The organism is Paenarthrobacter sp. 22069 (genome assembly GCF_052046035.1).
Taxonomy (GTDB): domain Bacteria; phylum Actinomycetota; class Actinomycetes; order Actinomycetales; family Micrococcaceae; genus Arthrobacter.
Genome location: NZ_JBQEQF010000006.1, coordinates 1 through 57,250 on the forward strand (window position 1 = coordinate 1; position 57,250 = coordinate 57,250).

A 57,250-nucleotide genomic window follows, 5' to 3' on the forward strand; every position below is an offset into this window, starting at 1 on the left:
ACGGGTGGTCTGTGATGAGTAGCCAGATTCCGGAGCCGCCGCCCAGCGCGGCGCACGTGAAAGCGGACAACGCGTCCCTGGGTGAACTGCTCGGGGACGTCACCCGGGACCTGTCCACCCTGATGCGCCAGGAAGTGGAACTGGCCAAAGCCGAAGCCAAACAATCCGCCACCCGCGCCGGGAAAGGCGCCGGCATGCTCGCCGGCGCCGGCGTCGGCGGACACTTCGTCCTGCTCTTCCTCTCCCTGGCCCTGATGTGGGCCCTGGGCGCCATCATGCCCCTGGGCTGGTCCGCCCTGATCGTCGCCGTCATCTGGGCCATCATCGCCGCGGTCCTGGCCTCGATCGGCCGCAAGGAACTCAAACAAATCAAGGGCATGCCCCAAACCGGCGAAACCCTCTCAGAAATACCCCCAACCCTCAAACCAGGCGAGGTAAACCGATGAGCGAAAACCCCGACGTCATCCGCGCAGACATAGAAGCCACCCGGGCACGCCTGGGCACCAACGTCGACGCCGTGGCCGACAAAGTCACCCCGTCCAACATCGTCCACCGCCAAACCGACAAGGTCCGGGACGCCGTGACCGGGGTCAAGGAGAAAATCATGGGAGCAGCAGACCACGCCACCACCCGGACCCAGGACACCCTGCACACCGGAACCGGCCACACCACCAACACCATGCACTCCACCGGAGACACCCTGCACGACGCCAAAGACAACGTCGCCGCCAAACTCTCCGACGCCGGCACCGCCGTCTCCAACGCCCCGGACCAGGTCAAAGCCAAAACCGCAGGCAACCCCCTGGCCGCCGGACTAATCGCCTTCGGCGCCGGCATGCTGATCTCATCCCTGATCCCGGCAAGCCAAAAAGAACGCGAAGCCGCGGACCAACTCAAAACCGCAGCCCAACCCTTGGCCGCCCAGGTCACCGACGCCGCCAAAACCGTCGCCCAGGACCTCAAGGAACCAGCCCAGGAAGCCATGGAAAACGTCAAGGCCACCGCCACAGACGCCGCCCAAAACGTCAAAACCGAAGGCCAATACGCAGCCGCCGACGTCAAAGACCACGCCACCGACGCCAAAGACCACATCCAAAACACCTAGGCTTGCAGTTTTAACCACGCAGGCCGGCACCGCCAACCGCGGAGCCGGCCTGCGTGCTGTTCCTAGCGCTTGCCCTTTTTCCGTGATCCCTTGCCCCGGCCCTTGTCCGGATTCGGGGCGTAGCGCTGCGCTACCTTCGGTGCCTTCTTGGCGCCGGTGCCCCGGCGGTCGGGTTTGGGTTCCTTCTTCACCTTCACCGGCTGGGCGGAGGGCTGCCGTGAGCTCTGGGCGGTGCGTCCGCGCACGATGCCGATGAATTCCTCCAGCACCTCATCCGTGGAGTCGGCAGGCCATGCCAGGGCGATTTCGGTTCCGTCGGTGCCGCTTAGCCGGCGGGCCACGGTGTCCTTGACGTTGAGGTGGCGTGCCACCGGCATGGGGAGGATCACCAGGCCGGCCCCCGCAGCAACCACTTGGAGCGCGGCCTCCGGTCCGCCCAGCGCGGCCACGTCGAGGAACGATTCCTGCGCCAGGTCGGCCAGAGCCACTTCCTCGAAGACCGAAATTTCGTGGCCCTTCGGCGCCACCACCACCGGCTGTTCCTCGTACAGCGGTATGACGCTGAGCCCTTCCCGCTCGACAGGCAGGCGGACGAAGGCCATCGCCGCCGCGCCGTCACGCAGGGCGCCAAGCTGCGCGTCATCATCCACCATGAATGCCTCAAGGGGAATATCCGGCATCCGTTCCTCCCAGCGGCGGATCCACTTCCCGGGAGTGACTCCAGCGACGTACGCGATGCGCAGGACCCGGGGCGCTGCTGGATCGGCAGTGGACTGGTCCTCAATGGACCGGGCATCGGGAGCGGGGGTATTGTCGGTGGGCACGTCTTCACAGTACCCGGCGCCCGGATACCCTTGAAGCATGACCTCTGCAAACTCCCAGTCCATGAAGCCGGCCACCGTTGCCAAGAAACTCGGCATCTACCTCCCGGCCACGCCGCAGGAGTTCCAGGATTCAACCATCACCCGCGAGCAGTTCGCCGAGCTCCAGGCCAACCCGCCGGAATGGCTCGCCGAGCTGCGCCGCAACGGCCCGCACCCCCGCCCGGTCGTGGCGCAGAAGCTCAACGTCTCGATCAGCGGCCTGACCCGGGGCGGAGTGGAGGAAGCCCTCACGACGGCGGAGATCACCGCGCTGCTGCAGGCTCCGCCGCAGTGGCTGGTCACCGAGCGCGCCACGCACGCCGCGGTGCGCGCCGAAGCCCAGCGGGTCAAGGATGAGGCAGCGAAGAAGCAGGCCAAGAAGGACCGCGCGCAGGCGAAGTAGCCCTCAGTCCTGGTGGATCTGGATGTAGTTGCCGCAGCCGTCGTCGAACACAGCGCTGGTCCCGAATGGATCCGTGGTGGGGGGAATCTTGAAACTGACCCCCGCTGCCACCAGCCGGTCGTATTCGGCCTGCACGTCGGGAACCCCGAAAACGATCGCGGGAAGCCCTGCCTCGCGCACCGCGTTCATGTAGCTGGCACCGATCGGGTTGTCGCTCGGCTCGAGCAGAAGGCCAACGGAACTGTCATCAGAACCGGGGTCTTTGATGATGTAGAGGTTGTGCTCGGGCATGGCCATCAGCGTGTCGAAGCCAAGCGTCCCGGTGTAGAAGACGTGCGCCGCTGCGGGGTCCTGGACATGGATACTGCACATTTTCAGTCGCATGACCTCACGCTACTCACTTCCTGAGGGTTTGCAGCGCAGCTGACCATGAAATGAGCTGCCCGAACAGCGGTTGCAGTGCCTGCTCGGCGCCATCGGAGGGCGTGAAGGTGGTGTAGTCGCGGAAGTCGGTGGCGAACGGGAGCGCCACCTGGGCCCGCACGTCCGCCATTTGGAGCTCACCGGCGATCAGCCGCAGGTTTTCCACCGCCCGGACACCACCGGCGCTGCCGTAGCTGACGAAGGCCACTGCCTTGTTGTTCCATTCAGCGTAGATGTAATCCAGTGCGTTCTTCAGGGCGCCGGGAACGGAATGGTTGTATTCGGCGGTAACAAAGATGAACCCGTCAAAGCCCTTGACCGCCGCGGCCCACCTTTTCGTGTGGTCCTGCTGGTAGTTTCCCAGCGACGGGGGCTTCGGCTCATCCAGCAGCGGCAGGTCAAAATCGGCCACGTCCAATATCTCAAACTCGGCGCCGCCATGTTCCCTCGCGCGTTTCAGAACCCACTCGGCAACCTGCATGCTGCGCCGTCCCGGCCGGGTACTGCCGGCCACCACTGCAATCCTGGTCATTGCCTTCCTCCTTGCCCTGTGGGTGGGGCCCGTTAATACGGAAATGCAGCGCCGACATCCTTTTATTCCACCCGCCAAGGCAGTTCGGGGCGGTCCAGGCGGCATTGACGGGCCAGCGCGAAGGCGATGCAATGGAAGGACCAGTCCGGGCTTTCCGGCCGGGGCTGCAGCCCTGGAGGTGTGCGATGGCAATGGCGGAATCCCTGTTCCACGGCGCGTGGGTGGTGCTTCTGTTCGGTCCGCTGCTGGTGGCAAGCGTGGCCGGCACGGTGTTCCTTGTCCGACGCCGGGTACTGGCTCCCAAAGGCGGCTCACAGGAGGCTCCGGACCAGGTGTTCTGGGACCTCTTCCTGGGTGCCTGCGTGGCCATCCCGGCCTTATTGATCCCTGCGCTGGTATCGCCGTGGGCCGGATTGATCCTGGCCGGGGCCGGGGCTGCTGCTGGAATTGCCGCCTACCGCGCAACCCCCAGGCTCCTGGCCCGGCGTGCCGCACGGCGCGAAGAGCGCGAGCAGCACTTCGCCCACCAGGCAGCCCGCGCACGGCATGACGAACTCCTGCTCCGGTGGCGGAGCTATGAGCTGGACCCGGCGTGCAGCATCGACTTCCCGGACCTGACCGATGTCCGACGGCCGGAAACGTCAGCACTGATCAAAGCCCTGCGGGCCGCGGAGCAGCAGCGGGAGGCGGCGCACCAGGGCTACCCGGACGCCGTCGGAAGCCTGGCCGCGTCCCTGGCGGCCGCCGAACGGGCGGCCGGGATCCCGTCCGCACTGCCTTCGGAGCAGGGTGCCTGACGTTAACTGCTGTGTCGCTGGCGTTGGATGGGCCCTGCCGACGGGCGGTAGCATCCCAGGATGAAGCCTGAGGAAGTACCTGTCCATGACCAGTACGGCCGCCTGCTGGAGGACCGCGGAGTCTGGCGGCAGGCCACCACCCTGGAAGCCGCCGGGGAGCTGACGGCACGCTGGCTTGAAGGCGGCAGTTCGTATCAGCCGGGGCACTTTGCCGCCGCCTACGACGACGAAACGCGGCCTATCGCCAAGGGGCTGGCAGAGCTGAACCGGAAGGGACTCTTCACGAAGGAATCGCAGCCGGGGATCCTTGCCGAAGGGGCAGCGCAGCGGCAGTACGTCACGGGTTTCTGCGGTGCGGCCACGGCGCAGGCACTGCTGGGGCTCTCCACCCGCACCGAACTGGTTGCCGTGGTTCACGCCCCTGGGGAGTCGAGCAGCGCCGCCATTCCGGTGACCCTGGCCGGGACGGAAATCACCACGGTGCTGGGTTCCAGCGAGAACCCGGTGGACGAGGAACAGATCCGTGACTGGGCGGAGGAAACCAATGACGCCCTTGCGCTCCTGCTCGCTGACTCCTGGTATATCGAGGTGTTCGATCCCGTGTGGGGACGCAACGATGTCCTCCTGCCGGCGGTTCTGCAGGCACTGGAAGGGGCGGAGCAGCCTTAGCCGCCCCGCCCCGCCCTTTAAAGTCGTGGACTACAGCTCCACGGTGCCGCTTTCGCCAACGCTCATCCGGCTGTTGGTGACCTTTGACTTCACCCACTGCAACACTGTGGCTGCGGTGCCGCCGGGGCTGGTCCAGTACTCGGCGGTGTCCGAGTCGATGTGCAGCAGGCACACCTCGGGGGTGTCCGGGCCGTCCGGGAACCATGCCTCCACGGCCTGGTTCCACAGCTCGTGGATCTTGGCCCGGTCGGTGACCACCTGGGCAGTTCCGGCAACGGAAACCCACTCCGTGTTCTTGCCAAAGGCGACGTTGACCCGCGGATCAGCCCGGACGTGCGCAACCTGTGACGTGCCGAGCCCGGTGAAGAACCACATATCGCCGTCGTCCTTTACGTCCTGGACGGCCAGCGGCCGGCTGACGAGGGCGCCTTCTTCATTGATGGTGGTGACCATTCCGATCCTGGAATCGTTGATGATCTCCGTAACCTTGCTGATGCTCTGCGCGTCAGTCATGCCTCACCTCGTTCGTCTGAAGTCGGGGACGCTCCCCGCGGCCAGCCTAATAGTAAGCATGCTTATTTACCAGCCGGCGGCCACCGGGACCTTCGCTACCTCAGCGATGCGTGCGGCGGTGATGCGGCCCATCCGGATGGCACCATCCACGTGCTGGTAGCCCTCCGCCGCGAGGTCGGACGAGGACCAGTAAATCGGGCCCACCGGTGCGTGCTGGTCCTTGCCGTAGCGGTGGAGCCCGCCCAGGTCATAGCTGGCAGCGTATGCGCCGCGGGTCCATTCCTCCGAGCCCCAGTCGGACTCGTAGTAGACCTCAGGCGTGAGCGCCTCGTCACCGAGGTAGGCGGCAATGGATTCCAGGATGGCTTTTTTGCGGTCGTCGGCGGACAGCTCGAAGACGGCGTCGGCCTTTTCATCTGAGACGAACCCCACCAGGGTGCCGCGGGCGTCGCCATGGTTGGTGTTGTCGTACACCTCCTGGACCAGGGCGTCCGCGCCGAAGCCGGTGCCGGACAGCCCCTTGTCCCGCCAGAAGGGCCGGTCGTAGACAGCGTGGACCTTGATGACCAGGCCCAGCGACTGGTGCTGGTGCATCTGGTGCTGCCGGCGCGGCAACGGCGGGTTGAACGAGACGCGGGAGTAGAGGTTGGGCGGCACCGCCATGATCACGAAGCGCGCGTTGACGGTGGCCCGGTCCGACACAACGGCGACGCGGTGGCCGCCGTCGCCGTCCGCCTCCCAGTTGATGGTGCGCACCGGGCTGTTGAGGACGACGTCCCCGCCCAACTCCTGCGTCTGCAGCAGCGAAACCTGCTGCATGCCGCCCACCACGCGCCGGTCCAGGATGAAGTCTTCATCCGTCAGGTGGGTGAACGAGCCGGCGGACGCCGCCATCAGGACGGCCTGGAGGGCGGAGAAAGAGTGCGCGGGCTTGGTGAGCATGCCTCCTGCGATGAACAGGCCGATATTCTTGCATGCTTCCTCATTGGTGGAGTTCTGCCGCAGCCAATGGTGGAAGGAAATGGTGTCCAGTTCGCGGGCCTTTGGGTGGGCCCAGGGTTCGGTCGGGCCAATCTCTGCGGCAAGCCCGTCCAGCAGGGCCACCAGGCGGTCCATTTCGACGGCAGCGTGCGCGTCCACGGGGAAGGTGTCGCCGGTGTAGCGCATGCGCCTACCGTCCACGCCGATGTAGATGGACTCGCCATCGCGGTAGCGGGGGTAGGTCTCCAGGTTCAGTTCCTCCAGCAGCTCCAGGAGGGCCGTCTGGTCCGGCGAAACCCACTGGCCGCCGATTTCGAGCATGGCTCCGTCCACCGTGTCCGTCCAGGTGCGGCCGCCCACGCGGTCGCGCGCCTCGAGCACAGCGACGGTAAGGCCGGCCTTCTTCAGTTCACGGGCGGCGGTCAGTCCGGACGGGCCGGCTCCAACGACAACGACGTCGCGGTTCAGGTTCTGCATGATGTCCTCTCTGCGTCCCTTGGTGACGGGGACCACTAAATGAATGCCATTCATTTACTAGAACTATAGCTGCTGGCTTCGGGGAGCGGAAGTACCGGATGGAATAATGCTGGAGACCATCAACGAAAGGGCAGCAATGCCGGCAGTATCAGCCGCACAGGGACGCACCACCAGCAACGGCGGCGCGCAGAAGAGGCGGGCGGGCCGGCCGTCGGCAGCAGTGCTGGACAAGTCCGGGATCACGGCAGCGGCGCTGGACCTGATTAACCGCAAGGGATACGACGGGCTCACCATGGCCGCCCTGGCCAAGCTGCTCGAGGTGGCACCGTCCGCCCTGTACAACCACGTGGCCTCGAAGCAGGACGTGCTGCTCCTGGTGGAGGACCACCTGATGTCCCTTGTGGACGTCTCCGGATTCGGTTCCGGACCCTGGGAGGACGCAGTCCGCGGCTGGGCATGGAGCTACCGTGACGTCTTTGCCGCCCACACCCCGCTGATTCCCGTGATCGCCGTCCTGCCGGTCACGGATGCGCCGCAGACCCTCGCCATGTACGAAACGGTCAGTAAGGGATTTGCCGGCGCCGGCTTCCCACAGGAGCGCATTGTTCCCGCCATCGTGGCGCTGGAGTCCTTTATCTTTGGCTCCGCGTACGACGTCACGGCACCGGAGGACATCTTCGACTCCGGGTCTATGGCGGACTCAACTCCCTTCTTCACCGCAGCTGTCAGGAGCTCGGCCGCTTCCGGGAACGGCGGCCAGGAGGCCGGCGTGGAGCACGGCCGCCCGGCCGACACTGCCTTCAGCCTGGGACTGGAGGCACTCGTCTCCGGACTGGGGGCACTGCGGCGTTAGGTTCTCCGGGCAACAGCTCGGATTGTGGCCCCGCCTGGGGGCGCGCTCCGCCCTCAGGCGATGCGCGAATGTTCGTCGACCAGGTCAGCGATGATTCGCAGGTTCGCGCTGCCGTGCAGGCCTCCGCCGTCAGACCCGGCGAGACCGAGCAGCGCCTTCCAGAGCGCCCAGCCGCGGGCCCTGGCCCACATCCGGTCATCCTGGCCAACTGCCCGCCGGAAAGCTTCCCTGCTCCCGCCCGCAAACATCGTCCAGGCGATGACAAGGTCACACGCCGGGTCGCCAATGCCGGATGTGCCAAAGTCGATGACCGCCACAAGGTGGCCGCCGGCGGCCAGCAGGTTCCCCGCCGCAACGTCGCCGTGGAACCATACCGGCTCCCCGGTCCAGTCCGACCCGATCGCCGCGTCCCAGACGGATCCCGCCGCCACCGGATCGACCCGTCCTTCAAGCGCGCGCAGGCAGTGCTGCGTCTCGTCGTCGTAATGGGCCGGCGCGGCGCCGCGGAACCAACTGTGCTCCCCAGCCGCCGGCCCGCCCGCCGTATCGCAGGCCTGCAGCGCGAGGAGGAATTCGGCCACCTCAATCGCGAACGCCCGCAGGTCAGCGATCGGTGCCCGGTCCGCGGCACCACCCTCGATCCAGCGGCGGACGGACCACGCGAACGGATACCCCTCGCCGGGACTCCCGACTCCAAGAATCGTAGGAATAGCTACTGGCAGGTGCGGGGCGAGCTGCGGCAGCCATTTACACTCCTTCGCTACCGCTGGAACGTAGCCGGACGCTGTGGGCAATCGCACCGCCATGGTCTCCCCCAGGCGGTAGGTCCGGTTGTCCCACCCGTCAAACTCCACTGGCCGAACGGGAAGGCCCGCCCACTGTGGAAACTGGGCAGCGATCAGCCTTTTTACCAATCCGGCGTCTATCCCTGCGCGTCCGTCCTGCACTCTTGCAGCCACCCCACCATAGTCGCCCATCCGCGGCCTGCTTGGAATCGCCGCCTGCCACGGAGATCAAGGCCCGGCAGCGGACAAAGCTAACTTGTAATACAAGTTGGCTACTTATATCCTAAGGGGGTGGGCGAAGGAGCCCAGCCCCGCCTCTAGGAGAATTCATGAGCACCGTTGATCTGATCCGGCACGTCAAGCTGTCCACCGCCCGCCTTCCCCTCGCCGTCCCCATCAGCGATGCCAAGGTCTTTACCGGCCGGCAGAAGCCCATGACGGAGGTGGTCTTCCTCTTCGCGGAGATCACCACCGAACTCGGCCACTCCGGCATCGGCTTCAGCTACTCCAAGCGGGCCGGCGGACCCGCGCAGTACGCCCACGCCAAAGAGGTGGCGGAAGGCCTGATCGGCGAGGACCCCAACGACATCGCCAGGATCTACACCAAGCTGCTGTGGGCCGGCGCTTCCGTGGGCCGCTCCGGCGTCGCTACCCAGGCCCTCGCCGCCGTCGACATCGCCTTGTATGACCTCAAGGCCAAGCGCGCCGGACTGCCGCTGGCAAAGTTCCTGGGCTCCTACCGCGACTCCGTGCGGACCTACAACACCTCCGGCGGCTTCCTGAATGCTTCCCTGGACGAGGTAAAGGCCCGCGCCACCCAGTCCCTTGAGGAGGGCATCGGCGGCATCAAGATCAAAGTGGGCCTGCCGGACAGCAAAGAGGACCTGCGCCGCGTGGCGGGGATCCGCGACCACATTGGCCCGGACGTTCCACTGATGGTGGACGCCAACCAGCAATGGGACCGCGCCACGGCCCTGCGCATGGGCCGCCGGTTGGAGGAGTTCGACCTCGTCTGGATCGAAGAGCCCCTCGACGCCTACGACTTCGAAGGCCACGCGCACCTGGCCCAGGTCCTGGACACCCCCATCGCCACCGGCGAGATGCTCGCCTCGGTGGCCGAGCACAAGGGGCTGATCGCCGTCAACGGCTGCGACATCATCCAGCCGGACGCCCCGCGCGTGGGCGGCATCACCCAGTTCCTGCGCCTCGCCGCACTGGCGGACGAGCGCGGACTGGGCCTGGCCCCGCATTTCGCCATGGAAATCCACCTGCACCTCGCGGCCGCCTACCCCCGGGAGCCCTGGGTGGAGCATTTCGACTGGCTGGACCCGCTGTTCAACGAACGCCTCGAAACCAAGGACGGCCGCATGATTGTCCCGGACCGTCCCGGCCTTGGCGTCACGCTGAGCGACCAGGCGCGCGCGTGGACCACCGAGAGCGTGGAGTTCGGCGCCCGACCCTGACGCCGTAACCTTGGAACCATGAGCCGGAACCTCACCGCGGACCTCGCCGCCGACCTTCGCAACCGCATTGTCGACGGCGTGATCCAGCCGGGCGAGAAACTGCCCAGCGAGAATACGCTCATCACCGATTTCGGCGTCAGCAGGACTGTGGTCCGTGCCGCGCTTACCCGGCTGCAGGCCGAGGGGCTGGTGGAAACCGAACGCGGACGCGGCAGCTTCGCCCTCACTCCCCCTGCTGATGGTCCCCCGCCAGTGCCGGGAGGACGTCCGGTGGCCACTACCGAGGACAGGCTGCACCTGCTGGCCTTCCGGATGGGGGTTGAGACTGAAGCCGCGGCGCTGGCCGCGCGGAACCATACGGAGCGGCAGTTGCGCGCGGTCACGGCGGCGCTCGATGACTTCAGCGAAAGTGCGGACCATCCCGCCCACGCCATGAAGTCGGACTTCGAGTTCCACCGGGCCGTGGCCGCGGCGTCAGGCAATCCCTTCTACTCCGACTGTCTGGCCTCGCTGGGGCAGACCATGATCGCCATGCCCCGCACCCGCCTGATGACCGGCGTTGAGCACTACGCCCGGGACCATTTCGACCAGGTGGTGCTGGAGCACCGGGCCATCCGGGACGCGATCGCGGACGGTGACGGGGCCACGGCAGCCGCGGCCATGCGCACCCACCTGGCCAATTCACGACGCCGGTTCAAGGCTTCGGCACGCCCGTCGAGTTAGCCGGGGGCCACGCCCGGGTCCTAAGCCTGTTCGCTGATCCGGACCTTGTAGGAAAGGTTTTGCGGGCAAGCTCCGGATACGCCGGAAACGCAAAAGAGCCCCGGTCCTAAGACCGGGGCTCTTTCCATTGCGTGCGCGAGGGGGGATTTGAACCCCCACGCCCTTTCGGACACTGGCACCTGAAGCCAGCGCGTCTGCCGTTCCGCCACTCGCGCGCAACTTCCTCCACTCGACCGGTTCGGTTTCCCGTTCCGCGCCTCGTAAAAGCAGCGAGATCAAGCATAACGGACACATGCCGCAAATTACCAATTGGCTGCCGGGCGGTCCCCCGCAGCGCGTCCAATGCCGTTCATGACCGGGGTCAATACGCGCCCGGGAGGCCCGTTCGGAGTCGCGGAAAACCCGTGCCGGGCATGGTCCGTCGGCCCCCGCGCGCGAACTTTCGACGGCGCCCGGCCGTTGTGGATTAAGGTCATTGGCGGGGGTGGCAAGTAGTATCGGATGTAGGAGTGGCCGCTGACAGCTGTCAGCCCGCACAGCGGTGAACTGTCCTGCAGGTGCTGGTCAGCAACAACTACTGCCCCGGAACCGGGGGGAAAGGAGAAGAACCATGGGTCTGCTTGACAAGGTTGAACGTGGCATTGAAAAGGCCGTCCGCGGTGTCTTCTCCACCGGTTCCAAGGCCCAGGTCGAGCCCGTGGAAATCGCCAGCCGGCTCCGCCGCGAAGTGGACCACAAGGCGCTTACCGTCGCAGCCGGCCGCACGCTGGTCCCTAACGTCTTCGACGTCCAGCTCAGCGACGGCGACTTCGCCCGGGCCCAGGAATGGGGCACTCCGCTGGCGGAGGAACTTTGCGACGTGGTCATTAACCACGTCCGCAGCCAGGGCTACACCCTCCAGGGGCCGGTCCGGATTTCCTTCCGCCGGGATTCCGCACTGCGTGCCGGTGACTTCGAGATTGCCTCGTCCACGGAAAAGTCCCAGGCGGGAGCTCCCCAGCCCAGGCCCAACGTCCCGGCAGCGCCCAGCCGGCAGCCGGTCAGGTTGCAGCCTGTCCTGGACATCGACGGGCAGCGCTACTCGCTGAACGCCCCGTCCATCGTCCTGGGCCGGTCATCGGAAGCAGACATCCACATCGATGACACGGGCGTGTCCCGGCGGCACCTGGAAATCAGGACGGCCAACGGGGTCACCAGCGCAGTGGATCTGGGTTCCACCAACGGCAGCTACGTCAACGGCCAGAAGGTTTCCGGAAGCACCGAACTTACTGACGGCTCCACCATCACGATGGGACGGACAAAGATTATCTTCCGCCTGCTTCCTGCCAACCCGGGTGGCCACGCATGAGCGACCTCACCATCACCGCGCTGCGGTTTGGCTTCCTGCTGCTCCTCTGGGTCCTTATCTTCAGCATCGTCTCCGCCATGCGCCGCGATCTCATGGTGGGCCGCAAGGCTGCTGCCGGCGCCCCAACGGCCCGGCAGGTGCGGCGCAATCCCGAGCTGGCCGAGGCCCCGCCACAACCCGTAAAGCAGCAGGCGCGGCAGCTGGTGGTGGTCGAAGGACCGCTCAAGGGCAGGACCCTGCCGCTGGCCGCCAGCCCCATCCTGCTGGGCCGCGCCCAGGAAGCCACGCTGGTGTTGGAGGACGATTATGCCTCCGGCCGCCACGCCAGGCTCTTCCCACAGGGCAGCCGCTGGTTCATCGAGGATCTGGGCTCCACCAACGGAACCTACCTGGGCGACCAGCAACTTACCCGTGCCCTGCCCGTCGAGCCAGGGGTACCTGTAAGAATCGGCAAGACGGTCATTGAATTGAGGCCGTAACCGTGGCCGAGGCTGAAACCCCCGCAACCGGCTCCAGTCCGGCGCAGCGGCCCCTCATCATGCGCTTCGCCGCCCGGTCCGACGTCGGCCGGATCCGTTCCAAGAATGATGATTCGGCTTACGCCGGACGCCACCTCGCCGTCGTCGCCGACGGCATGGGCGGCCATGCCGGAGGTGACGTTGCCTCCGCTGCAACCGTCCTGGACATGATCCACCTGGACAGCCCTGACTACGGCGACGAAGCCGGGACCATCCTCGCCGACGAGATCCAGACAGCCAACTCGCTGCTCTCCGAGCTGGTGCACATCAACCCGAAACTGGCAGGCATGGGCACCACCGTTACCGCCCTCCTGCTGGCTGACGGCAAGCTGCATTTCGCGCACATCGGCGACTCACGCGCCTACCGGCTTCGCGACGGCGAATTCAAGCAGGTCAGCGTGGACCACACCTTCGTCCAGCGGCTCATCGATGAAGGCCGGCTCCGGCCCGAAGAAGCGGAAACGCACCCGCACAAGAACGTCCTGATGCGCGTCCTCGGAGACGTGGACGCCAGCCCGGAGCTTGACCTGGATACCCTCGACGCCCGGCCCGGTGACCGTTGGCTGTTGTGCTCCGACGGCCTGAACTACGTCGCAGCGCACGCCGTGGAGCGGACGGTCCGCGAGACCCACAACCTGCACGAATGCGCTGACACCCTGGTCCAACTGACCCTCGAGGCCGGCTCGCCGGACAACGTCACCGTGGTCATGGTGGACATCGTGGAGGAAACGCCCGACGACGTCAGCACGGCCGCCGTCGAAATCGTTCCTCCCGGGACGGGCACCAAGCCCGCTGCCGCGGCTGATGCCCCGCCGGCCGCCACCGCATCCCCTGCTGTTTCCCGTGAAGCCACTGCACCAAGTGAGGGCACCCGGACCGGCGATGCCCCGGGTGATGAAGACGATGATCCGGGCAAGGGCCGGCAGGAACCCGCCGCCGGCGACACCGGCGACGCGGATCCGGCCAAGGATGCCGGCTCCGCGGAAAGCGGCACCACTGACCCGCACCTGGGTGAACACCTTTCCGCCGAAGTACTGCGCGAGGAGCTGGCTTCCCGCCCGCATGAACTGGTGGGCGCTGCTGCGGCAGCCGCGGAATCAGGTTCCATCCCCACCGTGGCCGGACGCACCGTGGCACGGCGCGCAGCGACGCTCCTGACCCACAAGGCAGAACCGGCCGGCGACACCGACGATGCCCTGCCGCCGCTGCGCCCGCGCCGCTGGCTGGCCTGGTCAGTGGCTGCCGCCGCGCTGGTTGTGGTGGCTGTTGGCCTGTGGCTTGGCTACGCCTGGACACAAACCCGCTACTACGTGGGGGAATACGATTCCCGCGTGGCCATCTACAACGGGGTCTCCCAGCGGCTGGGGCCCATCCAGCTGTCCTCCCTTGAAGCGGTCACAGATATCCGGATGGACTCGCTGCCGCAGTTCTCGCAGCAGCGGGTGCGCCAAACGGTTCCTGCCAATGACCTTTACGACGCGCAGCGGATCGTCAAAAACCTGGAGCTCACGGGAACCACCTCCCCGGAAGAGGAGTGCCCCAAGCCTTCGGCCTCCCCCACTACGCCCGCCCCGTCTCCCAGCCAGCCGCCCGCCAGTGCCGCGCCACCGCCGCCGGCCCCGGACGCCGCCGCCCCTGCGCCCCAGCCGTCCGCGGCATCCCCCACACCCACCCCCACGATCACCTGCGAGGCGGCCAAATGAGCCAGGCAAGCAACACGCCCAAGCCGCGCCGCAACGTTGAACTGGTGTTGCTGGTGCTGGCCCTTGCCGTCGGCATCGGGGCCAACATGCTGGTGGGTGTCGACCAGGAAAAGGCATTCGACTCGGACTTCTGGTTCCAGTCCAGCCTCCTCGCCGTCGCGGCCCTGGTGTTCCATGGGGTCCTCCGCTTCCGCGCGAAATATGCGGATCCGGTAATACTTCCCATTGTGGTAGCTCTTAACGGCCTGGGCCTGGCCATGATCCACCGCCTCGACGCCCCCGGCGAAGACACCGGAAACAACCAGCTCCGGTGGACGCTGATCGCCATGGCGGTGGCCATGGCCGTTGTGTTCTTCCTGAAGGACCACCGCATCCTGCGCCGCTTCACGTTCATCTCCCTTGCGGCCAGCGCGCTGCTGCTGATCCTGCCGCTCGTCCCGGGCATCAGCGCAGGCGAGATCCTCGGCGCACGCGTGTGGATCCGGCTGGGCCCCATGACCTTCCAGCCGGGTGAGGTCGCCAAAATAACGCTGGCAATATTCTTTGCCGGGTACCTCTCCTCCAACCGGGACCTCATCCTGCTCGCGGGGCGGAAAATCGGCCCCCTGCAGTTCCCACGGTTCAAGGACATGGGCCCGATGATCACCGCATGGCTGGTGAGCATCGGCGTGCTGATCTTCCAGCGGGACCTCGGCTCGTCCGTCCTGTTCTTTGGCCTGTTCATCGTCATGATCTACGTGGCCACCAGCAGGATCAGCTGGGTGGTGATCGGTCTGGCCCTGCTTCTTGGCGGCGGGTTCGTGGCTGCCCAGGTGTTCTCCCACGTCCAGCAGCGGGTCTACGGCTGGCTCAACGCCTTCTCCCCGGACGTCTACGAGAACGGCAGCCGCCAGGTCATCGAAGGACTGTTCGGCATGGCCAACGGCGGACTTGTAGGCACCGGTCTCGGGCAGGGCAGGCCTGATCTTGTCCCCTTTGCCAACAGTGACATGATCATCGCCTCCCTGGGCGAGGAACTGGGCCTGATCGGACTGTTCGCCGTTGTCCTGTTTTACCTGTTGCTGTTCACCCGCGGATTCCGCGCCGCCCTCGGCACCCGTGACGCCTTCGGAAAGATGCTGGCCTGCGGTCTCTCCTTCGCCATTGCCCTGCAGTGCTTCGTGGTGATCGGCGGCGTCACCCGGCTTATTCCGCTGACGGGCCTGACCACACCGTTCCTTGCCGCCGGCGGATCATCCCTTCTGGCCAACTGGATCATCGTGGGTTTGCTCCTGTTGATCTCCCATGCAGCCCGCGGCCCGGTGGACACCACACCGCTGCCACCGGCCGGGGCAGCAGCGGCAAACGGCATTGACACTCCAACCGAGGCGGTGAAGCAGGCATGAACCAGGCAATCAGGCACTCCTGGGTGGCGGCGGTGGCCATGTTTGCGCTGCTGTTCGGCGCCATCAGCTTCGTCCAGGTTGTGGGCGCGGATGATCTGAAGACCAACCCCCTGAACCAGCGCGCCATCCTGCAGAACTACTGCAACGACCGCGGCGCGATCATTGTCGGCGGAACCCCGGTGGCGGAGTCGGCGGAAACCAACTCGGAGACCTGCAAGTTCCAGCGCACCTACCCCCAGCCCGAGCTCTATGCCGGGATCACCGGGTACTTTTCCAAGAACTACGGTGCCACCGGCCTGGAACAGGCAATGGGCGCGGAACTGGCCGGCAACTCCGACCAACTCTTCCTTGACCGGGTGGGCCAGCTCTTCCTTGGCAACCAGCCCAAGGGAGCGTCGGTGGAACTGACCATCGACCCCCAGATCCAGCAGCTTGCCTACAGCCTGATCCCGGACGGCCAGCGCGGATCGATCGTGGTCACCAACCCCAAGACCGGCGCCATTTTGGCCATGGCATCCAAGCCGTCCTACAACCCGAACCTCGCTGCCACGCAGGACGCCGCCGCCGAAAGCGCCAACATGAACGAACTGGTGAAGGTCCCGGGCATCAACCTGAACCAGAACGTCAGCGGCCCCACCGGCGAGCTCCTCGCCCCGGGGTCGGTCTTCAAGCTCGTGGACACGGCCGCTGCCCTGGCTTCGGGGAAGTACAACAAGGACAGCGTCCTGCCCAACCCCGCAGAGATGCCTTTTGACGGCATCCAGTACAAACTTCCCAACTACGCCGGCGGAAACTGCTACACCAAGGACACGGCCGGGTTCGCCTTCGCCCTGCAGCAGTCCTGCAACACCCCGTTCGCCAGCATCGCCTTGGACCTTGGCCGGGACGCCATCGCCGCCCAGTACAAGAAGTTCGGGTTCGGTGAGGACGTCGGGGACCAGCTGAAGCTTGGCCACGCAACAGGGAACGGGTTCCCTGACAAGCTGGACGCGCCCGGCCTGGCCCAGTCCGCCATCGGCCAAAAGGATGTCCGCGTGACACCGCTTCAGGTGAACATGATGACGAATGCCATCGCCAACGGTGGCGTCCAGATGGCGCCCAGCCTCGTCAAGACGCTGCGGGCCCCGGATCTGCGGGTCATTGATGAACCACAGCCGGCCCAGCTCAGGACATCCACCACCCCGGAGATCGCCAAGCAGATCACCGAGTGGATGACCAGCGTGGTCACTGACGGTATTGCCAAGGGAGCGGCGGTTCCCGGCGTGCAGGTCGCGGGCAAAACCGGCACCGCCGAACTCGGCAATGGAACCAACAACTCATGGTTCACCGGGTTCGCGCCCGCTGACAACCCCAAGGTCAGCGTCACGATCGTGGTGGAAGGCGTAGATATCTACGCGGGAGCAAAGCTGACCAGTCCTAATGCGAAGAAGATTTTTGAGGCGGTGTTGAATAAGTGAGGCCTACAACGGGAATCACCCTCGGCGGCAGATTCCAGCTGACCACGCGGATCGCGATTGGTGGCATGGGGGAAGTCTGGAAAGCCAAAGACCTCGTCCTGGGCCGCATCGTCGCCATCAAGGTGCTGAAGGAGGAGTACACCGGGGACCCCGGGTTCCTCCAGCGCTTCCGTGCGGAGGCCCGCCACACCGCCCTGCTGAACCACGTGGGCATCGCCAACGTCTTCGACTACGGCGAAGAGGAAGGTTCCGCCTACCTGGTCATGGAACTGGTCCCGGGCCAGCCGCTGAGCAGCATCATCGAGCATGAGCAGGTGCTGTCGCCGGACCGTACACTCTCGATCATCGCGCAGACCGCCCGCGCGCTTGCTGTCGCGCACGCCCAGGGCCTGGTCCACCGTGACGTCAAGCCAGGCAACCTCCTCATCACTCCCGATGGCAGGGTCAAGGTGACGGACTTCGGCATCGCCCGCCTGGCCGACCAGGTTCCACTCACCCAGACCGGCCAGGTCATGGGAACGGCCCAGTACCTTTCACCGGAACAGGCCACCGGGCAGACCGCCACCGGCTCCTCGGATATCTACTCACTGGGCGTGATCGGGTACGAGTGCCTCAGCGGGCACCGGCCCTTCTCCGGCGAGTCCCAGATCGCCATTGCCCTGGCACAGGTCAATGACGCCCCGCCGCCCCTTCCGGACATGCTGCCCTCTCCGGTGCGGGCGCTCCTGATGTCCATGCTCGCCAAGGACCCCAAAGAACGGCCTGCCAACGCCATCAAGCTTGCCGAAGCCGCGGAGGCCATCCGCAACGGCGATATCAGCGCCGCGCGTGCCGCCGTGCCCGGGATGCTCCTGTTCGACGCCGCCACCGGCCCCATCACTGCCCCGGTTGACACAGCCACCGCACCAACCGGTGTCATCGGCGCGCAGCACGATTCCGCCCCGACTGCCACCTCTGCCTTGCCGGTGCTGGGAGCCGGAGCCGTGGGTGCGGCGGCAGGCATGGCTGCCGGTGGCGCGGGCGCGGCTGATGCAAATGTCCCGCAGGGGCCCCTTGCCCGCGCGAATGCCCTTGCGGCCGAGCGGAACTGGGACCAGCAGGAGGAGGAAACTTACGACGACGCACCCTCCGACGAGCCCCGGCGGAAGGGCCGCAGCCCCTGGACCTGGCCCCTGGTGGCGCTGATCCTGTTGCTTCTGTTCGCGCTGGCAGGTTTCCTGCTGAACCAGATGGGCCTCTTCTCGCCGTCCGGCAATCCCACGTCCGGAACCACTACGAGCAGCGTGCCCTCCGCGTCGCCCTCGCCCACCCGGACCACACCGTCCGCAACTCCGACGCAGACCCAGAATACGCCCGCGCCTACACAGGAAACCGCACCGCAAACGGTGAATATTATCCCCGAGGCGTATCTGGGCAAGCCCTACCGAACTGCCCAGTCAGAGCTCTCTGCCCTCAACCTCGACGTCAGCGTCCAGCCACAGGTTGATCCCACGGCCACGCCTGGCACCGTCATTGGGTTGTCCCGGACCGGACGTGTCGAAGTTGGAACCCCTGTGGTGATTACCTATGCGGTGGCGCCGCAGACTTCTGCTCCACCTGCCCCCACCACCACCACGGCCCCCAAGCCGACGCCCACCACATCGTCTCCGGTGGCCGGCCCTACGCCAATTTCACCCCTGCCAACCTGTGCTGCCGGGCAGACGCCCGGAACGCCCCCAACCTGCACCCCATAACCGCCGGGACCACTAGTGAATGAGTCACCACGCACACCGCTGCACCGGGAGAACAGCCTCCCGGTGGACAACCGGCGCGTCCTGAGCGGCCGGTACGAGCTGGGGAGCCTCATCGGGCGCGGCGGCATGGCGGATGTGTACAGGGGAACGGACACGCGCCTGGGCAGGACGGTCGCCATCAAACTGCTCCGGCCGGACATGGCCAGGGACCCGCAGTTCCAGGCCAGGTTCAAGCGTGAAGCGCAGGCGGTGGCCGCCCTTAACCATCCCTCCATCGTGGCCATCTTCGATACGGGGGAACACCTGGTCCACGACGGCTCCGCGGAGGACGTGCGGGTGCCCTACATCGTGATGGAATACGTCGAGGGCAAGACGCTGCGCGACCTCATCCGCGCCAAGGACATCACCATCGACCACGCCATCGACTATTGCCTGGGCGTTCTGGGGGCCCTCGAGTACAGCCACAAGGCCGGAATCGTGCACCGGGACATCAAACCCGCCAACGTCATGTACTGCCAGGGCAGCAATTCCGTGAAGGTGATGGACTTCGGGATTGCCCGCGCCATCGCCGACTCCTCCGCCACCATGACCCAGACCCAGGCAGTGGTGGGAACAGCACAGTACCTGTCCCCCGAACAGGCCCGCGGCGAAACCGTCGATGCCCGCAGCGACCTCTACTCCGCCGCCTGCCTGCTCTACGAAATGCTGACGGCGCGGCCGCCCTTCGTCGGGGACAGCCCGGTGTCAGTGGCCTACCAGCACGTCAGGGAAATCCCGGAGCCCGCCAGCAGCCTTAATCCGCAGGTGTCGCCGGCGCTGGACAGCGTACTGGCCAAGGCCCTGCAAAAGAACCGGGATGACAGGTTCCAGGATGCCGCAGCGTTCCGCCGTGCCCTCAGGGCGGCGAAGGCCGGTGTCCCCGTACCCGCGGTGGCGGCCTCGGAGGCGCCCACCGATCCGAACGACCACGTCCCCCCGGTAGCACCGCCCACCGAGGCGTTCGCCGCAACCGGCGCGGGCTTCCTGGATGACGCACCCACCGGGCGCCTGGCGTCCACCAGTCTCTTCCATGACGACGGCGGCCCGGCCGTTCCGCTGGAACCTGCGGATGAACACGTCAAGGGTGGCTATGGGACAGACGCGTACGGGACGGCCGGCCCGCTCCCGCTCGGCTTCCCCCCGGAACGTGAGCGGACAAGCGGCCAGAAGTCCCGGCGTCGTGCATGGATCGCCACCCTGGTGATCTTTACCCTGCTGGTGCTGGCGGGCGGCGGCCTGTGGCTGTACCAGACTGTGAACCGTCCCGCACCGGCCCCGCCCAAGGTGCAGATCCCGGCGGTTGCCTCCATGACGGAGACGGTGGCGCTGCAGGAACTGTACAACGCCGGGCTTCGGCCCAGGATCGCCCGCTCGGCGAATGACACGGTGCCCAAGGGAACGGCCATCGGGACCGATCCGGCCGCAGGTGGTTCATTGGATCCCGGTGCCGAGGTGATCCTCAAGGTCTCCGACGGCCCCAGTTCCGTGAAGATCCCGGACAGCCTGCCCGGCAAGACCGAGGCCGCAGCCAGGGATATCCTGCGCCAGGCCGGTCTGGTCGGCGCGCCCTCGACCACCACCGCCAACAGCGCCACCGTCCCGGCGGGGATCGTCATCACCTCCACTCCGGCGCCGGGGCAAAGCGTTGCGGTTGGTACCAGCGTGGAACTCATTGTTTCCACCGGCAAGGTGGCTGTCCCGGAACTGCGCGGGCTGACGCGGGAGGAGGCCGAAGCTGCGCTGAAGGAGCTTAGCCTGGTCCCGGCGGTCACAGAAGTGGAAAACGCCCAGGTGGAGCCCGGCAGGGTGACAGATCAAAGCGACCCGGTCAACGCCGCGGTGGAGCAGGGCAAGACGGTGGCCATTGTTGTGGCCAAGGCTCCGCCGCCCCCGCCGTCCCCCACAGCAACGCCGACGCCGACACCCACCCCGACGCCGAAGCCCACCAAGAAGGAATGATGGCGCTGGGCCGCCGGGCCCTTGGGCTCCGCCCGACTGCCTCAGAAACTAGTGCTGGATCAGGGGGCTCAGTTTCGCCGCCCTTGCGGCGGCGCCCTTCATGCCCAACGACTCAAGCCAGTTGCCCAGCATCTGGTACCCGCCCTCGGTGAGGACGGATTCCGGGTGGAACTGTACGCCGCACAGCGGGGCAGTGCGGTGCTGCAGTCCCATGACCACGCCGGAAGCAGTCTGCGCCGTGACCTCAAGTTCCTCGGGAATGGACTCCCGGACAGCCGCCAGCGAGTGGTATCGGGTGGCCGTGATGGGGGAGGGGAGGCCGGTGAAGACGCTGGTGCCGATGTGCTCCACCTGGGAGGTCTTGCCGTGCATCAGCTCGGGGGCGTGCGTGACCTTGCCTCCGAATGCCTCCGCCAGCGCTTGGTGCCCCAGGCACACCCCGAACATGGGAACGCTGTTTTCACCGCACCACTTAATCAGTTCGATGCAGACGCCGGCTTCAGCAGGATTTCCGGGGCCGGGAGAAATCAGGACACCGTCGCGGGTGCTGGCAAGTTCTACCGCCTCGGCCAGCGTGACGTCGTCATTGCGGACGACGGTGGTTTCCGCGCCGAGTTCCTGGAGGTAGCCCACCAGGGTGTAGACGAAGCTGTCGTAGTTATCCACTACGAGGATCTTGGTTGTGGTCATGGCTGGTCTGTTGAACCAATCGTCGAGTCGGTGAATTGGGTGAAGTGGGACATCCAGGGGAACAGGAACTGGACCATCAATACCAGGGCAATGAAGATCAGTGCCAACGAGATGATGATCCTGAGCCAGAGCGGTCCAGGAAGGTGGCGGAAGATCCAGGCGTACACGGTCAGCTCCTTCCGGTCGCTGCTGCAACCTGCGCCGCGATCTCGGCCGGCGGGCCTGCTGAGGCAGGACGCCAGCTGTCCAGCAGGGCGTAGGCGATGATGCGTTCTTCCGCCCCAAAGCGGGGGTTGCAGCTGGTCATGGTCAGGTAGCTTTCGGTGGGCGTGGCGCCCGGCTGTGTCGGGACCGGTTCCAGGACATCGGTGCGGGAAGGCATCACGATCTGGTTGTTCCGGAACACGTAGACATAGAAGCCGTCCTTGGTCTGGACGTAGATCTTGTCGCCCGGCACCAGCGTATGGATGTTGTCCAGCACGGCGCCGTGCGTCTGGCGGTGGCCGGCGACGGCAAAGTTGCCCACGGCCCCCGGCATCGCCGTGTTGGTGTAGTGCCCCAGGCCCAGGGTGTCCAGAACGTCCTGGCTGGTGCCCTGGACGATCGGCCGGGTGTAGGTGGGCCCGAACCGGGGGATGTACATGATCCCGATTGTTCCGGCATGGCCGGGGGCGGTTCCGACGACGGGCTTGCCGAAATCCTCGCCGGCGGCAGGGGGCGCTGCGGGAGCTGTCGCAGCGGGTGCAGGAGCGGCCTTGCCGAGGTCCTGGGCGAATTCCTTGATGACCTGGCTCTGCTTGGCGTCGGATTCCACATTGGTCCACCAGAGTTGCCAGGCCACAAACAGCAGCAGGATCACGCCGGCGGTAATGAGGAGCTCGCCCAGCACCTGGATAGTGCCGCGCAGCAGGGCACGACGGGGGGCAGGCGCAGTGGCGGGCCCCGCCTTCTCCTGCAATACCACGCGTCCCCCTCCGGGCGTTCGCCCTGGGCACCGGGTGCCCATCAACTGCGGCTAGAATTGGCTGCTAGTAAGAATCCAGATTTGACCAAGATCGCGCAGACCGCTGGAAATTTCCTTCTTGCAGGATACCAAGCCCGGGACGCCGAGCTTGCCCAGTCCGCCAAGGAGAGCCAGTGCCCGAGTCAAAGCCTCGCAAGAAGACTGCCAGCACCGACAAGCCGGCTGCGGCGCAGACCTATAAGCCCAATCCCGTCTGGTTCAAGCCGGTCATGTTTGGCCTCATGATTATTGGGCTCCTCTGGATCATCACTTTTTATATCAGCGAAGGACGGTTCCCGGTTCAGGCCTGGCAGTCCTGGAACATCGTGGCCGGATTCGGGATCGCCATTATCGGGTTCCTGATGACCACACGCTGGCGCTCCTAGCACCGCGGAAACGCTGTTCTGAGGAGAACCCACTGACTCCCGAAACCGCCGGAGTGATCATCGGCGAGGACGGCCTGGCCCGGCCCGCCTGGGCTGCCGCGGATCCGCTTATGCGGAGCTATTACGACCACGAATGGGGCCTGCCGGTTACTGACGAGCAGGGACTGTACGAGCGGATCTGCCTGGAAGGTTTCCAGGCGGGTCTTTCCTGGGCCACTATCCTGCGGAAACGGCCGGCATTCCGGGCGGCCTTCGCCGGTTTCGATCCCGACGCCGTTGCGCGGTTCACCGATGATGACGTGGAGCGCCTGATGCTCGATCCCGGCATCATCCGCAACCGCCTGAAAATAGTTGCCACCATACGGAACGCCAGGGCCACGCTGGAACTACGGAACGACGGCGGCCTGGTGGACTTCGTCTGGGGCTTCCGTCCGGCCAGTACGCCGCGGCCACAGGTGGTCACGGAGATCCCGACGCAGTCGGCGGAGTCCATCGCTCTGTCCAAGGCGCTGCGCAAACGCGGTTTCACCTTCGTGGGTCCCACCACCATGTTCGCCCTGATGGAGGCGGTGGGCATCGTGGATACCCACCTGGTGGGAAGCCATCGCCGCGGATCCTCGGGAATTTGGCGGGACTAAGCGCCGGCCCGCCGGTTATCCCCAACTGTTGGGAAGGTTATCCACAGTGTGGATAAGGATTCGGGGATAACAGCGGCCAGCACACTGCATTGCCGGGTCAAGGCCAATTCGCTTTAAACCGGCCGTACAGATGCGGTTATTAACAGTGTGGAATACCTGTGGATAACAGAGGCCGCAGCCGTGGATACCTGCCTTGGCTGGGGAAGAGGAGCTACGGGCGGTCCCGCCTGACCGGGTGGTGGCTGGTAATGGACACCCTGTTGAAGGCATTCATCGTCACGGCGAGCCAGCTCACCGCGGAGAACTCTTCTGCCGTCAGGCACTCCCGTGCCAGCGCTTCTGCATGGTCCCGGGCCTGCTGCTCCGGGAGTTCGGTGATGCTTTCCACCAGTGCCAGGGCCGCCCTCTCCTTCTCGGTGAACAAGGCTGTTTCCCGCCATGCGGGGAGGACCGCCAGCCGCTGCGGACTTTCCCCGGCCTCGCTGGCCCGGCGCACGTGGAGGTCCAGGCAGTAGGCGCAGCCGTTGATTTGGGAGATGCGGACGTTCAGCAGTTCCAGCAGGCTGCGCCCGATACCGGCGTTTTCCGCGGCTTCCTGCACTTTAAGGCCAAGACCACTTATGGCCTTCCACAGATCAGGGTGCTGTTTGTCCAGGTAAAGGTGCTCGGTGACGCTCACGGGTGTCCCTGTCGGTAGGAGGCTTGGCAGAAAACCATCATAGGCAGGAGTAAGCCCGGGGCACGGGTCGTTATCCACTTACCAACATCGCAATACCCACAAGTTATCCACAACTGTGGGTAACCCCGTGGAAATCCCCCGGGCTGCGGGCCTTTGGGCTTACTCCTGTGGCGATTTCGCGCGGATGAACTACAGGTGTGTCACTTATTAACAGTGTTTATAAGGCTGTCGATAACCGTGCCAGTACTGGGGAAAGTAGCGCCCTGACGCGGCCTGAGGTCGTACTTTTCCACAATGTGGGCTGGGGCGCGGTGCTTATCCACTTACACACACCAAAATCCCCACAGGTTATCCACAGCTGTGGAGAAAACGAGCGGCAATCCACCTCCAGGTCTGTCAGGGGCCGGAACGGCGGCGATCGGCTGCTGAACTACAGCTGTGTAAGTTACGCACAATGTGGATAACCACTGTGGAAAACAAGGCTGCCCCCGGCACCAGGGGCGCCGGGGGCAGTTTCGGAGCAGGGAGTCAGCCGCTACAAGGTCACCCTCAGCCAGCTCAGGGCGATCAGCAGCACAACCACGCCGGCCAGGCCCAGGCCCTGAACAAGGCCACGGCGGCCTCCGCGCGGTGCGTAGGCCAGGACGGCAGCGCAGAGTCCGCCGGTGATGAGGCCGCCAAGGTGTGCCTGCCACGCGATGTGGGGGATCAGGAAGCCGATGACGCCGTTGATGGCGATCAGGATCCACAGTTGCCGGGTATCACCGCCGCGCTGCCGTTGAACCAGCAGCATGGCACCGAAGAGGCCGAAGATTGCGCCCGATGCTCCTACCAGCCCGACGAGGCCCTGTCCGGGCACGAGCAGCGGGTTGAGCAGCAGGTATCCCACCGACCCGCCGACGGCGGAGATGAGATACACCGCGAGGAACCGGGCGCGGCCCAGCACAGGCTCCAGGGCCTGGCCGAAGATCCACAGCGTGTACATGTTCAGCAGGATGTGCAGCACCGAGTCCGGGGAATGCAGAAAGGCCGAGGTGAGCATGCGCCACGGCTCAAAGGCACCGTACTGGGGTGCAGTGAAGATGTTGTTGTAGGCGAACTGCTTGTAAACCCACTGATCGGGGATCAACATTTGCAGCGCGTAGACAACCACGCAGGCCGCGATGATCCCGTACGTCACCAATGGTCTGCCGGTGGCAACGGCGCCGCCATAGACGGTCCGTACCCCCGGCGTCGTACCTTTTGTTTCGTTGACACAGTCAACGCATTGGAATCCGACGGCGGCCGCCCGCTGGCAGTCCGGGCACGCCGGGCGTCCGCAGCGCTGGCAGCGCACGTAGGACGGCCGGTCCGGATGCCGTGGGCAGACCGGGACCTGGGCGGACGGCTCGGCCGACGGAATTCCGTAGCTCATGGAGGAGCGTTACAGCTGTTCGATGTCGATGCTGTTGATGGTGACGTCCTCCACCGGGCGGTCACCCATGCCGGTGCGGACACCCTCGATCGCGTCAACGACCTTCCGGGACTCTTCATCAGCCACTTCACCGAAGATGGTGTGCTTGCCCTGGAGCCAGTCCGTGGGGACGGTGGTGATGAAGAACTGTGAACCGTTGGTGCCCTTGCCCATCTGGATGCCGGCGTTGGCCATGGCGAGCTTGTAAGGCTGGTTGAAGTTCAGTTCGGGGTGGATCTCATCGTCGAAGCGGTAGCCGGGGCCGCCGGTTCCGCGGCCCAGCGGGTCGCCCGCCTGGATCATGAAGTCCTTGATGATGCGGTGGAAGATAGTTCCGTCGTAGAGCGGCGTGCCGGTCCTGTCCTCGCCGGTTTCCGGGTGCGTCCACGCCTGCTCGCCGGTGGCAAGCCCCGTGAAGTTCTTGACCGTCTTGGGCGCGTGGTTGCCGAAGAGGTTAACCACGATGTCGCCGAGGCTCGTGTGGATGGTTGCTTTTGCAGTTGCGATGGCAGTCATAGGCTCCATTCTCCCATGCCTGTTATGGCTGGCCACGGCTGCGGGGGCAGTTCCGCGCTGGGTGAAATCACCCTAAAATCCGCAGAGTGAATAGCCCGTGATGATCTGGGCACGTAGGCTAACGACAGAACCGTCACATTAATCGGGAGGTAGTTGTGAAGAAATCGGATCGTATTGCCCGTGACCTTGAGCAGTCGGTCACCAGTGCCGTGGAAAACGCCAAGGATTGGGCGGCCCCCCGGGTGGAAGCTGCCGTGGACTGGGCGGTTCCCCGCCTCCAGCACAGCCTGGACACTGCATCTCCGAAGATCCAGGAGGGCTTGAAGACCGCGGCCCACAGCCTGGCTGACGGTGTTGCCACCGTAACCCCCCGGATCCAGGACGGCCTGGCCCAGCTGGCTCCCCGGATCAACGACGTGGTGGACAATGCCTCGCCGAGGCTTCACGACGCCCTGGACAAAGCCACGCCCGTTGTCCTGAACGCCCGTGACCGCGTTGTGGTGGAGTACCTGCCCAAGTTGTCGGACCAAATCGGCGTGGCCTCGGGGGCAGTACACCGCACGCTGGAAAACACACCGGCACGGGTGGATGCCGTCGCTCAGAAGCTGGGCGACGTTGGACTCATCCATGCCCTCCAGGAACAGGCACAGGCAACCGGCACGCAGCTGAAGGCAGCCGCAGCAGGGGCCAGCCGTGCCGTGGACGCGCAGCTGGCACAGCCGGAGAAGCCGAAAAAGCGTGGGTGGCTGGTCTTCGGTGTGATTGCCGCTGCAGTGGCCGCCGGCGTAGCCGCCTGGAAGGCCTCCAAGCCGGTTGAGGATCCCTGGAAGACCCCATCACCGGTCACCCCGACTCCTGCCCCCGTTCCGGCAACCACCGTCAGCGACGTCAAGGACAGCACTGCTGACGCCGCCGATCAAAGTGCCGCCGCTGCCGGTCCTGCCGCAGGTGCAGCCGCCCCGACGGCCGCGGATACAGCGGAAGCCGTGAAGGATTCTTCCGCCGAGGCCGCGGAGAAGGCCAAGCACGTGGCGGACGACTCCGCGGAAGGTGCAGACACTGCCGCCAAGGATGACAAGGGCACCAGCCAGGCCTAGGTTTGCATCGGCACAGCCACAGGAAGGGCCCCGCTTTACGGCGGGGCCCTTTTTTGTGCCCTGTGCTGCCGCGGGCAGCACCAGCCCTGATGCTAGATTTGAAGTGATGCCAGCCAACCAATCCTCCGGGGATACCGTGAATGACGCCGCCGCCGTAGAGCTTCGCGTGTCCATTGTGATCCCCGCGTATAACGAGGAGAGCGTAATACGGCAGTGCCTGATAGCTGCCATCTACCAGTCCGTTCCGGCACACGAAATCATTGTGGTGGACAACCTCTCCAAGGACCGGACCGCTGACATCGTCCGCCAGATGCAGTTGGAGTACCCCGAAAGCCCCATCATTCTCCTGAGCCAGGACCGGGAGCAGGGATTGATCCCCACCCGCAACTTCGGCCTGGACAGCGCCACCGGGGACGTCCTGGGCCGCATCGACGCGGACTCGATCGTGGAACCGGACTGGGTGGAACAGGTGCAGAAGGCCTTCGCGGATCCGGCCGTCCAGGCTGCCACCGGTCCGGTCGTTTACTACGACATGCCGATGCGCCGTTTTGGCCTCAAGGCGGACGACAAGATGCGCCAGCTCATGCTGAAGCTGGCCAAGCACCAGTACCATTTTCTTTTTGGTTCCAACATGGCCCTGCGCGCCTCCGCCTGGGAAATCATCCGCTCAGAGACCTGCCGGGACGAAAAGGACGAGATGCACGAGGACATCGATCTGTCCCTGCACCTGGCCGAACACGAACTTCCCGTCCGCTACTGGCCCCAGATGGTGTCCGGTATGTCGGCACGGCGGTTGGAGGATTCCCCCCGAGACTACCGCTACTACGTGACCCGCTTTGACCGGACCTATAAGGCCCACAACGTCCGGAAGATGGCGCTCAAGGCGCCCATGGTGGTGTTCTTCTCGGTGTACTTCCCTGCCAAGCTCCTTCGGGCCATTCATACCGTCAATACGGCGCAGCCCGTCCGCCGCGGTGGCCAGTAGGCCCGCCCGCCCCAGCCAGTCGGGACCCGCTAGTCCGTCCCCAGCTCTGCGAGCCGTTCCGACGGCGGTTCCTCCCCGGGCGGGAGGCCCCGGCTTCCGGTCCGCCCGCGCCTGCTTCTCTGCCCCAGGACCACGACGGCGAGCCCAGCCAGGATGAGGCCGAGTCCCGCGTAAGTCCCGGCCGGCAGGGTCTCGTGCAGGAACACGGCAGCCAGCAGTGCCGCCCCGGGGATTTCCAGCAGGATGATCATGGACACGATCAGGGGGCTCATGGTGGCCAGCAGGTGGTTGAACGCGGTGTGTCCTACCAGTTGTGCGCACACAGTGATCGCCGCGATCCCCAGCCATCCGGCGGGCTCGAACCCGGCCAGAGGCTGGCCGGCAACAAGGGCCAGCAGGGCCACCAGGGCGGCGCACATCCCGTAGCACAGGGTGGTGTAGGTTCCCGTGGTCATGCTTTGCCGCGCCTTCCCACCGGCCAGCGTGTACAGCCCCGCCAGTGCACCGCCGGTCACGGCCAGCAGGTCCCCCGTAAGGGCCTGCGGCGAGGTTCCCATGTCGAAACCGGTGATCGCCACTACGCCGCCGAAAGCGATCCCCAGCCCGGCAAGGACCTGCCAACGGTGGCGGGTCCCCCGGATGAGCTGGAAAACGGCAATCCAGGCCGACTGCAGGCAGACCAACGCCGTGGCTGCTGCCACGGAGGTAAGTTGCAGGGATGTGATGAAACAGGCGAAGTGCAGGGCAAGCGCGACGGCGGCCAGCAGCGACCAGCGGAATTCCCGGCTGGTGATCCTGCGGAATTGGGCCGGCTCCCGGACCAGGGTGGGAGAGGCCATGACCGCGGCGCCGATGGCGTTTCGCCAGAAGGCGATGGCCAGGGCGCTGACACTGGTGGCACCAAGAGTGGCCGCGATCAGGGGCCCGGATGATGCGACGCCCAGGACCCCCAGGGCCGCGAAGAAGAAGTTCAATCCACACCCCTGGTACTGATCGCCGGCGGAAGAGGCAAACGAAAAGTCCCGGCCAGCACTGGTGCTGACCGGGACTTTCTCATGGTGGAGGCACGGGGACTCGAACCCCGAACCCCCTGCTTGCAAAGCAGGTGCGCTACCAATTGCGCCATGCCCCCATAAGAAGCAACCCGTCCATCATACCCTGAAACCAAGGAGCCTTTGACCGGCTCCCGGCGCGGGCCTCCGGGCTAGTCCACCTTGTCGGTTGACTTGCTCCAGACTGTCTTCCGGGCTTCGGATTCCTGTGCTTTACGGTAGACCAGGACACTTGCGATTGCCGCTGCCAATACAAGCAACTTCTTCACATGCTCCCCGTTCCGATCCAGTACCGGTAGAAACCGGACCAAACCTCCGTTTGAAACCTGCACAGGTTCCGTGGGCGTACCAGGACTTGAACCTGGGACCTCTTCGTTATCAGCGAAGCGCTCTAACCGCCTGAGCTATACGCCCCGATCCCTCATCGGGCCGAGACATGACTTTACAGCACACCCCGGCCCGATCTCAAATCGGGCATTTCCACCGGCCAGCTGCCGGCGGAAACGGCGTCCTAATCGTCAGTGAGGGTAACCCCTATACCGCCCACAAGGGTGGCAGAGATGTTGTAGAGGACAGCGGACAGCATGGACAGGGCAGTCAGCAGGACCACGTTGACCACGGCAATGATGGTGGCGAAGGAGGCCACCTGTCCCAGCGAGGCCACCTTCTTCAGTTCGAAGCCGCCGCTTTCAGAACCGGCAAGCGTTCCGAGCAGGCTGTCCACCTGGTCGAAGATGCCGGTCAGGTCGAGGACGGTCCACAGAACGATGGCAGCCACCACAGTGACGATGCCCAGGGCGACCGAGAGCAGGAATGCCATCTTCAGGACGGACCACGGGTCCACCTTGCTGATCAGCAGCCGGGCACGGCGGACTTTGGCTTTGGGTGCGGGCTTCACCAGCCCGGGACCCCCCTGGCTGGAGCCCTGCGCAGGACGCTGGCCCGCCGGAGCGGGGCGCCCCGGCTGGCCGGGCTGGCCCTGGAGAGGCCGCTGGCCGGGCTGCGCCGGCCGGTCGCCCTGCTGCGGACGCTGGCCGGGAACAGCAGGACGCTGGCCCGGCGCGCCGGCAGGAGCTGCCGGGCGCTGCTGCGGACGTACGGGGGCGTTCACGCGGGGTGCCGCTGAAGGCCGGCTCCCGTCGGGAACAGTACTGTTCGGCTTGGGAAATGAGTCGGAATTACTCACTCGTTACCTCCGTGTTGTCTTCGTTCGGCTCAGCGTCGCCCGAGGCGTCCTCTGACTCAACGGCCGGTGATTCTTCTGCCAATGCTGGCACGGCGGATTCCCCAGCGGTGCCGCCATCTTCAGCCAACGTTACGTCATCGCCGTCGGATTCCTCGTCCTCGAGACCGCGTTCGCTGTTGCGCGCCACCTCGATGATCCGGTCATTCCTGTCCGGCTTGGCGAAGATGACGCCCATGGTGTCACGGCCCTTCGCCGGTACTCCGGCGACAGAGGAGCGGACAACCTTGCCGCCCTCCATGACCACCAGGACTTCGTCCTCTTCCTGGACGATGAGGGCACCCACAAGATGGCCGCGCTCCTCCTGGTACTTGCCCACCTTGATGCCAAGCCCGCCACGGCCCTGCAGGCGGTACTCCTCCACCGCGGTGCGCTTGGCGTACCCGCCCCCGGTCACGATGAACACGAACGATCCGTCCGTAACCACGTCAGCGGCCAGCAGTTCGTCGTCCTCGCGGAACTTCATGCCGGTGACACCGGATGTGGCCCGGCCCATGGGGCGCAGGGCGTCATCGGTGGCCGTGAAGCGGATCGACTGGCCCTTGCGGGACACCAGGAAGAGGTCGTCGGTTTCCGAGACGAGCTGGGCGGAGACCAGTTCATCGCCGTCGCGCAGGTTGATGGCAATCACGCCGGCGGAGCGGTTGGTGTCGTAGTCCTCCAGCCGGGTCTTCTTCACCAGTCCCCTCTTGGTGGCCAGCACCAGGTACGGGGCCTGCTGGTAGTCCCTCAAGTCCAGGACCTGGGCGATGTGCTCATCGGGCTGGAATGCCAGCAGGTTGGCCACGTGCTGTCCCTTGGCGTCGCGGCCTGCCTCCATCAGCTCGTAGGCCTTGGCACGGTAGACGCGCCCCAGGTTGGTGAAGAACAACAGCCAGTGGTGGGTGGTGGTCACGAAGAAGTGCTCCACCACGTCGTCGCCGCGCAGCTGGGCACCCTTGATGCCCTTGCCGCCGCGCTGCTGTGACCGGTAGTTGTCGCTCCGGGTCCGCTTGACGTAGCCGCCGCGGGTGATGGTGACCACCATCTCCTCTTCGGGGATGAGGTCCTCCATGGACATGTCGCCGTCGTAGCCCATGAGTATCCGGGTGCGCCGGTCGTCGCCGTGCTTCTCCACGATCTCGCCCAGCTCCGAGCTGATGATTCCGCGCTGGCGTTCCTCGGAGGCAAGGATTCCCTTGTACTCGGTGATCAGGGCTTCGAGTTCTGCGTGCTTTTCCTGGATCCGCTGGCGCTCCAGCGCGGCCAGGCGCCGCAGCTGCATGTCGAGGATGGCCCGTGCCTGGATCTCGTCGATGTCCAGGAGTTCCATGAGCCCGTCGCGCGCGGCTTCGGTGGTGCTGGAAGCCCGGATGAGGGCGATGACCTCGTCCAGCATGTCCAGTGCCTTCAGGAGGGCCCGCAGGATGTGGGCTTCTTCCTCGGCCTTGCGCAGGCGGTACCGGGTGCGGCGCGCGATGACGTCCATCTGGTGCGTCACCCAGTGGCGGATGAACGCGTCCAGGCTCAGCGTCCGGGGCACGCCGTCCACGATGGCGAGCATGTTCGCCGAGAAATTGCTCTGCAGTTCGGTGTGCTTGTAAAGGTTGTTCAGCACCACCTTCGGCACGGCGTCCCGCTTGAGAACGATGACCAGGCGCTGGCCGGTGCGTCCGGACGTCTCGTCGCGGAGGTCGGCGATGCCCTGGATCTTGCCGTCCTTGACCAACTCGGCGATTTTGATGGCCAGGTTGTCCGGGTTGGCCTGGTACGGAAGCTCCGTGACCACCAGGCAGGTGCGGCCCTGCAGTTCCTCCACGGCAACCACTGCGCGCATGGTGACGGAACCGCGGCCTGTCCGGTAGGCATCCTCGATGCCCTTGTGGCCCAGGATGGTGGCACCGGTGGGGAAATCGGGTCCCTTGATCCGTACCAGCAGTTCCTCGAGCAGTTCCTCGCGGCTGGCTCCCGGGTTGGCCAGGTACCACTGGACGCCGTCGGCCACTTCCCGCAGGTTGTGCGGCGGGATGTTGGTGGCCATGCCAACGGCGATGCCGGAGGAGCCGTTGACCAGCAGGTTGGGGAACCGGGACGGCAGGATGGTGGGTTCCTGGTTCTTGCCGTCGTAGTTGTCCTGAAAGTCGACTGTTTCCTCGTCGATGTCCCGGACCATTTCCATGGCCAGGGGGGCCATCTTGGTTTCGGTGTAACGGGGCGCCGCTGCGCCGTCGTTGCCCGGCGAACCGAAGTTGCCCTGGCCGAGCGCCAGGGGGTAGCGCATGGTCCAGTCCTGGATCAGGCGCACCAGGGCGTCGTAGATCGCGGTGTCGCCGTGCGGGTGGTACTGGCCCATGACCTCGCCCACCACGCGGGCGCACTTGTTGAAGGAACGGTCCGGGCGGTAGCCGCCGTCGAACATCGCGTACAGCACCCGGCGGTGGACGGGCTTGAGGCCGTCGCGGACGTCGGGGAGGGCACGGCCGACGATGACGGCCATGGCGTAATCCAGGTAGGAGCGCTGCATTTCCGTCTGCAGGTCCACCTGTTCAACGCGGTCGACCAGCACGTCGCCCTCAAGAACGGTGTCCGGAGTTCCTTCCTCAGGAGCGGAATTCTCGGGTGTTTCGTCGCTCATTGTTTATTTTCCGTTTCAGGTATATGTCTGGTTCCGAATACTTTGGAGCGGGTCCTTAGATGTCCAGGAACCTGACGTCCTTGGCGTTCTGCTGGATGAAGTTGCGGCGTGACTCAACGTCCTCGCCCATCAGGACGGAGAAGATCTGGTCTGCGGCAAGGGCGTCGTCCATGGTGACCTGCAGCAGGGTGCGGCGGTCCGGATCCATGGTGGTGTCCCACAGTTCCGTGTAGTCCATTTCGCCCAGGCCCTTGTAGCGCTGGATGCCGTTGTCCTTCGGGATGCGGCGGCCGGCAGCCTGCCCTGCAACCAGCTTGGCATCGCGTTCGCGGTCGCTGTACACGTAGTCGTGCGGCGCATTCGACCACTTGATGCGGTACAGCGGCGGCTGCGCGAGGTACACGTAGCCGTTTTCGATGAGCGGCCGCATGTAGCGGAACAGCAGGGTCATCAGCAGCGTGGTGATGTGCTGGCCGTCGACGTCGGCGTCTGCCATGAGGACGATCTTGTGGTACCGCAGCTTGGCCAGGTCAAAGTCCTCGCCGATACCGGTACCGAAGGCCGTGATCATGGACTGGACTTCCGCGTTCCCCAAGGCCTTGTCCAGGCGGGCGCGCTCCACGTTCAGGATCTTGCCGCGCAGGGGCAGGATGGCCTGTGTCTCCGGGTTGCGGCCGCGCTTGGCGGAACCACCGGCGGAGTCACCCTCCACGATGTAGACCTCGCACTTTTCCGGGTTCTTGGAGGAGCAGTCGGAAAGTTTGCCGGGCATGCCGAAGGACTCAAGCGGGCTCTTGCGCCGGGCGTTGTCGCGGGCCTTGCGCGCCGCCATCCTGGCCTGCGCGGCCGAGATTGCCTTGCGGATCACGTCACGGGCGGGCCCCGGATTGCGCTCCAGCCAGTCGCCCAGACCGTCAGTGACCACCCGCTGGACAAAGCCCTTCACCTCGGAGTTGCCCAGTTTGGTCTTGGTCTGGCCCTCGAACTGGGGCTCGGCGAGCTTGACGGAGATGACGGCTGTCAGGCCCTCGCGGATGTCGTCGCCCGTGAGGTTGTCGTCCTTCTCCTTGATGATGCCTTTTTCCCGGGCGTACCTGTTGATGAGGGACGTCAGGGCGGCCCGGAAGCCTTCTTCGTGGGTGCCGCCTTCATGGGTGTTGATGGTGTTGGCGTAGGTGTGCACGCTTTCGGAGTAGGCGCTGGTCCACTGCATGGCCATTTCCAGCGCGATGCTGCGCTCCGTGTCCTCGGTTTCGAAGGCGATGACGTCCTCGTGGACCACCTCCACCTTCTTGCCCGAGTTGAGGTGCTTGACGTAATCCAGCAGGCCTTCGTCGTACTGGTAGACCACGGTGCGGTGCTCGGCGCTGACTTCGCCCTCAGTGCTGAGGTCGTCGAGGTCAAGGTCGCCGTCGTTGTTGCCCGCTTCTGCCTCACGCTCGTCCGTCAGCGTGATGCGCAGGCCCTTGTTCAGGAATGCCATCTGCTGGAAGCGGGCGCGCAGCGTTTCGAAGTCGAATTCGGTGCTTTCGAAGATCGCCGGATCCGGGTAGAAGGTCTGGCTGGTGCCGGTGGCATCCGTCTCTTCGCCCTTGACCAGGCTTCCCTGTGGCTTGCCGCCGTCGGCGAAGGACATCCGCCAGACGTGGCCCTGCCGGCGCACTTCCGTGTCCACGCGGCTGGACAAGGCGTTGACCACCGAAATACCCACACCGTGGAGACCGCCGGAAACGGCGTAACCGCCGCCGCCGAACTTGCCTCCGGCGTGCAGGATGGTCATGACCACTTCGACCGTGGGCTTGTGCTCGGTGGGGTGCATGTCCACCGGAATGCCGCGGCCGTCGTCCACCACTTTGACGCCGCCGTCGGCCTGCAGGACTACTTCGATGTGGCTGCAGTAGCCTGCCAGTGCCTCGTCAACAGAGTTGTCCACCACTTCGTAGACCAGGTGGTGGAGACCGCGCGGGCCAGTGGAACCGATGTACATGCCGGGGCGCTTGCGGACGGCTTCGAGGCCTTCAAGGACAGTGATGTCGCTGGCGCCGTATTCACGGGGGGTGACAGCCTCAGTGGGGGTATCAGGGGTGGGGCCATCCTCGACTGCGTTTTCTGCTGCCAGAATATCTGTATTGTCGTTAGCCACAGGCGCTGTCGACTCCTCTGTTCTCGATGGTAGCCGGCCGGTTCCTCTTCCCAGGGAAAAGCCACCCGCCAACAGGCACAAACTTATGGCGCCGGTGACTTGCTGACGGTCCGTGGTCCACACCCCGTGCGGGAAACGCGCGGAGAACGGACCCAGTCAACGTCTCACCCGCGCCCAGTTATCTGTGTCAATTCTACCGCGAACAGCTCCAGAACCCCGCATTCCAGGCCCGTGCGGAGCAGTGAACATGGCTGTGCGAGGCTCTTGGCCCGGCCTAGAGCGGCTTCGCGGTGGGCCCTCCGGGTGCCTATACACGCTCCGGGGCTTTCAGCGCTCTACACGCCGTTCGGCCGAGTTTCAAGAGCCGGCGTCCCGGCTATCCGTACGTGTCACGTGGTCCACGGCCGTTGACGCTCCGTCCGCCCTTGCGCCAGCTTGGTGCTGACGGACCCAAAACCTGGATGCTGGTTACCACGCCGTCACCCAGTTCACGGCGGAATTTCTCCAGCAGGCTGGTGCTCAAGAGCCGCAGTTGGGTGGCCCAGGCCGTGGAATCGCACCGGACGTGCAGGGTAGTGTCGGTGAAACTTTCGGGCGTGCAGTGGGCGGAGATTTCCGGCCCCACCAGCGTTGCCCACTCAGCCATGACGGAGCCCACCGCCACCGGCGACGTCCAGCCCCGTTCCGCCACGAGCCGGCCGACGACCTTTCCCAGGCCCAGCGGATCGCGGCCGGTGGCATGGAACTGGCTAAAGCCGCGGGTGTCACGGATGCTGCCCCTGGTCTTTTGCGAACCGGGCCGCGCCACTTTCCGGCGCACTTCGCCGCGCGCGGCGGCCGCCTCGCGCATGCGGTTAAGCGCGGCCTGCGGGGCATCGATGTGGTCGGGCTCGCGGCCGGGCTGAAGCCCGCCGCCCTGCTCACTGCTCATCGATACCTCCCGGGATGACCTTCACCCGCCGCCCGGACAGTTCCTCCGGAATATCGGCGTCGACGGCGGCGGTCACCAGGACCTGTTCCGCGCCGGAGACTATTGCCGCCAGTTTACGCCTGCGCTGGACGTCCAGTTCGGCAAAGACGTCATCCAGAATGAGGATGGGTGCCGACCCCCCGGTCCGGGCGTCGTCGAGCATGACGTAGTAGGAGGCCAGCCGGAGGGAGAGGCACATGGACCAGGTTTCCCCGTGGGACGCATAACCTTTCGCGGGCGCCTGGCCCAGCGCCAGTTCCAGCTCATCACGGTGCGGGCCGACGAGGGATATGCCCCGTTCCAGCTCCTTTTTCCGGGATTCGGCGAACGCCTTGACGTAGCGGTCCGTGAGTTGGTCCACCGACAACAGGCGCAGGTCATCCTCAACGGCTAAAGCACCGCCATCCGCGGTGAGCCGCCCTGGTCCGGCGGGGAGGCCGTCGTCGTCCATCTGGTTCTGGAGGGTTGACCGGTAGGTGGCGTCAGCCGGCTTGGACCCGTCGGTGAGCTGCGCGTACGCCCGGGCAAGGTGCGGTCGGAGCCGTTCCACCAGTTCCAGCCGGGCATGCAGCAGCTCAGCCCCGGCGCGCGCCATGTGCAGGTCCCATACGTCCAGGGTCGACTCGTGCGCTGCGGTGAAACGTCCCGAGCGTGCCGATTTCAGTAAGGCGTTGCGCTGCTTGAGTACGCGGTCGTAGTCGCTGCGGGTGGCGGCATGGTGCGGGATGAGGCTCGCCAGCAGCTCGTCCAGGAACCGGCGGCGGTTGGAGGGGTCACCCTTGACCAGGGCCAGGTCCTCGGGGGCGAAGAGGACAGTCTGGCAGATGCCCAGGAGGTCCCGTGCGCGCACCGGGTTGCTGCGGTTGATGCGGCCACGGTTGGCCCTGCCCGCGTTGATTTCCAGCTCCAGGACCGTTGTTTGGCTGCCGCGGACCACCCGGGCCCGGACCAGTGCCCGTTCCGTGCCGAACCGCAGCAGCGGGGCGTCGGAACTGACCCGGTGCGAACTGAGGGTGGCCAGGTAGCCGATCGCTTCCATCAGGTTGGTCTTGCCGATGCCGTTGGATCCCACCAAGACGGTCACGCCCGGGCCCAGCGGGAGGTCCACCTGGGCGTAGCTGCGGAAGTCGGTCAGTGAGAGGTGTTCCAGATACACGTGGTTGTCGGCAATTCTGGGGACGCTGCAGGTCCCCGCTGGTACTACTTGGCGGGACGGGTTGCGTGGCCACCGAACTGGTGGCGCAGCGCGGACACCATCTTCATGGCCGGCGAGGTGTCTTCGCGCGACGCGAAGCGTGCGAAGAGCGCCGCCGTGATCGCCGGCGCCGGAACGGCGTTGGCGATTGCTTCCTCCACGGTCCACCGGCCCTCGCCGGAATCCTCCACATAGTCATCGATCGACGCGAGCCCCGGGTCCTCGTCGAGCGCCTTGACCATCAGATCCAGCAGCCATGAGCGCACGACGGTGCCTTTTTGCCAGGCCCGGAACGTCCCCGGAAGATCGGTGACGATCTCTTTGGCGGCGAGCAGTTCGTACCCTTCGGCGTATGCCTGCATCAGCCCGTATTCGATGCCGTTGTGCACCATCTTGGCGTAGTGGCCGGCACCAATGCCGCCCACATGGACGAAGCTGTCGGCCCTATCGCCTTCGGGACGGAGCGCGTCAAAGACCGGCAGGGCACGTTCAATGTCCGCGGCGTCACCGCCAGCCATCAGGCCATAGCCGTTCTCCAGGCCCCACACACCGCCGGATACGCCACAATCGGCGAAACGGATGCCCTTGGCAGCCAGGAGTTCACCGTGCTTCTGGTCTTCCGTGAACCGTGAGTTGCCGCCGTCGATCACCAGGTCACCCGGCTCCAGCTTGTCGCTGAGCTCAGTGATGACGGCATCGGTGATGTCGCCGGAGGGAACCATCACCCAGATGATCCTGGGCGTCGGAACAGCGGCGATCAATTCCTCAACGGTAGCGGCATCCGTGACGTCGGGATTGCGATCGTAGCCGGTGACCTCCACGCCGCCCTTGCGCAGGCGCTCACGCATGTTGAATCCCATTTTGCCGAGGCCGATCAATCCAATGTGCATGGTGGAACTCTTTTCTGCGCTAGTGGGGACTAGTTGGGAAGTCGGACCGGCATGACGAGGTAACGGTAGTCATCCTGGTCCTCGCCGTCAGCGTCCGCCTGGGCGGTGATCATGGCGGGTTTCGGGGCCGTGGTGAACGAGAAGCGGACGAATTTGGTCTCGATGACGCTCAAGCCCTCGATCAGGTAATGCGGGTTGAACGCCACCGTGATGTCATCACCTGACAGCTGGGCTTCAAGCTCCTCCGACGCCTGGGCGTCCTCTCCGGTGCCGGCGTCCAGGTTCAGCAGGCCGTTGGTGAAGGCGAGCCGTACAGGGGTGTTGCGTTCGGCCACGAGGGACACGCGGCGCACCGCCTCCACCAGTTCCTGGGTCTGGACGGTGGCGTGGATGGGGGTGGACTCGGGGAAGAGTGAGCGGATCTTCGGGTAGTCGCCGTCCACCAAGAGTGACGTGGTGGTGCGGCCGCCGCTTTCGAAGCCGATGAGGCGGCTGTCGTCGTCCGCAAGGGCCAGGTTGATGTCCCCGCTGTTGCCCAGGGTCTTTGCTACTTCGTTGAGGGTCTTTGCCTTAACCAGGGCGCTGGTGGAGACGCCCGGGGTAACCGGCTTCCACGGCACTTCGCGCATGGCGAGCCGGTAGCGGTCCGTGGCCAGCAGGGTGATCAGGTCGTCCTCGATCTCCATCCGGACACCGGTGAGGATGGGGAGCGTGTCATCCTTGCTTGCCGCGATGATGACCTGGGAAACAGCCTGGGCGAAGGCGTCGCCGGGAACGGTTCCGCTGATGGCGGGCAATGCAGGAAGCGGAGGATATTCGGCCTCCGGCATGGTGGCCAGGTGGAAGCTGCTTCGGCGGCACGTGAGGGTGACTTTGTTGCCGTCGGTTTCGACGTCCACAGGTGCAGAAGGCAGGCTGCGGCAAATGTCTGCCAGGAGGCGCCCGGAAACCAGGATGGTGCCCTCGTCCCTGATGTCCGCCGCGATGTTCAGCCGCGCCGATGTTTCGTAGTCGAAGCTCGAGAGGCTGACGGTACCGGCTTCAGCTTTCAACAGGAGGCCGGAGAGTACTGGTACTGGCGGCCGCGGAGACAACGAGCGGGCTGTCCAGGTGACGGCTTCTGCCAGGACGTCCCGATCGACTCTGAACTTCACGGAAGGGTGCCGCCTTTCATTACTGCTGCCATGTAGACCCGGGAATTTCGTGCGGAAACTCCGGAAGAAGTTGGACCCACCCGGGTTGGTGCATGGTCCGTTGAGTTCGAAACCACACGAAAACCCAGGGATGGGAGCGCTGCTGACAGCTTAGCCGGAAGATCCGGGATTAACCCATCCCCGGACCCGGCCCCATCCCTCCCGGGGGCCGGCAGGCCCCGTCGCCAGCGAGTGCGGATCGATCTTGTTGTTTGAGGGATTTCAATTTTTTGGGATTCGTAGTGTTAATAACTGCTGTGGAAACTGTGGATAACCCTCTCCTGTCCCACGGATCCGCGGTTAAGCCCTGTTCATGGAGTGTGCGTTACCTGGGTTTTAAACAGGGTGTGGATGGGGACAACGCAAAAGCCGGTTTTGGACGATCCACAGACGGCTTAAGGGTTTTAAGCCCATTAACCGCGCTTGTCCCCTTAACTATCCACAGGCTTATCCACATGCCCCTGTTAATAAGGTATAGAGTGCGCGGCGCAATGTGGATTCAGGAGTCCCGCTGCTGCTGCTTGATCCGGTTTGTCAGTTCGGTCACCTGGTTGTAGATCACACGGCGCTCGGCCATCAGCTCACGGATCTTCCGGTCCGCGTGGATGACGGTGGTGTGGTCCCGGCCGCCGAGTTCCTGCCCGATCTTGGGCAAGGACATGTCGGTCAGTTCCCGGCAGAGGTACATGGCGATCTGGCGGGCGGTCACCAGGGTCCGGGTACGGGACTTGCTGCAGAGCTCCTCCATGCTGAGCTTGAAGTAGTCAGCCGTCTGCTGGAGGATCTGGGCGGACGTGATTTCCTGGGCGCCGTCGTCGGTGATGAGGTCCTTGAGGACCATCTCGGCCAAGGCAACGTCCACGGGCTGCCGGTTGAGGCTGGCGAATGCCGTGACGCGGATCAGCGCGCCTTCAAGTTCGCGGATGTTGCTGGAGATTTTCGACGCGATGTACTCCAGGGCGTCATCCGGTGCCGAGAGTCCCTCGCTGAGCGCCTTCTTACGGAGGATCGCGATGCGGGTTTCGAGTTCCGGCGGCTGGATGTCCGTGAGCAGGCCCCACTCGAAGCGCGACTTCATCCGGTCCTCAAATCCTGCCAGCAGCTTTGGCGGCTGGTCCGAGGTGATGACCACCTGCTTGTTGTTGTTGTGCAGCGAATTGAATGTGTGGAAGAACTCCTCCAGCGTCCGGTCTTTGCCGGCCAGGAACTGGATGTCATCGATCAGCAGGACGTCAACGTTGCGGTAAGTGGTCTTGAAGCTGGCGCCTTCATCGTCGCGGATCGAGTTGATGAAGTCGTTGGTGAATTCCTCGGAGTTGACGTAGCGGACGCGGATCCCGCTGTACAGCCGTCGTGCGTAGTGGCCGATCGCGTGCAGGAGGTGGGTCTTGCCCAGTCCCGAGTCACCGTAGATGAACAGCGGGTTGTAGGCCTTTGCCGGAGCCTCGGCCACCGCGACGGCCGCGGCGTGGGCAAAACGGTTTGATGAGCCGATGACGAAGGTGTCGAAAACGTATTTGGGGTTCAGCCGGCCAAATTCGTGCGACGTGCTCGGCAGCATGGGCTGCGGCTTCTGCTCGATCAGTTGGTCCGGCGCATAGGCCGGCTCGACAACGGGCTCGGGCTCTTCGTGGATGGGAACCAGATCGGTGTCGACGTCGATCGCACACCTGATGTCCTCGGAAAAGACGTTGTGCAGGGCATCGTCCAAGGCATCCTTCACCTGGGTCTGCAGCACTTCCCGGGTGAGCTCATTGGGAACAGCCACCAGGAGCGTGGATCCGATGAGGCCCTGGGCCTGGGCGAGGATGACAAAGCCCCGCTGACGGGGCGATACGCGGTGATCTTGTTCCAGCAGGCTGACAACCCGGCGCCAGGAACTTCCGACAGTATTGGCGTGGTTGGCTTCGTCTACTGTCATCAATCGGTTCCCTCAAAACTTGCTATGCCTGCATTGCCTGGCAGCCCAAGTCCGGGACCAGGGTGCTGGCCCAACTTAATCCACAGGGTTATGCACAGTCCGTGGATAATCGGCTACTGGGACACTCTAGGGGATCAAAAGCCTAGAAGATAGCTGGCCTGTTGGCTGTGGATAATTACACCGTTGTGGTTCTAAAACCGCCCCTGTGAGCCACTTCATCCACAGCCTGTTGGGGATACTTAGGCACAGCTGGGGACAGCCGCGGAAGGGCCATCCGGTTTGACTCGGGGCAGCAAATTGCCCTAACGTTGTGAAGTCCTTTGTGTCCGCTTTTTGGCCCCATCTGAACTCTCCAGGCGCAGTGTGCCTGGGCAGCCGGGGGAAGCGTGCATATACAAAACTTAGCGTCGGCCAGTTCTTCCCCATTACTGATCGGGTGGGCGCACCTTTGATCCACTGGAGTAACTAACGTGAGCAAGCGGACTTTTCAGCCGAATAACCGCCGTCGAGCCAAGAAGCACGGCTTCCGCCTTCGTATGCGTACCCGTGCCGGCCGTGCCATCCTGGCAGCCCGTCGTGGCAAGGGCCGCACCGAACTGTCGGCCTAAATAACTGGCTTGTCGGTAGACATCCCTTTGCGAGTTTAAGGTGCTGGCCGCCCGCAACCGCCTGAGGACCTCAACCGATTTTTCAACAACTGTACGTTCCGGTGTCCGCAATGGGCGCCGGAACGTAGTGTTATATGCGGCAGCCATTGCTGCCGACGAACCCAGCCGGATCGGGTTCATTGTTTCCAAGAGTGTCGGGAACGCCGTGGTCAGGAACCTCGTTAAGAGGAGACTGAGAGAAGCAGGTGCTGCCTCGCTGCGCGAGCACGGCACGGGACTGGCCATCGTGGTGCGGGCGCTTCCTGCGTCAGCGTCCGCCAGCTGGGATCAACTGCTGTCGGACTATAACGCTGCACTGGAATCTACGCTGAGCCGGCTGGCCGGCCGCACCTCACGGGTGGCGGCCAATGGTTCGGCCGGTACAACACAGGAGGGGACAACGCGTGCCTAACGCCACCGCCGTCGTCGCCCGTTTCCGTTATGTACCTGCCGCCGTCGGAAGGTTCCTCTGGAACCTGCCCCGCAACATCCTCATTCTCCTGCTGATGGCCTACCGCAAGGTGGTTTCGCCCTTGTACGGCCAGGTCTGCAGGTTTTTCCCTTCATGCTCGGCTTATGCCCTTGAAGCAGTGACCGTCCATGGGGCCGTCAAGGGAAGCTGGCTCGCGCTCCGGCGCCTTGCCCGCTGCCACCCATGGAATGCCGGCGGAGTGGACCATGTCCCCGCCGGCCGCCGGGAATGGCCCGCGGGCCAGACCCCCACAATTGTTGTGCTGAACAATCCGGACCGGTACCTGGTTGCTCGGACTGATGAAGAAGGCCGCAGTGCGGCCTGACGAATAGGGATAAGTATGGACATCTTTGGGACAATAATCGCCCCGTTCAAGTGGCTGGTGTCGTTCATCATGGTGGCGTTCCACGATGGGCTGAGCAGCATTGGCATGCCTGCCGCGAACGGCTGGACCTGGACGCTGGCCATCATCGGGCTGGTGCTGGTGATCCGTGCCGCCCTGATCCCGGTGTTCGTCAAGCAGATCAAGGCCCAGCGCGGCATGCAGCTGCTGCAGCCGGACCTGAAAAAGCTGCAGGAAAAATACAAGGGCAAGACAGACCAGCTGTCCCGCCAGGCCATGGCCCAGGAACAGATGGCCATGTACAAGAAGCACGGCACCAACCCGTTCTCGGCCTGCCTGCCCATGTTGATCCAGATGCCGTTCTTCTTCGCCCTGTTCCAGGTGCTGTCCGGTATTTCCCAAGCCAAGGACCAAGGCGCCGGCATTGGTGCCATGAGCCATGAGCAGGTTGTGGAATTCGACGCGTCCAGCATCTTCGGGGCCCCGCTGTCCGCGGCCCTGCTGCACGGCGGCGCCGGCAACGTCGCCGTCGTCGTGCTGTCCATCGTGATGATCCTGGCTATGACGGCCTCGCAGTTCATCACCCAGAAGCAGATCATGGCTAAGAACATGTCCGAAGAGGCCATGGCCAGCCCCTTCATGCGCCAGCAGAAGATGATGCTGTACATCCTTCCCCTCGTCTTCGGTGTGGGCGGCATCAACTTCCCCATCGGCGTCCTGATCTACTGGACCACCACCAACCTCTGGACCATGGGCCAGCAGTTCTTCGTCATCCGCCGCATGCCGACGCCGGGATCCCCCGCAGCAAAGGCCCTTGCCGAACGCCGTGCTGCCAAGGGACTGCCGGCACTGTCCGTGCTCAGCGGCAAACGGGATGAGGCAGCCGACGCCGCCGCGGCTGCCGCAGTTGAGATCAAGGCACAGCGCGTCCAGCCCCAGCGCAAGAACAGGAAGAAGAAGTAATGTCAGCCGAGAGCACCGAACACGCCTTTTCTGAAGAGCTCGAAGACCAGGACGCGCCCGTGAACCCGGATGCTTCCCCCGCCGCCAAGGCTTCCGCCGCCAGCCGCCTCGAGGAAGAGGGCGATGTGGCTGCGGATTACCTGGAGGAGCTGCTGGACATTGCCGACATCGACGGCGATATCGACATCGAGGTCCGCAACGGCCGGACCTACATCTCCATCGTTGCCGAGGAAGAAGCCGAAGGGCTGGACGGCCTGGTGGGCGAAGACGGCGAGGTCCTTGAGGCCCTTCAGGAACTCACCCGGCTGGCGGTCCTGTCAGCCACGGAAAACCGCTCCCGGCTGGTGCTGGACATCAACGGCTACCGCCAGGAGCGCACCGGGCATCTGCAGAAGATCGCCGAAGAGGCCGCGGCGTCCGTGAAGGAGACCGGCAAGTCCGTGGCCCTGGAGCCTATGAGCGCATACGAACGGAAGATCGTGCATGATGCCGTAGCTGACCTTGGCCTGGTCAGCGAGTCCGAGGGCGAAGGCGCCGGACGCCACATTGTTGTTTCCGCAGACTAGAGATTGCTGGCCCTATAACCATGGTTGACATCACGGCAGCAGAGCTTCGCGCTGCTGAGAAGATCTTCGGCGACCGCCTGGAACTGGCCAAGCGCTACGTGGAGCACCTTGCCACGTCGGGGACGGAGCGCGGCCTGATTGGTCCGCGTGAGGTTCCCCGGCTCTGGAACCGGCACGTGCTCAATTGTGCCGTCATCGAAAGCGAGATTCCCCAGGGAAGCCACGTCGCCGACGTCGGAAGCGGGGCGGGGCTGCCGGGCCTGTGCCTCGCCATCGCCCGCCCCGACCTTGAACTGACACTCATTGAACCGCTCGAACGCCGGGTCATCTGGCTCCAGGAAGTAGTGGACGACCTTGGCCTGGACAACGTCACCGTGATGCGTACCCGGGCCGAGCTTGCTGTGGGACAGATCGAAGCCGACGTCGTCACCGCCCGGGCAGTCTCTGCCCTGTCCAACCTCGCCGGCCTCACCATCCCGCTTCTGGGCGGCCACGGTGAAGTTGTGGCCATCAAGGGCCGCAGTGCCGGCGAGGAGATCGAGAAGGCGGCCAAGACCATCCGAAAGATGGGAGGCGTCGAGACCACCGTGCTGACGGTTGGCGACAGCCTTCTTGAGGAGCCCACCACGGTGGTCCGCATCGTGGTGAACAAGTCCCAAAAGAAGTCTTGACCCGGGCCCGCTGACGGCTGTCAGCAGGCCGGAGCGGTTAGGCTAGTCAAGGCAGCAAAATTGGCTGAACGAGAGTGAGTGTGCCCCAGTGACCAGTAGTGAAGCCTCCGCACAACGGATCCCGCCGTTTGTGTCTTTGGGGTCGGCACGTTCTGTCGCTGGATCCGGGCTGGCCGGTCCCGGCGTGGTCGCCGGACGGGGCGGCAATCACCCTAAAACAGTTACCGGAGCCAGCATCGGCAACGCAGTTTCACGTGAAACAACCTCTTCAGGTCGGTCAAACGTGATTGATGCAATCGACGACTCCAGCCCCATCGCCCGGGAACTGGCCCATGAGACGAAGCGCCGTGAGCGCCTCATGGGACGCCAACTGCCCCGGCCTGAAAAGACCCGCATCTTCACGGTCTCCAACCAGAAGGGCGGGGTGGGTAAAACCACCACCACTGTGAATATTGCCGCCGCCCTGGCGGCTGCCGGCCTGAACGTCATGGTCATCGATATCGATCCCCAGGGGAACGCTTCCACCGCACTGGGCATTGAACACCATGCTGATGTGGACAGCATCTATGATGTGCTGATAAATGACGTCCCGCTGGCCGATGTTGTAGCTCCCTGCCCTGACATCGGAAAGCTCATTTGCGCTCCGGCCACCATCCATCTAGCCGGTGCCGAGATTGAACTGGTTTCGCTCGTGGCCCGTGAGCAGAGGCTTCGCCGCGCAATCGACGTTTACGCCAAGACACGCGAGAAGAACGGCGAAGAACGCCTGGACTACGTCTTCATCGACTGCCCGCCCAGCCTCGGCCTGCTGACCGTGAACGCCTTCTGTGCCGCCAGCGAGGTTCTGATTCCCATCCAGTGTGAGTACTACGCACTGGAAGGGCTGAGCCAGCTGCTGAAAAACATCGAGATGATCCAGAAGCACCTGAATGCTGATCTCGTTGTTTCCACCATCCTTTTGACGATGTACGACGGCCGGACCAATCTGGCGGCCCAGGTTGCCGCGGAGGTGCGCCAGCACTTCCCGGACCAGGTGCTCTCTGCCGTGGTTCCGCGTTCGGTGCGGATTTCCGAGGCTCCCAGCTACCAGCAGACCGTCATGACGTATGACCCGTCGTCCAGTGGTGCGCTGTCCTACCTGGAAGCCGCCGCTGAAATAGCGGAACGCTAGAATCTTCAATACCGCAACGCATGGAGCCAGGCTGGTCCTGGCTCTACCACTGGAGGGATTTACCCATGAGCGAGAAGCGACGGGGCCTAGGCCGCGGTCTTGGCGCGTTGATTCCAAGTTCTGCCGCAGCCACTGGGTCTCCCAACGGTGGGACCGTCTCCCGGCCTGTGGATCTGTTCTTCCCTGAGGGCCGGCGAAAGACCGACGCGGTGGAAGAACCAGCAGCTGAGCCTACTGCTCCTGCACAGGATAAGGACAGCGGCGCTGCCGAAGCGCTGGACACGGCCGCCAAGGCAACAACTTCGAAGCCCGCTTCAGGCAAGGGAAGTGAGGACAAGAAGTCCACTCCGGCGGCCCCTGCAAAGAAGACTCCTGCCAGGAAGACTCCTGCGGTCAGCTCTAAGTCTGTATCTGAGCCCTCCCCCGATGCTGTGGAATCTCCGGAGGTCGCTGAGGCCGTAGGACCATCGGTCGATGCAGCAGCGACTGACGTTGCAACAGCCACCCCGGCAGAGACTCTGCCCGACGAGTCCGGGGTGGAGCTGGTGGAAGTCCCCGGTGCGCGCTTTGCGGAAATTCCGGTGGCCGACATCCATCCGAACCGGAAGCAGCCGCGGAATGTCTTCGATGAAGACGATATGGCCGAACTGGTGCACTCGGTACGGGAAATTGGCGTCCTCCAGCCAATCGTGGTTCGTACATCAACCGAACCCGGTAGCGAACCGTATGAGCTCGTCATGGGTGAGCGCAGGTGGCGTGCTGTGCAGGCAGCCGGACTGGATACCATCCCCGCTATCATCCGCGACACCACGGATGACGACCTGCTCCGGGATGCACTGCTGGAGAACCTCCACCGCAGCCAACTGAACCCCCTGGAAGAGGCGGCAGCGTACCAGCAGCTCCTGGAGGACTTCGGGACCACCCACGAGCAGCTGGCAGACCGGATCGGCCGCTCCCGGCCGCAGGTGTCCAACACTCTCCGCCTGTTGAAGCTGCCGCCGCTGGTCCAGCGCCGCGTAGCTGCAGGGGTACTGTCCGCGGGCCATGCCAGGGCCCTTCTTGCGCTTCCTGACGCTGCCGCGATGGAACGTCTGGCACAGAGGATCGTGGCCGAGGGAATGTCAGTTCGCGCCACGGAGGAAGCTGTAACCCTTTACCAGGATCCTGCCAAGCCGGTAAAGAACAACATTCCGCGTCCCGGGGCCAGGCACGAACGCCTTGATTACCTGGCTTCTTCCCTTTCTGACCGCTTGGACACCAACGTGAAGATCTCCCTTGGTGTCCGAAAGGGCAAGGTGAGCATCGAGTTCGCGAGCGTTGAGGACCTGAACCGGATTATGGATGTCCTGGCTCCAGGTTCCACCAACTGATCCTCCTCTAACACCCTAAGGCCCCCTTCATCGTGAAGGGGAGCTTTTATGTGCAGCGATGGATTTTCTTCCGATCTCGCCTTTGTGGTCCGTGATTGCCCGCGGGAAAGCAGTGAGTTTGATACTTGCGACTGCCTCTTGGGTTGGTCATCAGCACCGCAATTGTGCCTTTTGCCACAGCGGTTCAGCCACTGCTGCGGTCGTCCGAATGTGATCGCGCCGCCTTCGGTTGAAGGGCCGATGGGTTCGATGCAAAGGTAGGCGTGTACTTTCGCGGTTCATTAGAAGGACCGGCATGTTTCACGTGAACCAGCCGCCGCTCGTGCTTTTCCTTGTCGGCGTACGGGTTGATCATTCACTGTTTGGCTGACCTAGTCCGCAATCCGAGGCTGCAGTAGCTTCCTCCTCCGCGTGATGTAGATGGTGGTGCAGATTTGGTCGTGAGCAATAGGGCCAAGAAGTTTGGGAAGGTACGAGGGAGCCTGAGGCGGTATCCGATGCTAATCGCCGCAGTCGTGGGTTGTGAAGATCGCGGTGCAGGAGAGAGAACTTTGCTCTAGGACGTCTTGGTGGTCTATCAATTGGGCTTTTTGGGAATCAAGCTGTCCGGTGGGGTTGGGACACAAGTAGGAGGGAGAAAGTGTCGTTACTACGCGTATGAGCGCCGCGACCTCGGCTGGGAATTAGGGCTATGAACTCCGGACGTGCTCCGGAGATGTATTTGGAGGGGGGGGCCATCTTCCGCTGATGCCAACTTTATAAAGAAGCAACTGAACCTACAGCGCACATTCGCGCTTAGTACGGCCGGCTATCCACTCCTCCGGCCACGTGCGCACCACGTACATGCACCTCTCATTCTCCTTCTCGCGCTGCTTGAAGGAGCAAGCGGTCTCTTCCTGTTCCTGATTCCCGTTCGCGTTCCCGAACGCGCGGAATATCCTCGTCCTGGTGAATGACTGGAATCCCTTCGAGGATTCGAAGAGTCTAAGCGTGCGCCCATGTTTCACGTGAAACAGCTGCTGCACTTGGGTAGCAACGCTGCTGATGATGGCGATCTTCATTCCCCACACACGTCCTCACCTCCAGATGCCTGAGTGGTAGCTCGCAGCGTCTGTACCTCCAGGTGCCTGAGTGGTGACTCGCAGCGTCTGTACCTCCAGGTGCCTGAGTGGTGACTCGCAGCGTCTGTACCTCCAGGTGCCTGAGTGGTGACTCGCAGCGTCTGTACCTCCAGGTGCCTGAGTGGTAGCTGGCCCAGCACGTTCCATGTTGTGTTTCACGTGAAACCTAGGCGCAGAAGGCTGATGTCGGCAGCGGCTGCATGAGGACGCCTGTCCCCCAGTGCCAAGAACATCCCGGTATAAGGCAGGTGATCGCCGGCAGCCGGGGAACGGAAGGGTAGTGGCTGAATCACGCGGAAGGTTCGCAAAGACCCAGGCTGTTGCGAAACTCGGCATCGCGCCGGGTGCATCCCGGGCAAGCAGGCTTTAGGAGGCGACAGACAGGCAAGGGACGTGCTGCTACGTTCAGCCACCGCGTCGCCGTTGACCCGCGCGTACATCTTAGCCATCGGACCTGGTCATAGGCGCCAATCCGCGGCAAGCTACAGAGGCACAATAGGTGGTTCAGTAGCGGTGGGCTCCCCCACCCTCAACTAACGAACGGCATTGCCGGATGTCGGTCCTTGCCGGTGCCGTTGATGACCGCGTATCGCGATCAGCATGGTGCGTCAGGCCTCTATGGCGGATACGGGGGCTATGGGTCGAGAGTCAGCCTATTCGCCCTAATACGAACAAAGCCTGCACCTCCAGCGCCGTACGAGCTGGTCGTATCACGCCACCACCGGCTCTCCTTTCCCTGGAATCCGGCCGGTACTCTCTAAGCCGAGGCCGACAGCCATCCAAGGGAGGAAGATGAGTTTGCTGGCTTCGTCGATTCACCTCGGCTCAGCAGCCGGGTGTTGTCGATCGACGCGTCGCTCGTCGGTGCCCATATCGTCTGCCCCTGACCAGTACTGCGGGTGCGACTGCCTTAGATGCTGTGGACGAGAGTCCACAGGGTACATAGAGCATCGGTGGATAATGCTGTGGATAACTTTGGGGATAACGCCGTAGGGGCAGCTTTCAGGCTAATCCAAAACTGCCGCGCCATCTCCCCAAAGTGCCCCTCCGGGCCGTTGCCATTTCGCTGGTCAGTCCCGTGCGTTCCCCCGCGTTTCACGTGAAACAAGTCCGCACGTACTCGCGGGCTCCCAGAACACTCGCGAAGCAGCCTAAAAGGCTCGCTTTCGTAAGCTTTGTATTGATCGGACACCTCATTTCTCTTCGCTCTTCAGCCAAGTAGTACGCGGCCGGCTCATTGTTTCATCCGCATGCTCGCTTCGGGCTCTTCAACCCGAGACTCTAGGAGCAGTTCCGCCTCCTTCCCCGCCGTGGATATCGCTGTGGATATCACTGTGGATAACCGGATATGGCCCTGTGGATAACGGTGTGGAGAAGTAGGGATCGGCTGGTCGCCAACTTCAGGGTGGGTGGCGCGAAGCTGCAGCTCATATCCCTCAATAGCGCCGTCCAGAGACTCGGATTGTCGATAGCCACACTCTCCTCGCCTGGCCTGCAGCAGACCGTCCGGCAATGCTAGATCCCACTTGCTTATCCCCTACACCAGGTTCGGACGACCGGGCCGCTTGTCTTCGTACAGAGCAGCTAACCTCGGCTTGGGGGACTATCCCGGAAACTTCGCGGGTAGTTGCACCAGCCCTGAGCAGAGGGGATGCTTGCGGCCTGGCTGTGGATGAGGATGGCAATGCAGGCTGTGGCCATTGTCCCTTCGACGCCCATCACCGGTAGCAGCTCCCAGACGTCTCGGGACAGGCCGCGTCTTTCATCACGCTGGCCAAGACTGGTTTCACGTGAAACCAGTCTTGGCCCCTGGAAGTGACAAACCTGAAGTGTTTCACGTGAAACATGACGGGTGGTGCCCGGCTGGGTCACGAGGCGAAGGTAAGGGGGTGGAGCTGTTCACTGCAAATGCGCGTTCCTGATGGTCCATGGCTGCGGCAGAGCGGAGATGACTCCCGGCGCGTAATACAGGCGCACAGGCTTGCAGCACTCCGCCTGCAGCAGCTGGCATTCCCAGCGTTTCTAGATCCACGGAGCGATTGGCCCGCGTATTGTGTCTGCGGTGTACCGTGACACCCCTGCATTGTGATCCGAGCCGTTGGGGAACTGCTGGGTAACGGCAGGCGCTGGTCCAGACGTGGTGGTAGAAGTCCAGCGCCTGTTGGCCCGTGGAGGCACCGAGTGGTTTACCGCAGACGGACTGCTGAGGGTTTCGGTGAGACAGCGTGCCCTGCTCAACTGAACCAGCGTGTCCCGGCATCTTTGCGCATCGGGCACCTGCCAGCCCTAGCATTCGTAGACACCGCATGTGCAAAGCATGATCCTTGAAATGGAGGGTGGAGTGAGCAGGCCCCTGTGAGCTAGGCAGGGCAGTCCATGTATGCGGTTACTCGGGTTGATTTGGGACGCGAAGGCCGAGAACCAGGCGGCCATGCGGTGCCGATGCAGCCGGCGTCAGCACGTTTGTTTATTTGATAGACGTTCCCCAAGGCCATCTGAGCTCAGCCGCTGGACAGAGAATCAGGAACGAAACATGACCACGTGGATTGCGCGTCCCAGAAGTTCCCGATGTGGCGTTTCACGTGAAACAGCGCTTGCCACATGCCTGGCCCATAGGCGCCCAGTTGGTAGGTCTCATCGGCGTTTGTATTACTTCCCCGGCGAACTCCAGGATATCGCGGACGCTCTTTGCTATTGATCGCAGCTCGATAAGCCAGCGTGAACTCGCGATTCTGGAGGCACGGATAGCCTCGGTGGGGCCACATATGCAAAGCCCGCGTCCCCAAAGGCTTCAGCAGACGCGGTTTATGATCCTTGGACGTACTGGCGGGCTCCTATTTCCAGTGAGGAGTCCGCGACCCCATTGGCGTTATCTGTGGAATGAGACGAGTGGACGCCCGTGCACGCCAACAGGCGCACTCCTCCACTGAGACAACCTCTTGTAGTGCGCACTTCAGTTTCAAACCTCTCAAGGGGCGAACTCTCGATCCGGTTTTCGTCGGAGTTATGTTTCACGTGAAACACATACTGAGTCCACGCAGGATCTCGGGCTGGTTGCATGCTGACTCCCCGAGCAATCATTGCAGCGGCAATTCGCACGAAACGGTTCAATAATTTCATTAAACGCAGAAGTGGCCACCGCCCGGAGGCGATGGCCACTTCTAAAAGCTCAGCGAATTTTTAGAAAAAACGCGTATCAGGACAGGACGTCGGAGAATTCCTTCTCGAAGAACTGCTTAGGCTTTGCACCGATGACGGTACTCTTCACCTCTCCGCCCTGGAAGAGGTACACGGCAGGAATGGAAGTGATTCCGTATTCAGCAGCGATTGCCGGGTTATCGTCAACATTGACCTTGACGACATCAACCTTTTCGCCGTACTCGACTGAGATCTCATCCAGGATGGGTCCGAGCTTACGGCAGGGACCGCACCATTCAGCCCAGAAATCAACGATAACGGGCTTCTCAGCCGAGAGTACATCGGTACCGAAACTAGCATCGGTTACATCTTTGGCGTTGCTCATAGCCTTATCTCTTTCTCTTCGGATACAGGGGGGGCAGACTATTCCGGCAGGTCCGCCAGATAGTGTTCAACATCGATAGCGGCGACGCAGCCGGAGCCGGAGGCAGTGATGGCCTGCCGGTAGGTGGGATCAACAACATCGCCGGCAGCGAAGACGCCGGGAATGCTTGTCCGTGAGCTTCTCCCCTCAACGGCTATGGTTCCTTCGGGTGTGAGCTCCAGGACGTCCTTGACCAGGTCGGTGCGGGGATCGTTGCCGATGGCGACAAAGACGCCCGTCACGGCCAGGTCAGATACCGAACCGTCCAGCAGGTTCTTGATGCGGAGACCAGTGACCTTGTCCTCGCCCAGTACATCGTCCACCGCGCTGTTCCACACAAAATTGATCTTCTCGTGGCCGAGTGCCCGGTCGGCCATGATCTTCGAAGCCTTAAGCGAATCGCGTCGGTGGACTACTGTCACTGACTTGGCGAACTTCGTCAGGAACAGCGCCTCTTCCATGGCGGAGTCTCCACCACCAATGACGGCGATGTCCTGGTCCTTGAAGAAGAAACCGTCACAGGTTGCACACCAGCTGACGCCGTGGCCTGACAGCCGCTTCTCATTGGGCAAACCGAGTTCCCGGTAGGCGGAACCGGTAGAGAGGATGATGGCCTTGGCCCTGAAGCTCTCCCCCGTGCCGATGGTGACGGTTTTGACCGGGCCCTGAAGATCCAGCGCGGTGACATCCTCGAACTGGATTTCCGTCCCGAAGCGTGCGGCCTGCTTCTCGAAGTTCTCCATCAGGTCCGGCCCCATGATTCCGTCCGGGAAGCCGGGGTAGTTCTCCACGTCGGTGGTGTTCATGAGTTCACCGCCGGCGGTGACGGATCCTGCCAAGAGCAAAGGATTGAGGTTAGCCCTGGCGGTGTAGACGGCCGCCGTATAACCCGCGGGGCCTGAGCCCACAATGATCACGTCACGTACTTCGGACGCCGTCTTCTCTTCGATGGTCACTGGACCGTGAACCTCTTCCTTGTTCGACTCGCCTCCCTGTGGAGGCCGGCCACATGGCACAACTGTGTCCGCGTGCTGAATATTCCAGCGCCCGGACAGGGTGGACCTGCAGGCAGGACAGAGGTCCAGCCGCCGCGGACGCCTTTCCCAGAGTACATTCCGGCCACGGCGGCATTGACCGCGGAGGTAACACAGACGGCTGGAAAGGCGGCTTACTGGACCTTGATCTCGGCGAGCCGGAGCCCGTAACCGTACCGGGTCTTCGGTGCCGCCAGCTTGGGCAGCGAATTGATGGAGACAATCACGTACTGGGCCTGAACCGGTTCAGCGAGGGGCACGTTCAGGTCCGTGGACGTGAAGCTGTTGGTTCCCACCGTCTTGGCGCCGTCCAGCGACGGACGGTCATTGGTGTAGACAGTGATGTTGCCGCCAGATCCTCCAAGCTGGGAGAGCGTGACGGAGGAAATGGTTGCCTTGCCTTTCAGCTTCACGACGAGGGGAACACCCTGCGGTGCCAAACCGCCCCAGTTCTCCGAGGCGAATTCCATGTCAGACCAGTAGCTGGCAGCGTTGCCGTCGTACGCCTTCACCAGGTCACCGTCGAAGGTGGCTGCGAAGTCGAAGTTCCCCTGCCGGCTGACACTCTCGATGGCCGGCGGAACAGCGGGCGGAGCCGAAGGTGCCGGCTGGCTTGCTGACGCTGACGGTTGGGGCGCAGCGGTGCTGGCCGGGGCAGAGGACTTTGCCTGCGGTTCTGACGTGAAGAGGCTCCCCAGGTTGGTCACGGCGAAGATGAGGCCCGCGATCAGCACGACGGCGAGGAGTCCGCCTACCAGCCATCGCATGGAGCGGGGCTGGTTCCGGGACTGGTCGTCATTATCGTCGTAGTCGTCGCGGTCGGCGAAGGAGACACCGGCAGCGGCGGGAGCAGCCGTCCGGGCAAAGAGGGCGGACTTGCCCTTCAGCGGGGTGAAGTCCGCTGGGGCGTCATCCGTGTCGTCGTACTGGTCGTGCTGTTCGGACTCTGCGTAGTCGTCGTCGGACCACAAGGAAACCTTTGGTGTTCCCTGGTCAACGGAGGGCTGTGCCTGGGTGGCTGCGGCAGCAGCTGCGGCGTCGTTCGGGCCGGTGTCGGCCTCCGCCGAATTTGTCCGTCCGGCGCCCGAGGGACGGCTATCGGCGAGAGGCTGGGCGGCGGTGGCGTCGGGATCGATCCGGGAGGCGCCGGCCGTACTGCCGGTACCATTACCAGCGGCAGAAGCCCCGGCCCGGGAAGCTCCGGCTCCGGGGGCTGCAGCAGCACCGGCAGCCCCCGCTGCGGCTGCGCCGTTGAGGGCGGTGGAGGCGGGTCGCTGGGCTGGCCGTGCGGGAGGCTTGGGCGGTACAGCCGGCGCTGACCGGTAGGGATCAACCTGGGTGGGGTGCGAATCGGCGTAGTTGATGTAGCCAGCCTCGACGTGGTCTTCCTCGTCGTATGGCTCGGGCTCGTGAGAGCGGGGCTGGCCGAAGATCTCGCTGCCCAGGGTATCGGTGAAGAACGGTTCAACGTAGGGCGGGTTGGGGGCCACGACCAGATCCAGCAGGTCGGCGGCGGCCGTGTGGTTGGTGATGAGGTAGGTGGCGTCCTCGGTGACACCGAGGTCCAGGACCTGCATGGTGCCCGGACGCTCACCGGTGGCCACTTCGCGGGCGCTCTGCGCCACCTGCTCCGTGTTTTCCGGTCCGGCGACCAGGATGCTGACCGGGCGGTTGAGGACCTGGTCCACCCCGTCCAGCACCAGATCGTGGTCATGCGAGGCCAACACTGTGGCGGTGACCTTATAGCGGCCGCCCAGTACTGATCCGACATCGATCGGGTTGGACACGTGTTCCTCCTAGACTGTCCGGGATTGCCGGCTCAATGACGCAACCGCCGTTCAGGCCCGGCGCATGGGCCAACCTGAATGCAACTACCCCTGTACCTGTTCGATCCTAGCGGATCCGGTCCGTACGGCCGTGGAGAAGACGGGCACCGGAAGCCGGGCGGATTACTTTTTCCGCGGCCGGCCGCTCTTGAAATAGGGGTTCTCCCCAGCCTTCCCCTGATAGGTCCGCCGGCCAGGAAGCGGAATTTCCTCGTTCAGCGGGCCCCTGCGCGCTGTACTGGGCTGGTCTTCGGCCGGCAGGTAGTCGCCTTCAGCACCTTGCCGGGCGCCGCCGTCGTACTTTTCCACCCGGTGGGAGCCGCGCCGCGGATCCGGGCCGGCGCGGAAGGAAACGGCGTCGAATTCCCCCGAGATCCGGGGGATGAGGCCGGTGTCAACGGACGTGGTGGCCCGCTCGGGATGGTTCCCGCGGTCAGGGGAGGATCCGTCGGCAGCAGGGGACGACGGCGTGTCCCCGGCGTCCGGAGCCGGGGTGCGGCCGCCGCGGCCGAACCTGCCCAGCAGGGGCCGCAGCATGTCGCTGAGCTCGGAGACCCGGAAGAGCCTGAGCAGGACGAAGTAGACCACCAGCATGACCGGACCCACGACGACGACGGTCACCAGCGCGGTGAGCCGGTTCTGCCAGGCGAAGCCCTCCGGGGTGTAGCTGCCCATCAGCCACAGGGCGCCGGCACCCGCAATCGCCGAACCCAGGGCGGCGTAGCCCATGCGGATGTAGGAATTGGCGATCCGTGCACCGTCCAGGTGTCCCAGCATGCGGCGCAGGAAGAACGCGCTGATGACCACCGAGAGGATGTTGCCCACCATGTACAGGACGGCGATGGCGTAGATGATCTGGCCGACCGGCAGGAACTGGATGGCGAAGGCACCGGCGACATAGACCACGGCCAGGAGCAGCTGCACGTAGAACGGGGTGCGGGCGTCCTCGTTGGCGTAGAAGACGCGGGACATCATGAAGTTGGCGCTCATGAACGGGGTGCTGAGGGCCAGGATGGTCAGGGTCTGCGCCAGCATGACACCGTCCTGGCGCGAGCCGCCGGAGAAGAACATGCCCAGCGGACCGGCCAGGGCAAACAGCGCCAGGGCGCCGAAGACGGTGGCAACCGCCATGGTCCTGAGCCCGTGCGAGAGGGCGTCGCGCAGTTCGGCACGGTTGCCCTCCTGCGACGCCCGGGTCATCCGGTTGAAAAGCACCGTGGCCAGGGACAGGGCAATGATCGAGTGCGGCAGCAGGTACAGCTGGCTGGCCACCTCCAGGACCGCGTTGCCGGGAAGAATGGCGGCGGAAGGGTCCCCCGCCTCCTTCAACCGGAGGCGTTCCGCACCGGGAATCGTGGCGATGCGCATGACGTACAGGAAAGCCAGCTGTCCGACGGCGGCCGTCAGCAGCGTCCAGATGCTCAGCCGGGCAGCGTGGCCCAGTCCCACGCCCCGCCACCCGAACCGGGGACGGAGGCCGAGCTTCAGCCGGAACACCGGCACCAGCAGGATGGCGGTCTGGGACAACACGCCGATGGTGGAGAACCCGGCCACCAGGAGTGTCTGGGTGGAACCCCAGTTGTCCAGGGTGTGGGAGTTCATTTCGTTGGTGCCGAAGATCCAGATGAACATGCCCAGGCCGGCGATGGCCACGACGTTGTTCAGGATGGGCGCCCACATGGCAGGGCCAAACGCGCCGTTGGCATTGAGGACCTGGGTGAGCAGGGCGTAGAGGCCGTAGAAGAAGATCTGCGGCAGGCACCAGAACGCGAAGGTGACGGCCAGGGCCTTCTGCTGCGGTGAGTAGCCCTGCGTGGTCAGCTCGATAACTCCCGGAGCCGCCAGCGTGACCAGCGCGGTCAGGCCAAACAGGAGCAGGACAGCCAGCGTCAGCAGCCGGCTGATGTAGTCCGCTCCCCTGTCCGGAGCCTTACTGGCCTTGATGATCTGTGGAACCAGCACGGCATTGAACACGCCGCCGGCCACCAGCAGGAAGATCAGGTTGGGCAGGTTGTTGGCATTGATGAACGTGTCGTTGACCGTGGAGCCCAGGCCCAGCGCGGTGCCGAGCATCCAGGTTTTACCAAAGCCCAGGAAGCGCGACACC

54 protein-coding genes and 3 tRNA genes (1 of these 57 cut by a window edge) are annotated in these 57,250 nt (G+C 64.2%); 27 read left to right on the plus strand and 30 right to left on the minus strand.

Annotated elements, in window-relative coordinates; genetic code table 11:
* Positions 1-14: 14 nt before the first annotated feature.
* Together ACTJK0_RS06060 and ACTJK0_RS06065 are read left to right on the plus strand one after the other, a co-directional pair.
* Complete coding sequence (locus ACTJK0_RS06060) at positions 15-446, plus strand: phage holin family protein (RefSeq protein ID WP_440744743.1); 432 nt, start codon at positions 15-17, stop codon at positions 444-446.
* A complete protein-coding gene (locus tag ACTJK0_RS06065; protein ID WP_440744619.1) occupies positions 443-1,105 on the plus strand; it encodes a DUF3618 domain-containing protein in 663 nt (220 codons plus the stop codon). Before ACTJK0_RS06060 ends, ACTJK0_RS06065 begins: the two co-directional genes overlap by 4 nt.
* Positions 1,106-1,167: 62 nt before the next feature.
* Here the strand turns inward: ACTJK0_RS06065 and ACTJK0_RS06070 are convergent, their stop codons facing one another.
* Positions 1,168-2,004 (minus strand): LysR family substrate-binding domain-containing protein, encoded by an 837-nt coding sequence (locus ACTJK0_RS06070; RefSeq protein WP_440744620.1) that lies wholly within the window; start codon positions 2,002-2,004, stop codon positions 1,168-1,170.
* Between ACTJK0_RS06070 and ACTJK0_RS06075 the strand changes: the two genes are divergently transcribed.
* Positions 1,967-2,371, plus strand: a complete 405-nt coding sequence (locus tag ACTJK0_RS06075) for a DUF5997 family protein (protein WP_110545306.1) — start codon at positions 1,967-1,969, stop codon at positions 2,369-2,371. The two genes, ACTJK0_RS06070 and ACTJK0_RS06075, sit on opposite strands and share 38 nt — an antisense overlap.
* A gap of 3 nt (positions 2,372-2,374) precedes the next feature.
* Here the strand turns inward: ACTJK0_RS06075 and ACTJK0_RS06080 are convergent, their stop codons facing one another.
* Entirely contained in the window at positions 2,375-2,755 is a 381-nt protein-coding gene (locus ACTJK0_RS06080) for a VOC family protein (RefSeq protein WP_440744621.1), read from the minus strand.
* A gap of 13 nt (positions 2,756-2,768) precedes the next feature.
* A complete protein-coding gene (locus ACTJK0_RS06085) occupies positions 2,769-3,326 on the minus strand; it encodes an NADPH-dependent FMN reductase (protein WP_440744622.1) in 558 nt (185 codons plus the stop codon).
* A 191-nt stretch (positions 3,327-3,517) separates the two neighbouring features.
* Here ACTJK0_RS06085 and ACTJK0_RS06090 point away from each other — a divergent pair, with 191 nt between their 5' ends.
* Both ACTJK0_RS06090 and ACTJK0_RS06095 read left to right on the plus strand, forming a co-directional pair.
* Positions 3,518-4,123: a hypothetical protein gene (locus tag ACTJK0_RS06090; RefSeq protein ID WP_440744623.1), complete on the plus strand. Its 606-nt coding sequence runs from the start codon at positions 3,518-3,520 to the stop codon at positions 4,121-4,123.
* Between the two features lie 60 nt (positions 4,124-4,183).
* Positions 4,184-4,792, plus strand: a complete 609-nt coding sequence (locus ACTJK0_RS06095; RefSeq protein WP_110545299.1) for a DUF6919 domain-containing protein — start codon at positions 4,184-4,186, stop codon at positions 4,790-4,792.
* Positions 4,793-4,822: 30 nt separating this feature from the next.
* Here the strand turns inward: ACTJK0_RS06095 and ACTJK0_RS06100 are convergent, their stop codons facing one another.
* Both ACTJK0_RS06100 and ACTJK0_RS06105 read right to left on the minus strand, forming a co-directional pair.
* Positions 4,823-5,305, minus strand: coding sequence for a pyridoxamine 5'-phosphate oxidase family protein (locus tag ACTJK0_RS06100; protein ID WP_110545298.1), 483 nt, complete (start codon positions 5,303-5,305; stop codon positions 4,823-4,825).
* 66 nt (positions 5,306-5,371) lie between these two features.
* On the minus strand, positions 5,372-6,817 hold the full coding sequence (locus ACTJK0_RS06105) for a flavin monoamine oxidase family protein (RefSeq protein ID WP_440744624.1): 1,446 nt from the start codon (positions 6,815-6,817) through the stop codon (positions 5,372-5,374).
* Positions 6,818-6,869: 52 nt separating this feature from the next.
* On the opposite strand from ACTJK0_RS06105, the gene ACTJK0_RS06110 reads away from it, so the two are divergent.
* Positions 6,870-7,616, plus strand: coding sequence for a TetR/AcrR family transcriptional regulator (locus tag ACTJK0_RS06110; protein WP_440744625.1), 747 nt, complete (start codon positions 6,870-6,872; stop codon positions 7,614-7,616).
* 53 nt (positions 7,617-7,669) lie between these two features.
* On the opposite strand, the gene ACTJK0_RS06115 is transcribed toward ACTJK0_RS06110, so the two are convergent.
* Positions 7,670-8,470: an aminoglycoside phosphotransferase family protein gene (locus ACTJK0_RS06115; protein WP_440744626.1), complete on the minus strand. Its 801-nt coding sequence runs from the start codon at positions 8,468-8,470 to the stop codon at positions 7,670-7,672.
* A gap of 260 nt (positions 8,471-8,730) precedes the next feature.
* Between ACTJK0_RS06115 and ACTJK0_RS06120 the strand changes: the two genes are divergently transcribed.
* The gene (locus ACTJK0_RS06120; protein ID WP_440744627.1) at positions 8,731-9,864 is read left to right on the plus strand and encodes an L-talarate/galactarate dehydratase; all 1,134 of its coding nucleotides are present in this window, start codon (positions 8,731-8,733) and stop codon (positions 9,862-9,864) included.
* An 18-nt stretch (positions 9,865-9,882) separates the two neighbouring features.
* Positions 9,883-10,587 carry a FadR/GntR family transcriptional regulator gene (locus tag ACTJK0_RS06125; RefSeq protein WP_440744628.1) on the plus strand — a complete coding sequence of 235 codons (705 nt, stop codon included), beginning with the start codon at positions 9,883-9,885 and terminating at the stop codon, positions 10,585-10,587.
* A gap of 132 nt (positions 10,588-10,719) precedes the next feature.
* On the opposite strand, the gene ACTJK0_RS06130 is transcribed toward ACTJK0_RS06125, so the two are convergent.
* Positions 10,720-10,802: transfer RNA gene (locus ACTJK0_RS06130), tRNA-Leu, on the minus strand.
* 395 nt (positions 10,803-11,197) lie between these two features.
* On the opposite strand from ACTJK0_RS06130, the gene ACTJK0_RS06135 reads away from it, so the two are divergent.
* From ACTJK0_RS06135 to pknB, 7 genes are read left to right on the plus strand one after another with little or no spacing between them, the layout of a single operon-like run.
* Positions 11,198-11,935, plus strand: a complete 738-nt coding sequence (locus ACTJK0_RS06135) for a DUF3662 and FHA domain-containing protein (RefSeq protein WP_110545289.1) — start codon at positions 11,198-11,200, stop codon at positions 11,933-11,935.
* Complete coding sequence (locus tag ACTJK0_RS06140; protein WP_043448659.1) at positions 11,932-12,414, plus strand: FHA domain-containing protein FhaB/FipA; 483 nt, start codon at positions 11,932-11,934, stop codon at positions 12,412-12,414. The genes ACTJK0_RS06135 and ACTJK0_RS06140 overlap by 4 nt, the downstream gene beginning before the upstream one ends.
* 2 nt (positions 12,415-12,416) lie before the next feature.
* The gene (locus ACTJK0_RS06145; RefSeq protein WP_440744629.1) at positions 12,417-14,156 is read left to right on the plus strand and encodes a PP2C family protein-serine/threonine phosphatase; all 1,740 of its coding nucleotides are present in this window, start codon (positions 12,417-12,419) and stop codon (positions 14,154-14,156) included.
* Positions 14,153-15,541, plus strand: a complete 1,389-nt coding sequence (locus ACTJK0_RS06150; RefSeq protein ID WP_110545287.1) for an FtsW/RodA/SpoVE family cell cycle protein — start codon at positions 14,153-14,155, stop codon at positions 15,539-15,541. Before ACTJK0_RS06145 ends, ACTJK0_RS06150 begins: the two co-directional genes overlap by 4 nt.
* Positions 15,538-16,998: a peptidoglycan D,D-transpeptidase FtsI family protein gene (locus ACTJK0_RS06155; protein WP_440744630.1), complete on the plus strand. Its 1,461-nt coding sequence runs from the start codon at positions 15,538-15,540 to the stop codon at positions 16,996-16,998. The genes ACTJK0_RS06150 and ACTJK0_RS06155 overlap by 4 nt, the downstream gene beginning before the upstream one ends.
* Positions 16,995-18,731, plus strand: a complete 1,737-nt coding sequence (locus ACTJK0_RS06160) for a serine/threonine-protein kinase (protein WP_440744631.1) — start codon at positions 16,995-16,997, stop codon at positions 18,729-18,731. Before ACTJK0_RS06155 ends, ACTJK0_RS06160 begins: the two co-directional genes overlap by 4 nt.
* A gap of 15 nt (positions 18,732-18,746) precedes the next feature.
* A complete protein-coding gene (gene pknB, locus ACTJK0_RS06165; protein WP_440744632.1) occupies positions 18,747-20,729 on the plus strand; it encodes a Stk1 family PASTA domain-containing Ser/Thr kinase in 1,983 nt (660 codons plus the stop codon).
* Positions 20,730-20,777: 48 nt separating this feature from the next.
* On the opposite strand, the gene ACTJK0_RS06170 is transcribed toward pknB, so the two are convergent.
* Genes ACTJK0_RS06170 through ACTJK0_RS06180 form a run of 3 tightly spaced genes read right to left on the minus strand, consistent with a single transcriptional unit; the run spans position 20,778 to position 22,383 of the window.
* Positions 20,778-21,419 carry an aminodeoxychorismate/anthranilate synthase component II gene (locus tag ACTJK0_RS06170; RefSeq protein WP_440744633.1) on the minus strand — a complete coding sequence of 214 codons (642 nt, stop codon included), beginning with the start codon at positions 21,417-21,419 and terminating at the stop codon, positions 20,778-20,780.
* Complete coding sequence (locus tag ACTJK0_RS06175) at positions 21,416-21,586, minus strand: hypothetical protein (protein WP_181422509.1); 171 nt, start codon at positions 21,584-21,586, stop codon at positions 21,416-21,418. The genes ACTJK0_RS06170 and ACTJK0_RS06175 overlap by 4 nt, the downstream gene beginning before the upstream one ends.
* A 2-nt stretch (positions 21,587-21,588) precedes the next feature.
* Positions 21,589-22,383 (minus strand): class E sortase, encoded by a 795-nt coding sequence (locus ACTJK0_RS06180; RefSeq protein ID WP_440744634.1) that lies wholly within the window; start codon positions 22,381-22,383, stop codon positions 21,589-21,591.
* 173 nt (positions 22,384-22,556) lie between these two features.
* Here ACTJK0_RS06180 and ACTJK0_RS06185 point away from each other — a divergent pair, with 173 nt between their 5' ends.
* The gene (locus ACTJK0_RS06185; RefSeq protein WP_110545281.1) at positions 22,557-22,808 is read left to right on the plus strand and encodes a cell division protein CrgA; all 252 of its coding nucleotides are present in this window, start codon (positions 22,557-22,559) and stop codon (positions 22,806-22,808) included.
* Between the two features lie 32 nt (positions 22,809-22,840).
* Positions 22,841-23,446: a DNA-3-methyladenine glycosylase I gene (locus ACTJK0_RS06190; protein ID WP_440744744.1), complete on the plus strand. Its 606-nt coding sequence runs from the start codon at positions 22,841-22,843 to the stop codon at positions 23,444-23,446.
* A 211-nt stretch (positions 23,447-23,657) separates the two neighbouring features.
* On the opposite strand, the gene ACTJK0_RS06195 is transcribed toward ACTJK0_RS06190, so the two are convergent.
* From ACTJK0_RS06195 to ACTJK0_RS06205, 3 genes are all read right to left on the minus strand, one after another.
* Positions 23,658-24,125: a carboxymuconolactone decarboxylase family protein gene (locus ACTJK0_RS06195; RefSeq protein WP_110545234.1), complete on the minus strand. Its 468-nt coding sequence runs from the start codon at positions 24,123-24,125 to the stop codon at positions 23,658-23,660.
* Positions 24,126-24,660: 535 nt separating this feature from the next.
* Entirely contained in the window at positions 24,661-25,539 is an 879-nt protein-coding gene (locus ACTJK0_RS06200; protein WP_440744635.1) for a rhomboid family intramembrane serine protease, read from the minus strand.
* Between the two features lie 9 nt (positions 25,540-25,548).
* On the minus strand, positions 25,549-26,094 hold the full coding sequence (locus ACTJK0_RS06205) for a peptidylprolyl isomerase (RefSeq protein ID WP_440744636.1): 546 nt from the start codon (positions 26,092-26,094) through the stop codon (positions 25,549-25,551).
* Between the two features lie 155 nt (positions 26,095-26,249).
* On the opposite strand from ACTJK0_RS06205, the gene ACTJK0_RS06210 reads away from it, so the two are divergent.
* On the plus strand, positions 26,250-27,191 hold the full coding sequence (locus ACTJK0_RS06210) for a hypothetical protein (protein WP_440744637.1): 942 nt from the start codon (positions 26,250-26,252) through the stop codon (positions 27,189-27,191).
* A gap of 106 nt (positions 27,192-27,297) precedes the next feature.
* A complete protein-coding gene (locus ACTJK0_RS06215) occupies positions 27,298-28,176 on the plus strand; it encodes a glycosyltransferase (RefSeq protein WP_440744638.1) in 879 nt (292 codons plus the stop codon).
* 29 nt (positions 28,177-28,205) lie between these two features.
* Here the strand turns inward: ACTJK0_RS06215 and ACTJK0_RS06220 are convergent, their stop codons facing one another.
* The 12 genes from ACTJK0_RS06220 to dnaA all read right to left on the minus strand — a co-directional run bounded on the left by ACTJK0_RS06220 (position 28,206) and on the right by dnaA (position 41,397).
* On the minus strand, positions 28,206-29,150 hold the full coding sequence (locus ACTJK0_RS06220; RefSeq protein WP_440744639.1) for a DMT family transporter: 945 nt from the start codon (positions 29,148-29,150) through the stop codon (positions 28,206-28,208).
* An 82-nt stretch (positions 29,151-29,232) separates the two neighbouring features.
* Positions 29,233-29,308: transfer RNA gene (locus tag ACTJK0_RS06225), tRNA-Ala, on the minus strand.
* A gap of 72 nt (positions 29,309-29,380) precedes the next feature.
* A complete protein-coding gene (locus ACTJK0_RS06230; RefSeq protein WP_440744640.1) occupies positions 29,381-29,560 on the minus strand; it encodes a DLW-39 family protein in 180 nt (59 codons plus the stop codon).
* Positions 29,561-29,568: 8 nt separating this feature from the next.
* Positions 29,569-29,642, minus strand: a tRNA-Ile gene (locus tag ACTJK0_RS06235).
* 97 nt (positions 29,643-29,739) lie between these two features.
* Positions 29,740-30,414: a DUF3566 domain-containing protein gene (locus tag ACTJK0_RS06240; RefSeq protein WP_440744641.1), complete on the minus strand. Its 675-nt coding sequence runs from the start codon at positions 30,412-30,414 to the stop codon at positions 29,740-29,742.
* Positions 30,407-33,085 (minus strand): DNA gyrase subunit A, encoded by a 2,679-nt coding sequence (gene gyrA, locus ACTJK0_RS06245; RefSeq protein ID WP_440744642.1) that lies wholly within the window; start codon positions 33,083-33,085, stop codon positions 30,407-30,409. The genes ACTJK0_RS06240 and gyrA overlap by 8 nt, the downstream gene beginning before the upstream one ends.
* 55 nt (positions 33,086-33,140) lie before the next feature.
* Positions 33,141-35,228 (minus strand): DNA topoisomerase (ATP-hydrolyzing) subunit B, encoded by a 2,088-nt coding sequence (gyrB, locus tag ACTJK0_RS06250; protein WP_440744643.1) that lies wholly within the window; start codon positions 35,226-35,228, stop codon positions 33,141-33,143.
* A gap of 376 nt (positions 35,229-35,604) precedes the next feature.
* On the minus strand, positions 35,605-36,159 hold the full coding sequence (locus ACTJK0_RS06255; RefSeq protein ID WP_440744644.1) for a DUF721 domain-containing protein: 555 nt from the start codon (positions 36,157-36,159) through the stop codon (positions 35,605-35,607).
* Positions 36,149-37,354, minus strand: coding sequence for a DNA replication/repair protein RecF (gene recF / locus ACTJK0_RS06260; protein WP_440744645.1), 1,206 nt, complete (start codon positions 37,352-37,354; stop codon positions 36,149-36,151). The genes ACTJK0_RS06255 and recF overlap by 11 nt, the downstream gene beginning before the upstream one ends.
* A gap of 44 nt (positions 37,355-37,398) precedes the next feature.
* Positions 37,399-38,283, minus strand: a complete 885-nt coding sequence (gnd, locus tag ACTJK0_RS06265) for a phosphogluconate dehydrogenase (NAD(+)-dependent, decarboxylating) (RefSeq protein WP_440744646.1) — start codon at positions 38,281-38,283, stop codon at positions 37,399-37,401.
* A 29-nt stretch (positions 38,284-38,312) separates the two neighbouring features.
* The gene (gene dnaN, locus ACTJK0_RS06270) at positions 38,313-39,437 is read right to left on the minus strand and encodes a DNA polymerase III subunit beta (protein WP_110545213.1); all 1,125 of its coding nucleotides are present in this window, start codon (positions 39,435-39,437) and stop codon (positions 38,313-38,315) included.
* Positions 39,438-39,975: 538 nt separating this feature from the next.
* A complete protein-coding gene (gene dnaA, locus ACTJK0_RS06275; RefSeq protein WP_018769876.1) occupies positions 39,976-41,397 on the minus strand; it encodes a chromosomal replication initiator protein DnaA in 1,422 nt (473 codons plus the stop codon).
* A 470-nt stretch (positions 41,398-41,867) separates the two neighbouring features.
* On the opposite strand from dnaA, the gene rpmH reads away from it, so the two are divergent.
* The 8 genes from rpmH (at position 41,868) to ACTJK0_RS06315 (ending at position 47,600) form a co-directional block, all read left to right on the plus strand.
* Positions 41,868-42,005 carry a 50S ribosomal protein L34 gene (gene rpmH, locus ACTJK0_RS06280; RefSeq protein WP_003800212.1) on the plus strand — a complete coding sequence of 46 codons (138 nt, stop codon included), beginning with the start codon at positions 41,868-41,870 and terminating at the stop codon, positions 42,003-42,005.
* Between the two features lie 40 nt (positions 42,006-42,045).
* Positions 42,046-42,456: a ribonuclease P protein component gene (gene rnpA / locus ACTJK0_RS06285; protein ID WP_440744647.1), complete on the plus strand. Its 411-nt coding sequence runs from the start codon at positions 42,046-42,048 to the stop codon at positions 42,454-42,456.
* A complete protein-coding gene (gene yidD / locus ACTJK0_RS06290; RefSeq protein WP_181422508.1) occupies positions 42,449-42,841 on the plus strand; it encodes a membrane protein insertion efficiency factor YidD in 393 nt (130 codons plus the stop codon). Before rnpA ends, yidD begins: the two co-directional genes overlap by 8 nt.
* Positions 42,842-42,856: 15 nt before the next feature.
* Positions 42,857-43,822, plus strand: a complete 966-nt coding sequence (gene yidC / locus ACTJK0_RS06295) for a membrane protein insertase YidC (RefSeq protein WP_110545208.1) — start codon at positions 42,857-42,859, stop codon at positions 43,820-43,822.
* Positions 43,822-44,388: a Jag family protein gene (locus ACTJK0_RS06300; RefSeq protein ID WP_440744648.1), complete on the plus strand. Its 567-nt coding sequence runs from the start codon at positions 43,822-43,824 to the stop codon at positions 44,386-44,388. Before yidC ends, ACTJK0_RS06300 begins: the two co-directional genes overlap by 1 nt.
* Positions 44,389-44,408: 20 nt before the next feature.
* Positions 44,409-45,059, plus strand: a complete 651-nt coding sequence (gene rsmG, locus ACTJK0_RS06305) for a 16S rRNA (guanine(527)-N(7))-methyltransferase RsmG (protein ID WP_440744649.1) — start codon at positions 44,409-44,411, stop codon at positions 45,057-45,059.
* An 88-nt stretch (positions 45,060-45,147) separates the two neighbouring features.
* Positions 45,148-46,230 (plus strand): ParA family protein, encoded by a 1,083-nt coding sequence (locus ACTJK0_RS06310; RefSeq protein ID WP_440744650.1) that lies wholly within the window; start codon positions 45,148-45,150, stop codon positions 46,228-46,230.
* Positions 46,231-46,295: 65 nt separating this feature from the next.
* On the plus strand, positions 46,296-47,600 hold the full coding sequence (locus tag ACTJK0_RS06315; RefSeq protein WP_440744651.1) for a ParB/RepB/Spo0J family partition protein: 1,305 nt from the start codon (positions 46,296-46,298) through the stop codon (positions 47,598-47,600).
* Positions 47,601-48,376: 776 nt separating this feature from the next.
* Here ACTJK0_RS06315 and ACTJK0_RS06320 read toward each other — a convergent pair.
* The 5 genes from ACTJK0_RS06320 to murJ form a co-directional block, all read right to left on the minus strand.
* The gene (locus ACTJK0_RS06320; RefSeq protein WP_440744652.1) at positions 48,377-48,661 is read right to left on the minus strand and encodes a hypothetical protein; all 285 of its coding nucleotides are present in this window, start codon (positions 48,659-48,661) and stop codon (positions 48,377-48,379) included.
* Positions 48,662-51,917: 3,256 nt separating this feature from the next.
* Positions 51,918-52,244, minus strand: coding sequence for a thioredoxin (gene trxA, locus ACTJK0_RS06325; RefSeq protein ID WP_110545201.1), 327 nt, complete (start codon positions 52,242-52,244; stop codon positions 51,918-51,920).
* A 38-nt stretch (positions 52,245-52,282) separates the two neighbouring features.
* Positions 52,283-53,239: a thioredoxin-disulfide reductase gene (gene trxB, locus ACTJK0_RS06330; RefSeq protein WP_440744653.1), complete on the minus strand. Its 957-nt coding sequence runs from the start codon at positions 53,237-53,239 to the stop codon at positions 52,283-52,285.
* A gap of 212 nt (positions 53,240-53,451) precedes the next feature.
* A complete protein-coding gene (locus ACTJK0_RS06335) occupies positions 53,452-55,104 on the minus strand; it encodes a discoidin domain-containing protein (protein ID WP_440744654.1) in 1,653 nt (550 codons plus the stop codon).
* A 162-nt stretch (positions 55,105-55,266) separates the two neighbouring features.
* Positions 55,267-57,250, minus strand: the 3' portion of a protein-coding gene (gene murJ, locus ACTJK0_RS06340) for a murein biosynthesis integral membrane protein MurJ (protein ID WP_110545192.1). It continues 158 nt past the right edge of the window; the window shows 1,984 of its 2,142 coding nt (coding positions 159-2,142); the start codon falls outside the window, past its right edge; it ends in the stop codon at positions 55,267-55,269.

Bases quoted from the DNA above. Each gene is read 5' to 3' on its own strand.
- ACTJK0_RS06060 (WP_440744743.1), top strand. From the start codon at position 15: ATGAGTAGCCAGATTCCGGAGCCGCCGCCCAGCGCGGCGCACGTGAAA.
- ACTJK0_RS06065 (WP_440744619.1), top strand. From the start codon at position 443: ATGAGCGAAAACCCCGACGTCATCCGCGCAGACATAGAAGCCACCCGG.
- ACTJK0_RS06075 (WP_110545306.1), top strand. From the start codon at position 1,967: ATGACCTCTGCAAACTCCCAGTCCATGAAGCCGGCCACCGTTGCCAAG.
- ACTJK0_RS06080 (WP_440744621.1), bottom strand. From the start codon at position 2,755: ATGCGACTGAAAATGTGCAGTATCCATGTCCAGGACCCCGCAGCGGCG.
- ACTJK0_RS06085 (WP_440744622.1), bottom strand. From the start codon at position 3,326: ATGACCAGGATTGCAGTGGTGGCCGGCAGTACCCGGCCGGGACGGCGC.
- ACTJK0_RS06090 (WP_440744623.1), top strand. From the start codon at position 3,518: ATGGCGGAATCCCTGTTCCACGGCGCGTGGGTGGTGCTTCTGTTCGGT.
- ACTJK0_RS06095 (WP_110545299.1), top strand. From the start codon at position 4,184: ATGAAGCCTGAGGAAGTACCTGTCCATGACCAGTACGGCCGCCTGCTG.
- ACTJK0_RS06100 (WP_110545298.1), bottom strand. From the start codon at position 5,305: ATGACTGACGCGCAGAGCATCAGCAAGGTTACGGAGATCATCAACGAT.
- ACTJK0_RS06105 (WP_440744624.1), bottom strand. From the start codon at position 6,817: ATGAATGGCATTCATTTAGTGGTCCCCGTCACCAAGGGACGCAGAGAG.
- ACTJK0_RS06110 (WP_440744625.1), top strand. From the start codon at position 6,870: ATGCTGGAGACCATCAACGAAAGGGCAGCAATGCCGGCAGTATCAGCC.
- ACTJK0_RS06120 (WP_440744627.1), top strand. From the start codon at position 8,731: ATGAGCACCGTTGATCTGATCCGGCACGTCAAGCTGTCCACCGCCCGC.
- ACTJK0_RS06125 (WP_440744628.1), top strand. From the start codon at position 9,883: ATGAGCCGGAACCTCACCGCGGACCTCGCCGCCGACCTTCGCAACCGC.
- ACTJK0_RS06135 (WP_110545289.1), top strand. From the start codon at position 11,198: ATGGGTCTGCTTGACAAGGTTGAACGTGGCATTGAAAAGGCCGTCCGC.
- ACTJK0_RS06140 (WP_043448659.1), top strand. From the start codon at position 11,932: ATGAGCGACCTCACCATCACCGCGCTGCGGTTTGGCTTCCTGCTGCTC.
- ACTJK0_RS06150 (WP_110545287.1), top strand. From the start codon at position 14,153: ATGAGCCAGGCAAGCAACACGCCCAAGCCGCGCCGCAACGTTGAACTG.
- ACTJK0_RS06155 (WP_440744630.1), top strand. From the start codon at position 15,538: ATGAACCAGGCAATCAGGCACTCCTGGGTGGCGGCGGTGGCCATGTTT.
- ACTJK0_RS06170 (WP_440744633.1), bottom strand. From the start codon at position 21,419: ATGACCACAACCAAGATCCTCGTAGTGGATAACTACGACAGCTTCGTC.
- ACTJK0_RS06200 (WP_440744635.1), bottom strand. From the start codon at position 25,539: ATGAGCTACGGAATTCCGTCGGCCGAGCCGTCCGCCCAGGTCCCGGTC.
- ACTJK0_RS06205 (WP_440744636.1), bottom strand. From the start codon at position 26,094: ATGACTGCCATCGCAACTGCAAAAGCAACCATCCACACGAGCCTCGGC.
- ACTJK0_RS06215 (WP_440744638.1), top strand. From the start codon at position 27,298: ATGCCAGCCAACCAATCCTCCGGGGATACCGTGAATGACGCCGCCGCC.
- gyrA (WP_440744642.1), bottom strand. From the start codon at position 33,085: ATGAGCGACGAAACACCCGAGAATTCCGCTCCTGAGGAAGGAACTCCG.
- ACTJK0_RS06255 (WP_440744644.1), bottom strand. From the start codon at position 36,159: ATGAGCAGTGAGCAGGGCGGCGGGCTTCAGCCCGGCCGCGAGCCCGAC.
- gnd (WP_440744646.1), bottom strand. From the start codon at position 38,283: ATGCACATTGGATTGATCGGCCTCGGCAAAATGGGATTCAACATGCGT.
- dnaA (WP_018769876.1), bottom strand. From the start codon at position 41,397: ATGACAGTAGACGAAGCCAACCACGCCAATACTGTCGGAAGTTCCTGG.
- yidC (WP_110545208.1), top strand. From the start codon at position 42,857: ATGGACATCTTTGGGACAATAATCGCCCCGTTCAAGTGGCTGGTGTCG.
- ACTJK0_RS06300 (WP_440744648.1), top strand. From the start codon at position 43,822: ATGTCAGCCGAGAGCACCGAACACGCCTTTTCTGAAGAGCTCGAAGAC.
- rsmG (WP_440744649.1), top strand. From the start codon at position 44,409: ATGGTTGACATCACGGCAGCAGAGCTTCGCGCTGCTGAGAAGATCTTC.
- ACTJK0_RS06315 (WP_440744651.1), top strand. From the start codon at position 46,296: ATGAGCGAGAAGCGACGGGGCCTAGGCCGCGGTCTTGGCGCGTTGATT.
- ACTJK0_RS06320 (WP_440744652.1), bottom strand. From the start codon at position 48,661: ATGAAGATCGCCATCATCAGCAGCGTTGCTACCCAAGTGCAGCAGCTG.
- trxA (WP_110545201.1), bottom strand. From the start codon at position 52,244: ATGAGCAACGCCAAAGATGTAACCGATGCTAGTTTCGGTACCGATGTA.